The sequence below is a fragment of the Neorhizobium fuzhouense genome (assembly GCF_042611105.1).
Classification (GTDB): domain Bacteria; phylum Pseudomonadota; class Alphaproteobacteria; order Rhizobiales; family Rhizobiaceae; genus Neorhizobium; species Neorhizobium galegae_A.
Genome location: NZ_JBHFFP010000003.1, coordinates 113,559 through 169,329 on the forward strand (window position 1 = coordinate 113,559; position 55,771 = coordinate 169,329).

Genomic DNA, 55,771 nt, shown 5'->3' on the forward strand with positions numbered 1-55,771 from the left:
ACGAGACGCGGAACAGGCGGGCCGGCACGCCCATCACCGTGCATTCGGCCACACTCATGTGCGGGAAGGCCTCATTCGACAGGTCGAGACCCTCGACGAGCGGCGCGATGATGTCGCGTGCCTTCGGTCCCTGTACCGCAATCACCGCCCATTGTTCGGTGGTGGAGGTGAGCCAGACCTTCAGATCTGGGAATTCCGTCTGCAGATAGTCTTCCATATGGGCAAGCACACGCGGCGCACCGCCCGTCGTGGTGGTCACATGGAAGCGGTCCTCCGCCAGGCGCCCGACGACGCCGTCGTCATAGATGAAGCCATCCTCGCGGGTCATGATGCCGTAGCGGCATTTGCCGGGCTTCAGCGTATCCCAGGCATTGGTGTAGAGGAGGTTCAGGAACTTTGCCGCATCCGGCCCGACGACCTCGATCTTGCCGAGCGTCGAGGCATCGAAAATGCCGGCCGTTTCGCGTGCCGTGCGGCATTCGCGGTTGACGGCCTGATGCATGTCCTCGCCGCGACGGGGAAAATACCAGGCACGCTTCCAGTTGCCGACATCCTCGAATTCGGCACCCTGCGTCGCCAGTTCGTCGTGCAACGGCGTCTTGCGGGCGGGGTCGAACAGGTCGCCGCGCGAATGCGCAATCAGCGTGCCATAGGTGACGGGCGTATAGGGCGCGCGGAACGTCGTGAGACCGACCTCAGGAATATCCTTGCCAAGCATTTCGGCGGCGATCGCCAGCCCGTGCATGTTGGAGAGCTTGCCCTGGTCGGACGCCATGCCGTTGGTGGTGAAGCGCTTGATATGCTCGATAGACTGCATGCCTTCGCGCACGGCAAGGCGGATATCCTTGGCCGTCACGTCGTGCTGGAAATCGACAAAGGCTTTGACGGCCGTCTCCGGGCCTGCCCCTTCGGCCGCCCCGATCATGCCGCCCGTCCAGCCATAGAGCGAACTGCCGGAGACAGACAGCGTGCCGCCGCCGGCAGCCACCGCCTCGGCAAGCAGGGCCGGGAGATCATCGGTGCCGTTGCAGGCGCCGATGGACACGCCATCCTGCACATGGAGGCCAGGCAGGAAGCGGTCTTTGGCCTTGTCGAATTTCAGCTTCCCGCGCGACTGCGAGAAAAGATGAACCGAGGGCGTCCAGCCGCCGGACATCAACAGCGCATCAACGGCGATGCGGCGCTTGCCGTTGCCACCGTTCTGCGCAACCGTCATGGAGGAGACCCGCAGGCGCCCGCTGGTATCCAGCACACAATGGCCCGTCAGAACCTCGATGCCGAGCGCGCGGGCGGCAGACACCACGGCATCGCCGGGATTGGCGCGGCAATCCACGATGGCGGCGATCTCGACGCCTGCGTGTTTGAGGTCGATGGCCGCCTCATAGGCGCTGTCATGGGCGGTGTAGACGCCGATCTTTTCACCGACAGCCACACCGTAATGGTTGAGATAGGTGCGCGCGGCAGAGGCGAGCATGATGCCGGGGCGATCGTTGTTGGCAAACACCATGTGGCGTTCGATTGCACCGGTCGCCATGACGACTTTTTTCGCCCGCACCTGCCACAGCCGCTCGCGCGGCAGATGCTTGCCGGGGCGCGGCAGATGGTCCGTCACGCGCTCGGCAAGGCCGACGAAATTATGGGTGTAATAGCCGAAGGCAGTGGTGCGGGTGAGCACCGTGACGTTGGCCATGGCCTTCAGCCGGGACAGCACATCCTGCGCCCAGTCATAACCGGGTCTGCCGTCGATCATCGTGGACGTATCAAACAGCAGCGCGCCGCCGACCTCTGCCCGCTCGTCGACGAGAATCACCTCGGCGCCGGTTTCAGCCGCGGAGAGCGCTGCCGTCAGCCCAGCAACGCCGGCCCCTGCCACCAGCACGTCGCAATGGGCAAAGCGGTTGGCATAGTGGTCGGGATCCTCTTCCTTCGGCGCAACACCAAGGCCTGCCGCCCGGCGGATGATCGGCTCATAGAGCTTGGCCCAGGCCTCTTTCGGCCACATGAAGGTCTTGTAGTAGAAACCGGCGGCAAAGAACGGCGACAGAAGGTTGTTGATCGCGCCCGTATCGAAGGACAGCGACGGCCAGCGGTTCTGCGAACGGATGATGGCGCCGTCGAACACGTCCTGAACGCTGGCGCGCACGTTCGGCTGGCGGCGGGCGGCATCGCGCGCCACGTCGATGAGCGCATTCGGCTCCTCGGCACCGGCCGACAGCACACCACGGGCGCGGTGATACTTGAACGAGCGGCCCATCAGGTGGACGCCGTTGGCAAGCAGCGCAGAGGCCACCGTATCGCCTTCATAGGCCGTATAGGTCTTGCCGTCGAAGGTGAAGCGCGCGGTGCGAGCCGGCGTCAGGCGACCGGCACCCTTGATGCGGAAGGATTTTTTCGTCATGCGGCACCGCCTTCAGGGGCATCAGGAGAAACCGGGGCGCTGCCCGGCACCGGCTGGCGCGGCAGGCCGGCCTTGTAGGTCAGGAGAAAATTATCGCTCACGGTATCGCGGATGGCATTAAAGAAGCGGCCGCAGCCGTGGATATGGCGCCAGCGCTCGTAAGCCACACCCTTGGTGTTGTCGCGCAGGAAAAAATACTCGGCAAATTCTTCATCGGAAATCGCCGCGATGTTTTCCGGCCGCGCAATATGCGCCTCGCCGGCCCAGCGGAATTCCAATTCGGAGCGGTTCTCGCCGCAATAGGGGCATTTGATCAGAAACATGGTGTCCCTCCCCTCAATGCGCGACGGCGGCGGCAGCCGCTTCGTCGATCAGGCGGCCGGTGCGGAAGCGGTCGAGCGTCAGGCCCGACGCCAGACGATGTGGTTCGCCGCGCGCGATGAGATGCGCAAACAGATTGGCCGAGCCGGGCGTTGCCTTGAAGCCGCCGGTTCCCCAGCCGCAATTGACGAACAGGTTCTTGACCGGCGTCACGCTCTGGATGGCCGAACGGTCCGGCGTGTTGTCGGTGATGCCGCCCCACTGGCGCATCATCTTGACGCGCCGGAAGATGGGGAACAGCTCGCAGATGGCATCCAGCGTGTGGGTGATGATCTGCAATCCGCCGGTCTGGCTATAGGAATGATACTGATCGGTGCCGGCGCCGATCACCAGCTCGCCCTTGTCGGACTGCGAGATATAGGCATGCACGGTGTTCGACATGACAACGCAGGGGAAAATCGGTTTGAGCGGTTCCGAGACCAGCGCCTGCAGCGGATTGCTGGTGAGCGGCACGCGCACATCGGCCATCTGCATGATCATGGAGGAATGGCCGGACGCCGAGACGCCGATCTTCTTGGCGCCGATGAAGCCGCGGGCGGTTTCGACGCCGGTGACTTCGCCGCCCGGGCCGCGGCGAATGCCGGTCACTTCGCAGTTCTGGATGATGTGGACGCCCATGTCGGAGGCGGCGCGGGCATAACCCCAGGCCACCGCATCGTGGCGGGCCGTGCCGCCACGCTTCTGCAGGGCGGCGCCATTGATCGGATAACGGGCGGTCTTTGAAATATCGAGCGGCGGACAGAAGGCCTTTGCCTGTTCCGGCGTCAGCCATTCATTGTCGATGCCGTAGAGGCGGTTGGCATTGATATGCCGCTTGAAGCTCTGCTGGTCATGGGTGTTGTGCGACAGCATCATCACGCCGCGCGGCGAATACATGACGTTGTAGTTCAGCTCCTGGCTCAAGCCTTCCCACAGTTTCAGGGAATGCTCGTAGATATCCATGCTCTCTTCATAGAGATAGTTGGAGCGGATGATGGTGGTGTTGCGGCCGGTATTGCCGCCGCCGAGCCAGCCTTTTTCGATGACCGCGACATTGGTAATGCCGTGTTCCCTGGCGAGGTAATAGGCAGCGCCCAGGCCATGGCCACCGCCGCCGATGATGATCACATCATAGCTGGCGCGCGGTTCCGGAGAGACCCATTGCGGCTCCCATCCCTTATGGCTGCGCATGGCCTCGCGGGCCACAGCAAAGACCGAATATTTGCGCATGTTCGCCTATAGCTCCTTCGCCACCCCAAGCCTTGGGTAGAAGCATACTGATCGCAAATCAACCGGCGTCGCAATGGCTGCTTTGCGACGCATTGTGTCCCTTGTTTCGACACGGGCGGAAATAACGTCCCGCCACGCAACGACGATTGGCGTCGTGCTGCGCGACGGGTGCGGGTCAATCCTGCAGGCTGAGCAGAACCTTGCCCTTGCGCCCCGATTCGGCGGCTGCGGTCATCGCGGCGGCAGCGTCCTTCATTGTGTAGATGCCATCGGTCTGTAGTCGCATCTCGCCGCTTGCGGCGCGTGTCACCAGTTCGGAGACCAACCGGCGCATGCGTTCCGGCTCCATGGTGGTCATCAGCTTTGCGAGCCAAAAACCCTTCACCACCGCCTGCTTGAAGATGACGTCGCCCGAGGAAATCTGCATCGGCTGGCCGGACATGACACCGAAGGAGATGAGCTGCCCGCCCTCCCCCAGAAGCGACAGGAGGTCTCCGGAGGCGGTTCCGCCAACGCCATCGACGCCGACGGCAATGGGCTGACCGGCGGTGATCTTCCGCACGCGGTCCTTCCAGCCGTCATTCGACGTTGCCACGACATTGTCGATGCCAAGCGCCGTCAGTTCGGCAACGGCATCTTCGCGGCGAACGAGGTTGATCACGTGGATGCCGCGAGGGCGGGCAAGCTGGGACACCACTTTCGCCACGGCGCCATTGGCGGCATTCTGGATCAGCCACTGCCCTTCAGCGATCCCGGTGAATTCTAGAAGCGTGAGGGCACTCAGCGGCATGGCGATCAGCTGCGCGCCGACCTCATCGGAAATCGCATCCGGCAGCGGCACGACGGAGGCGGCACGCGCAATGGCATAACTGCTCCAGGCGCCCTTCAGCCCGCTTGCCGCCACACGCTGACCGACAGCGAGCCCCTCGACGCCCTCTCCCAGCGCATCGACCACGCCCATTCCCTCGCTGCCCGACAGCGCCGGAAGCTCCGGCTTGTAGCCATACTGGCCGCTGATCGTCAGCAGGTCATGATTGTGAATGGGGGACAGGCGCATGCTGAGCCGCACCTCCCCGGCCCCCGGCTCGGGCTGCGGCTGGTCCGAAACCTGAAGCACTTCGGCGGGCTTGCCGAAACGGGAATAGGATAAACTGTGCATGTAACACTCCTTGAAGGCTTGCGTGAGACTCAACATCCTGTCAGGGCCTCCACATGGTGCCGGAGACGTGGATTGCAAACCGCAACCCCTCTTTTGCACCCCGTTGAAAGGCCGTGCATGCCCTGCGGCATAAGGGATGCGGGGATTTTGGGAGATTTTCGTTTGGCAGGCTGGAAGGCCGCTAGACTTTGAAAAAACCTTCTGTTATGTGCCTTCCCCAATTGCACGGCCTTTGCCGCGCGACCCACTTGTTTCGTTCCGGACTGGGCAGTTTCGGAGCGGTAGATTTAAAAAAACCAAAGGAACGGGATTCACGTGCAGGTACTTGTCCGCGACAATAATGTCGATCAGGCTCTCCGCGCTCTCAAGAAGAAGATGCAGCGCGAAGGCATTTTCCGTGAAATGAAGATGCGCGACTACTACGAGAAGCCCTCGCAGAAGCGCGCCCGCGAAAAGGCTGAAGCCGTTCGCCGCGTTCGCAAGCTGGCCCGCAAGCGCATGCAGCGCGAAGGCCTGATTGCAGCACCGCGTCCCGCCGCTCGTTAATCGGCCGTTTTTTCGACGTTTTTCCGTGATTTAGGGGCGGGGGCGAATTTATTCGCCACCGCCTTTTTCGGTTTATCCGCACCGCCCCATTCCCATGAGTGACACGAGGATCTGCGCCTGATGGCCAAGACCGCCGCAAATTCGCATTCCGCATGCCCGTCCGTTCAGCCGACGCGCAGAAAGCGCATTTCACGCGGTGGTCTTCCGGGAACAGCCCTCCTGCTTGCGGGCCTTGCACTCGCCGGTTGCCAGACCAATACCAGCACCGATCTCATCCGGCTCGATCGCGCGCAAGGCTCCGAGCAGAACATTGCCTCCCTCTCCTCCGTCATCCAGTCCAATCCGCAGGATCCGGAAGGCTATAACGTGCGCGGCACGGCTTATGGTCGCGCCGGCGACTTCCGCAAGGCACTCGACGACTTCAACCGAGCTCTGCAGATCAACCCGCGTTATTACCAGGCCTATGCCAACCGGGCACTGGTCTATCGCAACATGGGCAAGCCTGCCGAAGCGGTGAACGACTACAATGCCTCGCTGCAGATCAACCCGAATTACGACGTGGCGCTCATCGGGCGCGGCAATATCTATCGCCAGGCCGGACGCACGAACGAAGCCTTCAACGACTTCAACCGGGCCATCCAGCTGGAAACGACCGATGGTCGCGCCTTCCACAATCGCGGCCTGATCTACCAGCTGCGCAACCAGCATGCGCAGGCGATCGAGGACTTCTCCAAGGCCATCTCGCTGTCGCCCTCCTCGCCCGAGCCCTATAACGGCCGTGGCGTCTCCTATTTAGCGCTGAACGACGACGAAAATGCCTTCGCCGACTTCAACCACGCCATCGATCTCAACGACAAGCTGGCCGAATCCTGGGTGAACCAGGCTCTGGTCTACGAGCGCAAGGGCGACAAGGCCCGCGCCTTCAAGTCCTACAACCACGCCGCCCGCCTCGACCCGAACTACAAGCCGGCGCAGGACGGCGTTGCGCGCACGCGCTCGGGGTCTGCCGAGTAAGGACAGGCCCGCAAGCCGCCTGTCACCGAGGGTTCATTCGCGCCTGATAGATCGGCCGTATGATGCATGTCGACGAACTCATTGCGGATGAGGAGGCGGTTTTTCGCCTCATAGAGGCGCAAGCGCCCGAATGGGCCGACCTTGCCCTTTCTTCGCTTGCCTCGACGGGCACGGACAACTGGCTCTTTCGCCTTGGGGACGCGCAGGTCCTGCGGTTGCCGCGTCGGCCATCCGCCATCGCCCTGATGGCAAAGGAGCTTGACTGGCTGCCGCATCTCCAGGGCTTATCCCTCGATGTGCCGCATCTTCGCTTTCGCGGCCATGCCGATCTTGGCACCCTTTGCGAATTCGGTATTTTTGACTGGATGGACGGTGACATCGCGTCTGCCGATGCCATTGCAAACTGGGCCGATGCGGCGCAGGCGCTTGCGCGGTTTCTCCTGTCCCTGCAGGCAAAAAGCACGGCCGGCGCACCAAGGGCCGGGCCGAGTAACAGCCGCCGCGGCGTGCCGCTCCACGATCTCAACGACGTGACGCTTTCCTCCATCGACGTCCTTTGCGACGAGATCGACGTATCCGCAGCAAAAGCCATCTGGCACAAGGGGCTGAGCGCGCCTTATGCCGGCCCCGGCGTCTGGCTGCATGGGGACCTGAAGGCCGACAACCTGATTGCGAGATGCGGCGCGCTTGCCGGCGTCATTGACTGGGGTCTCGCAGCGATTGGAGATCCCGCCGCCGATTACGCCAGCGCCTGGTCCTGGGTAGACCCGTCCGCGCGCGACGTCTTTCGCACGCAATGCGCAATCGACGATGGTGACTGGCACCGCGCCAGAGCCTGGGCACTCTACGGCGCCGTCATCGCCCTCAGCTATTACCGCGGCGGCAAGAACGAGGCCTTGTGCCGTCAATCGCGCCAGACGCTTACCCGGCTCGGCCTATTGCTGTGATTAAAGTCCTTGCGCGACAGGCATGAAAAAGCCCGGATCGCTCCGGGCCTCTTTCAGTGTCAGTGCTTCATCGCCTTGACGATGTCTTCCGTCATCTTCTTGGCATCGCCGAGCAGCATCATCGTGCCGTCCTTGTAGAACAGCGTATTGTCGATGCCGGCATAGCCGGAGCCGAGGGAGCGTTTGACGAAGAGGCAGGTCTTGGCCTTGTCGACATCGAGGATCGGCATGCCGTAGATCGGCGACGACTTGTCGTCGCGGGCGGCCGGGTTGGTGACGTCATTGGCGCCGATCACATAGGCGACGTCCGCCTGGGCAAATTCGGCATTGATGTCTTCCAGTTCGAACACTTCGTCATAGGGAACGTTCGCTTCGGCAAGCAGCACGTTCATGTGACCGGGCATGCGACCGGCGACCGGGTGGATCGCATATTTCACCTCCACACCGTGTTCCTTCAGCGTATCGGCCATTTCCCGCAGCGCATGCTGGGCCTGGGCGACCGCCATGCCGTAACCGGGCACGATGATCACCTTGGTGGCGTTCTGCATGAGGAAGGCGGCGTCGTCGGCCGAGCCCTGCTTGACCGTGCGCTGCACGCCGTCATCTGCGCCGGCTGCTGCCGTCTCCCCGCCGAAGCCGCCGAGGATGACCGAGATGAACGAGCGGTTCATGCCCTTGCACATGATATAGGAGAGGATGGCGCCCGAGGAGCCGACGAGCGCGCCGGTGATGATCAGCGCCAGGTTACCGAGCGTAAAGCCGATACCGGCGGCTGCCCAGCCGGAATAGGAATTCAGCATCGAAACGACGACCGGCATGTCGGCGCCGCCGATCGGCACGATGATGAGTACGCCAAGCACCAGCGCCAGCGCGACGATTAGCCAGAAGGCAAGATGGCTTTCGCTGGAGGCAAGGCTTGCGATCGCAAGCACCGTCAGCACCAAAAGCGCGATGTTGATGACATGGCGATAGGGCAACAGGATCGGCTTGCCGGACATGCGCCCGTCGAGCTTCAGATAGGCAATGACCGAGCCGGTGAAGGTGAGCGCCCCGATGGCGGCACCCAGCGCCATTTCGACCAGGGCCTGCGCGTGAATGGCGCCGACCGCGCCGATGCCGAAGGCGGAGGGCGAATAGAGGGCAGCCGCTGCCACCATCACGGCGGCAAGGCCGACCAGCGAATGGAAACCGGCAATCAGCTGCGGCATGGCAGTCATCGGAATGGTGCGGGCAATATAGGCGCCGCCGCCGCCGCCGATGGCGATCGCCAGCACGATCAGCACAAAGCCACCAAAGTTCGGGGTTGCCAGCAGAAGCGTCGTGACGATGGCAATCGCCATGCCGACCATGCCGTAGATATTGCCCTTGCGGCTCGTCGTCGGATGCGACAGGCCGCGCAGCGCCATGATGAACAGGACGCCGGAGACGAGGTAGAGGAAGGCTGCAAAATTCTGTGACATCGGCCCGCCTCAGCGCTCTTTTTTCTTGTACATGGCCAGCATCCGGCTGGTGACCAGGAAGCCGCCAAAGATGTTGACCGAGACCAGGATCAGCGCCACGAAGCCGAAGCCGGTGGCAAGGCCGCTCAGCGACACACCGACCGCCAGAAGCGCGCCAACGACGATGACCGAGGAAATGGCGTTGGTGACGGCCATCAGCGGCGTGTGCAGTGCTGGCGTGACCGACCAGACGACATAATAACCGACGAAGATCGACAGCACGAAGATCGCGAGCTGGAAGACGAACGGATCGATCGCACCGCCGGAGACGCCATGGGCGGCAAGGCTCACCGCATCCGGGGTCTGCTCGGCAGCACTCCTGACGGCAGCGACGGCCTGATCAAGCGCGTTCAACGCCGTGTTCATGGTTTCGCTTGCCATCACAGCTCCTCCTTGTTGTCCGGTGCGTCCGTCAGTGCTTCAGGTGCTTGCGCCTTTTCCGCCGGTTTTCTGCGGGCGCGCGGTTTTGGCGCCTCGGGCGCTTCGGCCGCTGCTGTCACGACGACAGGGGCGGCAAGCCGGGCCGCATCGGCAGCCTCGCGAAAGGTCGGGTGAACCACGGCGCCGCCATGGGTCAGCATGGTCGCCTTCACCAGTTCCTCGTCCGGGTTGAACGAGAATTCCTTCGTTGCCTTGTCCACCATGGTCTCAAGAAAGGCGTAGAGGTTGCGTGCATAGAGCGCAGACGCCGAGGCAGCGACCCGGCCCGGCACGTTGGCATAGCCGATGACCTTCACGCCCTCGACATCGGCGATGGTGCCGGCAACCGAGCCCTCGATATTGCCGCCGCGCTCGACGGCGAGATCGACGGCGACGGAACCGGGCTTCATCGCCGAAAGCATGGCGCGTGTGACGAGCCGTGGCGCGGCGCGCCCGGGGATCAGCGCCGTGGTGATGACGATATCCTGCTTGGCGATATGATCGGCCACCAGCGCCGCCTGCTTGGCCTGATAGGCTTGCGACATCGGCTTGGCATAGCCGGCGGCGGTTTCGGCAGCCTTGAATTCCTCGTCCTCGACCGCGATGAATTTTGCGCCGAGCGAGGCGACCTGTTCCTTGGCGGCGGGTCGCACGTCGGTTGCGGTGACGACAGCGCCGAGACGCCGGGCCGTTGCAATCGCCTGAAGCCCGGCAACGCCGGCGCCCATGACGAAGACTTTTGCCGCCGGAACCGTGCCGGCTGCCGTCATCATCATCGGAATGGCCCGGCCATATTCATGCGATGCATCGATCACCGCCCGGTAGCCGGCAAGGTTTGCCTGGCTCGACAGCACGTCCATGGATTGGGCGCGGGTGATACGCGGCATCAGTTCCATGGCAAGGGCGGTAATGCCGGCATCGGCAAGCCGGTTCAGCGCTTCAGCGCTGTCATAGGGATTGAGCGTCGCCAGCAGAACTGCGCCGGGCTTGGCCGCGGCGATCACCGCATCGGGCGGCGAGACGACCTGCAGCAGGATATCGGCGCGGCCCACATCGGCAATCGACCCGATCGTCGCCCCGGCTGCGGCAAAATCTTGATCCGGCACACCGGAGCGAAGACCCGCGCCGCTTTCGACGATCACCTCAAATCCAAGTCCCACCAGCCGTTTCACCGTTTCCGGCGATGCAGCAACGCGGCTCTCCTCCCCGGCCTCCCGGCCGACAAATATCAGCTTTGCCAAATCCGTCCCTTCCCGTCATGGAAATTTTGGGCATGCGCCATCGTTCGGCCAAGAGATGCCGCTCAGACGCCACCGCTGAAGGCATGCGTCAACGCAGCAGGTAGAAACCGGCCGCGTTCAGGATGATGAAAAGAAAAAGGCCGCCGATGAGGCCGCCGCCGGCGAAAAAGCCGCCAAGCATGGCAAGAAGCAGCACGACCACCATCATGGTGCCCCATTTGGCACCGGCAAGGAACATGGAATAGGTCTTTTCGTGCTCCCGGTAATCCATGGGTGCGCCGGTTTCGACCGTTCCGCCGTGATGATCGTTCATGTAACTGCTCTCCCGAAACGCCTTGCAGCACCGATGCGCGCAGACAAGGCTCATGTCCTACCTACCAAGTATAGGGTTACACAAAACACCCGGAAAGAGCAATGCGGCGCAACGGCTGATGGTCCGCCTAGAGAACCGCATCCGACACTGTATCCGACAGGGAACGCGGAACCGCCCGCGCTTGCCGCGATTTGGACGGAAGTCCAATAGGAGCAGGACTTTTCTTTTGACCGTGCTTCCTATACGCCTCGTTCGAGCGATAAGAAGATCGACTGCGGAGGGGAATCATGCAGGCTTTCATCGGCTTGAGCCGAGCCATCGATCGTGTCAGCGAGGTCATCGGCAAATTTTCCGGCTATCTTGTGCTTGCCTGCTGTCTGGTGAGCGCCGGTAACGCCATGATCCGTTACCTGTTCAACTACAGTTCCAACGCCTGGCTGGAAATACAGTGGTACATGTTTGCCTTCATCGTGCTCTTGGGCGCAGCCCACACGCTGCGCGCCAATGAACATGTGCGGGTCGACCTCATCTACGGCGGCCTGTCGGACCGCAAGCGGCTATGGGTGGATGCCATCGGCATCGTGCTCTTCCTGCTGCCGGCCTGCATCTATCTCGCCTGGCTGTCCTTCCCGGTCTTCTGGCTGTCGCTGAAGGAGATGGAGATTTCGTCCAACGCCGGCGGTCTGATCCGCTGGCCGGCGAAATTCATCATTTTTGCCGGCTTCACGCTCATCGCACTTCAAGGCATTTCCGAACTGATCAAGCGGGTTGCCGGCCTGATGGGCGTGATCGACATCGACACGAAATACGAAAAGCCGCTGCAATAAGCAGCGCGTCCGGGGGGACTTACAATGTTCGATTTTGGCATCATCCCGCCATCGATGTTCGTCGGCATGGTCATTTTCATGCTCTACGGCTTCCCGGTGGCGTTTTCTCTGGCCGCAGTCGGCCTCATGTTCGGCGTCATCGGCGTGCTGACCGGCCACTTCGAGCAGGCCTTCCTGCAGGCCCTGCCGTTGCGTATCTTCGGCATCATTTCGAACGACCTGCTGCTCGCCATTCCCTTCTTCACCTTCATGGGAGCGATTCTGGAGCGCTGCGGGCTCGCGGAAGATCTTCTGGAGGGCACCGGAAAGCTGTTTGGCGCCATTCCGGGCGGCCTTGCCTATGCCGTCATCCTCGTCGGCGCGATCCTGGGCGCAATCACCGGAACGGTTGCCGCATCCGTCATCACCATGGGCGTCATCTCGCTGCCGATCATGCTGAAATACGGATACAACCCGCGTCTCGCCACCGGCGTCATTGCCGCATCGGGCACGATTACGCAGGTGATCCCGCCGTCGCTGGTGCTGATCGTGCTGGCCGACCAGCTCGGCCGCTCCGTCGGCGACATGTATCTCGGCGCCATCGGCCCGTCCATCCTTCAGGTCGCCATCTTCATGCTGTTCATCCTCGGCATGTCGATCTTTCGCCCGAAGGATCTGCCGGCCCTGCCCCCGGAAGCCCGCGGCGAGCTCAATCGGGCGCTGGTGCTGCGGGTGCTGGCCGGCATGGTGCCGTCGATCGTGCTGATCTTTCTTGTCCTCGGCACGATCTTCATGGGCCTTGCCACGCCGACGGAAGCCGGCGCGCTGGGTGTCGTTGGCGCCATGGCGCTTGCTGCCATGCACCGTCGCCTCACTTGGGATCTGGTCAAGCAGGGCATGCATTCCACCATGCACATCACGTCCATGGTGGTGTTCATCCTCGTCGGCGCCACCTGCTTCAGCCTGGTCTTTCAGGGCATGAACGGCGGGCTGTGGATCGAGCACATGCTGTCGCATGTACCGGGCGGTGCGGTCGGCTTCCTGATCTTCGTCAACATCTTCATCTTCGTCCTCGCCTTCTTCCTTGATTTCTTCGAAATCGCCTTCATCGTCATTCCGATGCTGGCTCCCGTTGCAACCGCGCTGGGCATCGATCTCATCTGGTTCGGCGTGCTGATCTGCATCAACATGCAGACGAGCTTCATGCATCCGCCCTTCGGCTTTGCGCTGTTCTACCTGCGCTCCATCGCACCGCGCTCGGTGAAGACCAAGGATATCTATCTCGGCGCCATACCGTGGCTGTGCATGCAGCTGATCCTGGTCGCGATCGTGATTTTCTGGCCCGAAACCGTCACCTACTGGCTGGAAAAGACCCCGGAAATCGACCTCAACAGCGTCAAGATCGAGGTGCCGGGCTTCGGCAATATGGGCGGCGGCAACCAGATGCCGAATTTCGGCCTGCCTCCTGCCGGCGGTGGCGGCCTGCCCGGGGGCCCGCCGCCCGTGAACCTCAGCGAGCCACCGAAATTCTGATCGGGCGGCACAAACAAAACCCCGGCAAGCAGGCCAGCTTGCCGGGGTTTTCGTTTGCGTGAAGTCGCCGCAACGGTGTGCGTCAGAGCTTGCCGTTGCGCTGCTGGATCATCATGAACGTGTCATAGGTGTATTCGGCCAGCTGCATCCACAGATAGCCTTCCTTCTTGAAAGCCACCTGGTCCTCGTAGATCTTCTTGAACCACTCGTTCTTGGCGCTGATATCGGCATAGACTTCCTTGGCCGCATTGAAGCAGGCCTCCAGGATCTCCTGGCTGAAGGGCCGAAGGATCGTGCCCTGGGCGACGAGCTGCTTGATGGCGACCGGGTTCTTGATGTCGTATTTCGCCATCATGTTGGTGTTGGCAAAGGCGCAGGCATCCTGCAGCACCGCCTGATAGGATTTCGGCAGCCCCTCGAACTTTTCCTTGTTGACGAAGGCGTGGATGACCGGGCCGCCTTCCCAGAAAGCCGGATAGTAATAATACTTGGCGACCTTGTAGAAGCCGAGCTTCTGGTCGTCATAGGGGCCGACCCATTCGGCGGCATCGATCGTGCCTTTTTCCAGCGCCGGATAGATGTCGCCGCCGGCAATCTGCTGCGGCACGACGCCAAGCTTTTCGACGACGCGGCCGGCGAGACCGGCAATGCGCATCTTCACGCCCTTGAAGTCATCGACCGTGTTGATTTCCTTGCGGAACCAGCCGCCCATCTGCACGCCGGTATTGCCGGCGATGAAGCCCTGCAGGCCATGGGTGGCATAGAATTGGTTGAGCAGCGTATTGCCATTGCCTTCATAGAACCAGGAATTGGTCAGGCGGGCATTGAGCCCGAAGGGAATGGCCGTGCCGATGGCAAAGGTCGGATCCTTGCCGACATAATAGTAGGAGCAGGTGTGGCACATTTCGACGGTGCCGGCAGACACGGCGTCAGCCGCCTGCAGCCCCGGCACGATTTCACCGCCGGCAAAGGTCTGGATGGTGAAATTGCCGTCGGTTGCCGCGGAGACATGCTTTGCAATGTCTTCGGCGCCGCCATAGATCGTGTCCAGAGATTTCGGGAACGATGACGTAAGACGCCAGGTGATCTTCGGCATCGATTGCGCAAGGGCCGGAGCCGCAAGCCCCACCGCGCCGGCAGCGCCAGCCCCGGTCACAGCCGCTTTCTTGAAGAATGAACGACGATCCATGAATATCCTCCCAGTGTTGACAGCCCGGGAAGGTCCATTCTCCCCCGTTTCCCGGCCCTGAGCGAAGTAAACATGGCAGACTAGGCCTTGCAAGGCGCAAGCTAATATTCATGCGTAGCAGACCTGTCGAAACGCCCGAGACTTTCGTCTAATAAGACGTCTGCGACAGAACCTGTCCGGCTTTCGCGAAAGGCAGCAAGCCGAAGCTGGCGCGCAGATGCGCCTGAGTTGTGCGCCTGACTTGTGCGCTTGACTTGCACCATGCGCCGGATCAAGAACGCGAGCGACAGTCCTGCCGGAGACAGACCCCATGCCGTTCATCGCCATTCCCGCCGACATCCGCAGCTTTGACAACACCATCTGGCATGGCGTTCAGCGGCAATATGTCGATGCGGCCGTCAAGGTCTCCGGCGCCGTTCCGATGCTCATCCCGGCGCTGGAAGATGGCCATGACATCGACGGCGTGCTCGACCGGGTGGATGGCGTACTGATTTCAGGCTCTGCCAGCAATGTGCATCCCTCGCTCTACGGCCGTGAGGCGACCGATGCCGATGGGCCTTTCGATCCGGCACGCGATGCAACCTCGCTGCCGCTCATCCGGCGCGCCATCGAACGCGGCATTCCGCTGCTGGCAATCTGCCGCGGCATTCAGGAGCTGAACGTCGCCCTTGGCGGTACGCTCGCCAGCGAAATCCAGGAACAGCCGGGTATCTGGGACCACCGCAAACCGCCGGTCGAAAGCCGCGACGAGATGTATTCGATCCGCCAGCCGGTGTTCGTGCGCGACGGCTCGTGCATTGCCAATCATCTCGGCCTGTCGGGCGAGGTGCAGGTGAACTCGCTGCATCGCCAGGCAATCGCGCAGACGGCGCCATCGCTGCAGGTGGAGGCCGTGGCAGAGGATGGCACGATCGAGGCAGTGTCGGTCATCGATGCCAAAGGCTTTGCGATCGGCGTGCAATGGCATCCGGAATACTGGGCCGAGACGGACAGCCCGTCGCGCGCCCTGTTTGAAGCCTTCGGCGAGGCGGTGCGGACTTACGCCCGCAACCGTTGAGGTCATCCCTTAACGGGCGTTTCCGGCACCGGCGTGAGCACCTTGCGCTCCCTGAACCATCCGACCAGATTGTCGACGACGAGATCGGCCATGTCATTGCGCGTCGGCACGGAGGCCGAGGCGACATGCGGCAGCAGGCAGGCATTGTCGAGGTCGAACAGGCCTGAAGGAACGCGCGGCTCGTCATAGAAGACATCGAGACCGGCAGCGGCGATCACCTTGTTCTTCAGCGCGTCGATCAGCGCCTCCTCATCGACACTGGTGCCGCGGCCGACATTGATGAACACGCCATTTGCGCCCAATGCTGCAAGCACGTCGGCATTGATGATCTTGTGCGTTTCGGGCGTGGCCGGAATGATCGAGATCAGCGTATCCACCGATGTCGCCAGCTCCATCAGCGAGGCCGCATAGGTATAGGGCACGTCCTTGCGTTCGGTGCGGGTGTGATAGCTGATCTTCACCTTGAACGGCTCCAGCCGCTTGGCGATCTCGAGACCAATGCGACCGAGGCCGAGAAGGCCGACATGACGGTTTTTCAGGGAGAGCGGCGTCAGCGCGAACGGGCCTTCCTTTTCCCAGCGGCCCGCGCGCAGATAGGTTTCCGCCACCGGCAGGCGGCGCACGGTGTTGATGAGGAGGCCGATCGTCGTATCAGCCACTTCATCGTTGAGGACGTCTGGCGTATTGGTCACGATGACACCCTTGGTCGCGGCATGCTTGGCATCGACGCCATCATAGCCGACGCCGAAATTCGAGATGATGTCGAGGTTCGGGAGCTTGTCGATCCACTCCGCGCGCATGCCGTTCAAGGTTGCGACGCCACGGATCTTCTCCAGCGTTTCGGCAGGCAGGTCCAGCTCTGCGCCGGCAGTCGTCTGCACCACGTCGAAGGCGGCGTTCAGCCGCTCGAGCGCGCGGGGATGCATACGGCCCGGAATGAGCACGGTGGTCTTCTGTTCGGTCATCGGCTTAAATCCTGTCTCTGTCAGGCACGAGGGTGATGCGGGCTGGTGGACTGGCGGATGCGCATTTCCGGCTTGATCAGATGGATCCCATCCGGGTCATGGCTGCCGGCCAGGCGATCGAGCAGAGCGCGGGCGGCAAGCCGGCCGACCTCCGTCTGGCCGTTCCACACGGTGGTGAGCGCAGGCGTGGCGATGGAGGCTTCCTCCAGGTCGTCATATCCGGTCACCGAAATATCCTGCCCCGGCACGAGCCCGGCACGGGCAATGCCGTTCATCAACCCGATGGCCACGAGATCGTTCCAGCAGACGGCGGCCGTCGGCTTCTGCGGCAGCGAGAGAAAATGCACCGCCGCCTCAAACCCGCCCTGCTTGGAGCGCGGGCCCGGAATGCGCAGGTTCGGATCCACCTCGATACCGGCCTTGCGCAGCGCATTGACATAGCCCTGATAGCGGTCGCGACCGGTCGAGGTCTGGTCGGTGCCGCCGATCATCGCAATGGTGCGGTGGCCAAGCCCGATCAGGTGATTGGTCGCCAGGGAAATGCCGTAGCTGTCGTCGCCGCGATAGGTCGGCAGATCGACGCCGTCCATCGAGCGGGCAACCAGAATGGCCGGCATGCCGTTGGCTTCGGCGAGCTTCACATCCTCGATCGGCGTGCCGATGGCCGGCGACATGATGACGCCATCGCCGCCGAGCTGCAGCAGCGTCTCGATGAAGGTGCGCTGCTTCTCCACCGAATCATAATGATTGGACAGGATGAAGGTGTGGCGGCTGCGATCCAGCTCGCTTTCGATGGCTTTCAGGATTTCGCCGTAAAAAGGGTTCATGATGTCATGCACGACGACACCGATAATGCCCGAGCGCGAGGTGCGAAGGCTTGCGGCGCGCCGGTTGTAGATATAGCCAAGCGCGCGGGCCTGATCCTTGATCTTTTCGCGCGTGTCGATGGCAACCAGCGGGCTGTCGCGCAAGGCGAGCGATATGGTGGCCGTCGAAAGACCGAGACTTTCTGCGATGGTGGACAGCTTGACCTTTTGAACCACGACCCCTCCCCTGGCGGATTCGCCTGCCGATTTAAACTATTTAAACATTTTAATTGCGGCAGGCAATCTTTTGTCACAATCGACTTTCGTTTCAGTCCTCATCATCTCCCGTGACCTGCCCATGCAGGTTCCGATCCAGCGCCTTCAACAGCTTGATGAGGGTGCGGATCTCCTTGTCGGAGAAATCGCGCAAGGCCGCGGCACTGCTGTCGGCCAGCGCCTGCTGGATGGCTTGAACGCTGTCTTGCCCAGTCGGCGTCAGATAGACCTTGATCAGCCGTCCGTCGGCGCTGTCGGCTTTGCGCTCCACGAAGCCCTGCGCCTCCATGCGCCCGATCGTGCGCGTCATCGTCGGGGCCTTGACGGCAAGCTGCTGGGCGAGCTGCCCGGGCGTCAGCCCCGGCGCCTGCGATAACTGCAGGATCACGCCGTCCTGGCCGGCATATAGGCCTGCCTGCGCCAGTTCCTGGGAAAGCGTTGTGCGCAGCGAACGGGCCGCCTGGGTCAAAACCGGCGCAAGCTCGGCCAGCGAGGCGAGATCCTTCTTGCGGGCCGCTTTATCCTTCTTCTCGTCCTTTTTATCGCCCTTCTTTTTGGCCATTGGCTCCGTCCGGGTTTCCCACCTCGATCACAACCGTTATAGACGGTGCGCGACCATCCATAGCGAAAGCAGGAGGTTACCGCCAGATGCCGCTGCCGACACCACGCTTCAACCACAATGACCGCAGCCTTGCGCCGGAGGCGCGCGCCGACTGGATCGCCGTTCTGCCGCTGGGCGCCCACGAGCAGCACGGTCCGCACCTGCCGTTTGATACCGACAGCCTGATTGCGGGCGGACTTGTCGAACGCCTCATCAAACAAAAGCCGGCGGACCTGCCCGTCACCTTCCTGCCCGTCGAGCGCATCGGCTATTCGCTCGAACATATGGATGTGGAGGGCAGCCGCACGCTGACCTTTGCCCAAGCGATCAACCGCTGGCTGACGATTGCCGAAAGCCTGAGCGACATCGGCATCCGCAAATTCGTCATGCTGAACGCCCATGGCGGCAATTCCCCGCTGATGACGGTGGTGGCGACCGAAGCGCGGGTGAAACTCAACATGCTGGCCGTTGCCACCAGCTGGACACGTTTTGGCCAGCCGGACGGGTGGATTTCGTCTGCCGACAAGGCGATCGACATCCACGGCGGCGATATCGAAACCTCGGTCATGCTGGCGCTGTACCCTGAGCGCGTGGATATGCAAAAGGCGGCCGCCTTCTCCTCGCGCCAGAGCGAATTTGCCGCCAACTTCCGCCATCTGCGCGCCTATGGACCCCATGCCTTCGGCTGGAAGATGTCCGATCTCAACCGTTCCGGCGTAGCCGGCAATGCGGCAGCGGCCACGGCCGAACGCGGCGAGGCCCTGCTTTCCCATGCGGTGAACGGCATTCTGGAACTGCTCGACGACGTGCATCGGTTTGACATGTCGGATTTTGCCTGATCTTGCAGGGGGATGCGCCAGGGATTACATTTCTGGCACACCGGAGATCATGGCCATGCAGATATCCGTCAGAGATGCGCAGGAAAACCTCGAGCAGGTCCTTGATCGCATGGAGCGCGGCGAGGACATCGTGCTGACACGCGAAGGCAGAACGGTTGCCCGGATCGTTCCGGCACAGCATGAGACGAGCCGGGAAGGGCGCCGCGCGGCACTCGGCAGGGTCAGAGCCATGGCGCCGCCGAAGAAACCTGGTGGGCCTGGCGCCGATAGAAGCCATGACGATCTCTACGACGAGGACGGGCTTCCCGCTTGATCGTCGTCGATACATCGGCATTGATGGCAATCATCCTCGATGAACCGTCAGCCGATTCTTGCACTGCCGTGCTCGAAGATCCGACCCAGCGCCTTCTTCTTTCCGCCGGCACCTTGCTGGAGGTCTATGTCGTGGCAGCCCGCAAGAACTGCCGGCCAGGATTGGATGCCTTGCTCGCCGCCATTCCGTTCGACATCATCACCGTCACTGCCAGCCGCGCTGAGATGGCAGCGGCCGCGTACCGGCGCTTCGGCAAGGGATTTCACAAGGCCGGGCTCAATTTCGGCGATTGCTTTGCCTATGGGCTGGCACGTGAACTGGACTGCCCGCTGCTTTTCGTCGGCGGTGATTTTGCGCGCACCGATATCGTTCCGGCGCGGGCTGAAGCATGATGTGATCTTATAACATACAAAAGCCTTTGAACTGCCGGACCCAAGGCCTTATATGCTCCCCAACCGTTGTCGCTCCGCCCCATGAGCGCCCATCTCCGGAGGTTTTTATGGCCGATACCGCAATCACCAAGCCCATTCCCGTCACCGTTCTCACCGGCTATCTCGGCGCCGGCAAAACGACGCTGCTCAACCGCATCCTCACCGAAAGCCATGGCAAGAAATATGCCGTCATCGTCAACGAGTTCGGCGAGATCGGCATCGACAACGACCTCATCGTCGAATCCGACGAGGAAATCTACGAGATGAACAATGGCTGCATCTGCTGCACCGTGCGCGGAGACCTCATCCGCGTGGTGGAAGGCCTGATGCGCCGCCCCGGCCGGTTTGATGGCATCATCGTGGAAACGACGGGCCTTGCCGATCCGGTGCCGGTGGCACAGACCTTCTTCATGGACGATGACGTGCGCGCCAAGACCGAGCTTGATGCGGTCGTCGCACTGGTCGATGCAAAGCACCTGCCGCTTCGCCTGAAGGACAGCCGCGAAGCCGAAGACCAGATCGCCTTTGCCGATGTCGTCGTCGTCAACAAGACCGATCTGGTGACACCGGACGAACTGGCGGTGATCGAGGATATCGTTCGCGCCATCAACCCGACGGCGCGCATCTACAAGACGACCCGTTCCGGCGTCGATCTGGCTCGCGTGCTGGACCAGGGCGCCTTCAACCTGGAACGGGCACTGGAAAACGATCCGCATTTCCTCGAGCATGGCCACGAGGATCATGTCTGCGGTCCCGATTGCGATCATCACCACCATGATCATGGCCACGACCATCATCACCACGGACATGATCACGATCACCATCATCATGACCACCATGACCATGATCACCACGATCATGACCATCACGGGCATGCCGTGGCATCGGCCATTCATGACGTCACGGTGAAATCCATTTCGCTGCGCGGCGGCGAGATGAACCCGGAGCGCTTCTTCCCGTGGATCCAGAAGATTACCCAGACGCAAGGCCCGAATATCCTGCGTTTGAAGGGCATCATCGCCTTCAAGGGTGATGCCGAGCGCTACGTGGTGCAGGGCGTCCACATGATCGTCGAGGGCGATCACCAGCGCGCCTGGAAGGACGGCGAAAAGCGCGAAAGCCGCCTCGTCTTCATCGGCCGCGAGCTTGATCGCGAAAAGATCGAGCAGAGCTTCCTCGCCTGCCAGGCAACGGCCTGATCCCTCAACCGGCGTGAACCGGCCTTTGGCCGCGTCACGCCGGACACGCAAGATCTCCACCAGAAAGACTGCCTGATGCCCACCGTCGCCCCTCTCGATCTCGATGGACATGTCGTCGCCGCGCATTTTCTCGGCGATGTTCCCTTCTTTGCCACCGCTGCCGGCGAAATCCGCCGGCTGGATGGCGGCGAGAAGGTAACGCAAGCCCATGACGGGCTTCTGACCTGCATCCGCGATCCGTTCAGCGTCAGCCTGATCACCGGCGGCGAAGACGGAAAGGTGATGCGCATCGCAGCCGATGGCAGCGCAAGCCTTGTGGCGGAAGCGCCGCGCAAGTGGATTTCGGTCGTTGCCGGCGGCCCGCAGGGCGCAGTTGCCTACGGCCTTGGAAAATCGACCGCCGTCGTTCTTGCGGACGGCACGACCAAGGAATTTGGCGAGGAACGCACGGTCGAGGCACTGGCATTTGCGCCAAAGGGCCTGCGCATCGCGGCTGCCCGCTATAATGGCGTATCGCTGCATTGGGTGGCGACAGCCTCGGCCCCGGTCGATCTCGACTGGAAGGGTGCCCATAACGGCGTGACCTTTTCACCCGACGGCAAGTTCCTCGTCACCCAGATGCAGGAGAATGCCCTGCACGGCTGGAAGCTGGACGGCAAGCCCGGCGAGGCGCGCCACATGCGCATGACGGGCTACCCCTCCAAGGTCAAATCGCTGTCCTGGTCGGCCAAGGGCAAATGGCTTGCCTCGTCCGGCGCACCGGCCGCCATCGTCTGGCCGTTTTCCGGCAAGGACGGCCCGATGGGCAAGGCACCGCTGGAGCTTGGCACGCGCGCCAACATCATGGCCACCTGCGTGGCCTTTCATCCGGTCGAAGAGGTGCTGGCCATCGGCTTCATCGATGGCATGATTCTCGGCGTGAGGGTTGGCGACGGCAAGGAAGCCCTGCTGCGCCGTCCCGGCAAGGGGGCGATCACCGCAATGAGCTGGAGCGGCAATGGCAAGCTTGTCGCCTTCGGCTCGGATGCCGGCGATTGCGGCATCATCGACATTTCTGCGTAATCAGCGCTGAGACCGTGCGCCCTCTTCAGGGCGCGTAGATCATCTTGCGGGTCATGCCGCCGTCCAGCGTCAGCACCTGCCCTGTCATGAAGCCGGCTCCCGTCAGGTAAAGCACGGCTTGGGCAATATCCTGCGCCTGTCCGACACGGCCGACCGGATGCTGGCTATGGTCCTGCGGGCGAAGATCGTCGTCGCCGGCAATCCAGCCGGGCGCAATGGCATTGACGCGGATCCTGGGGCCAAGACTGACGGCAAGCGCATGCGTCAGCGCCACCAGCCCACCCTTTGAGGCGGCATAGGCTTCCGTCTGCGGCTCCGACATGAAGGCGCGGGTGGAGGCCATGTTGATGATGTTCGCCCCTTCCCGCATCAGGGGAACGGCGGCACGCACCATCAGGAAGGCCGCGGTCAGATGACTATCCGTCACCCGGCGCCAGTCCTCCAGCGACAAGGTCTCGATCGGTCCATTGACGGGGCCGGCAATGCCGGCATTGTTGACGAGGAGATCGAGACGATCCCAGCCAAGCTCGGCAAAGGCGCCGGCAACGGAGGCTTCGTCGCCGACATCGCAGAAGACATGCGTCACGCCCTGATCCTGCAGGTCCTGCGGGGTATCCTTCATGTCGAAGGACGCAACCGTCCAGCCGGCATCGATCAGAAGCCGGCAGATTCCTGTGCCGATGAGGCCGGCACCGCCTGTGATAATGGCTTTGTTCATGCCCAAGGAGATAGGAATGTCGCGGCATTCGTCCAGCCCGGACAGATGCCGCGGGCCAGATCCTGATGAAGCCTCAAAGCCATTCGCGACCGTCTGCGCCGGCCTGGCAGCCATAGGGTGGCAGCATGTTGCCGAAGGTCACGTGCAGCCGGTCGCATCCCCATTTGCGCAAGGGGCCGGGCATGCGGCTGTTGATCTCGATGCCGCTCTCATTATACGGGCTGTCCGTATTGGTGACATAGCTATACCAGCGGCTGCCGATAACGCCGGCAAAGCCGATAGCCAGAATGAGGACGAGGCGGATGATTCTCATAACAACGGTCTTTCTTTCTCGCACAGGTGCATAACCTGCAGTGTGCAGGCTTTACGACTGCATCGGGCGCCGCCGTTAGACCGAAGAGCGGTTAACAAAACGTATCGCGACTGCGTGATCGCCTTCAGGCTGCCGCCTTGATGATCCCGGCCAGCAGGTCGTGCAGGCGGTCGCGGTAGCCATTGGCGGCCGAGGGCGAATCGGCCTGCGAGGTCATCGTCACGGTGAGCCCGCGCGACGGCACGATGTAGAGCATCTGCCCGCCATAGCCCCAGGCAAATCGCACATCCTCACCCCCGATGCGCTTCAGGAACCAGCCATAGCCATAACCGTCGCCGGAATAGCGGGAACTAGTGCGCGGCTGGAACGAGGTCTGGACCCAGTTTTCCGGCACCACCTGCACTCCCTCCGCGGTTCGCCCGCCGCGCCGGTAAACCTCGCCAAAGGCATGCAGCGAGCGCGCCGTCATCGCCATCTGGTTGCCGCCGAGATAAATTCCCTGCCGGTCGCGATCCCAGGCGCCGATGCGAAAGCCGTTGATTGGCGCAAACCATGCGCGCGCCAGGGCAAGCGTCGACGTCTTGCCGACGCGGGTGAGGATGGCGGAGAGAAGATGCGTTGAGGCGGTGGAATAAAGCATGGATCCGCCGGGGTCCTGAACAAAATCCTGCGCCAGCGCAAAGCGCACCCAGTTGCGGCTCGCGACAAAGCGCCCGTAATTGGGACCGGACAAGGGGTCGAGCCCCGACTGCATGGACAGCAGGTGGCCGATGGTTACCCTTGCCAGGCGCGGATCGGGATCGGCGGGAAGATCCGCCTTCAGGATGGGGGCAATCGGCTGGTCCGGCCCCTCCAGCAGGCCCTTGCCGATGGCAATGCCGATCATTGCAGAGATGATCGATTTCGAGGCGGACTTGATGTTGGTCGAGGTGTCCGGCGAGGCGCCGTGATAGCCGCGGGCGGCCAGCTGCTGCCCCGCCTTCGACACGATCACGGCCTTGAGCGGTGCCAGTTGCGCAGCGCGCGACAAGACATCGGACAGGGAGGCATCCGGCTCGGTCTGGGCCGAAGGCTCGGATGCCGCGGGAGGCTCATCCTCGCTCTGAGCACGCGCAGTAAGTCCTGACAAGAGAAGGGGAACTGCTGCGATAAACTGGCGGCGATCAATCATGATGATGGAGATAGGGCCCCGCCGGCCCACGGACCATGGTGGGCGGGGCCGACTCACGGCGTTGTGAGGCCCCTCCTCGATACGCCGCCGCATCCTGGAGTGAAACGGAAACGGGAACCGATGCGCCCCGCGTACCGGCTCCCGTCCTTCCCCTCAGGCCGAAGCTACCTGCCACGGTGCCGGATGCCCCCATCCGGACGATGCTTCAACCCAGGTGGCTCGTGACCGCCTTAGAAGCGGTAAGTCACACCGGCGCCGACCAGCCACGGATCGAGCTTGGCCTTGCCGGCAATCGGGGTGCCGCCCATGTCGGCGCTCCATTTCGTGTCGAGAAACAGCTTCTTGGCATCGACGTTCAGACCCCAATGCTCGTCGAACATATAGTCGAAGCCAACCTGCAGGGCGGCGCCGACATGCGAATCGACCTTCAGGTTGCTGAAGCCGGGTTGCGTGCTCTCGTTATAGAAGAAGGTGTAGTTCACGCCCGCACCGACATAGGGCTTGAAGGCGCCAAAATCGGTAAAGTGATATTGCAGTGTGAGTGTCGGCGGCAGGATCCAGGTCTTGCCGACATTGACGCCAGCAAGCGAACCGGCCCCGGTAATCCGCGAACTGGTCGTGCCCAGGATGAGCTCGGCGGCAATATTGTCGGTGAAGAAATAGCTGATATCGAGTTCCGGCGTGACCGAGTTCGAATAATTGAGATCAGAACCTGCGACGCCGTTCACAGAACCCTTGTCATTCGGGATGACGCCCAGTGCGCGCACGCGAACCTGCCACGGGCTTTTTGCCGATACCGCATCGGCGGCAACCGGTGCCGGGGTATTCTGGGCCATATCGGCAGCCTGTACGGCGCCGGACAGAACGACCGTTGCAGTTCCCAGAAGGGCTGCTATGGCGGCTGCGTTCCTCATCATGTCATTCTCCTTGCGACATCGTCTTTTGATGCTGCAAGCCTATCGACACCGGCAGATCACGCCGTTGATCCTGATCAAGCGGACCTGACGATGATCAAGTCCGCAGCGGTTTTACGGCAAAAAAGTGTTCATGGAGTTGATAGATGCTCATGAAAAAGCCCCTTCCCGGGTGGATCCGGGAAGGGGCTGACTGGAGCTTTCAAAGAGGAGGCGGTCAGGCGGCGCGGCGCTCGATCGGGCGCGTCAGCTTGACGCCGCTCGCCGTCAGCATGCCGGCGGCGCCATCGAGCCAGCCGGTCTTCAGCTCAAGGCCGAGGAAGCGCTCGCGCTGGAAGGGGCCGGGCATGATCAGGTGCTTGGCCTTGTCGGCGAAGAAGCCGAACCGCTCGTAATAGGGCGCATCGCCGACCAGCAGGATGGCGCCGTGGCCGCGGGCATGGGCTTCAGCAATCGCGGCGCGCATCAGGGCGCCACCGATTCCCTTGCCCTCATGGGCTGAATCGACGGCGAGCGGGCCAAGCAGCAGCACATCCACCGGCGCGCCATCGCGACCGACGCCGGCCTCGACGTTCCACAGCCGCACGGTGCCGATCACATGACCGTCACGATCGCGCGCAACCAGGGCCAGCCCCTGCGCCGGCACACGGCCACGGCGCAGCTTTTCCGACGACTTCTTGCGCCGGTCAGCGCCCATGGCGCGATCGAGCAGGTTTTCGCGGGCCACGACGTCTGCCGGGGTTTCCTCGGAAATAACGAAAGCATTTGGCGCAAGGAATGCGCGCACAGCATCAAGAACAGCGGCCATCTTGGCCTCCGAAGCTCAAAACCGGTCTAAACGGCTCAAAAAATCAGGGTGAATGCGGCTCCGACACAACAGCCGGAGCCTGCAAGATCAGATCACATAGGCCTTCAGCGGATCAAAGCCGTTAAAGGCAACCGCCGAATAGGTCGTCGTGTAGGCACCGGTGCCCTCGATCAGAACCTCGTCGCCGATCGAAAGCGTGAGCGGCAACGGATACATGTTCTTCTCGTACAGCACGTCGGCCGAATCGCAGGTCGGGCCGGCCAGCACGCAGGGCTCCATCTCGTCGCCGTCCCGCTCGGTGCGGATCGGATAGCGGATGGCCTCGTCCATGGTTTCGGCGAGACCGCCGAACTTGCCGATGTCGAGGAAGACCCATCGGTGTGCGTCATTGTCCGACTTGCGCGAGACGAGAATGACTTCCGCCTTGATCACGCCGGCATTGCCGACCATGCCGCGGCCCGGCTCGATGATGGTCTTGGGCAGGCTGTTGCCGAAATGCTTGCGCAGGGCGGCAAAGATGGCCTGGCCATAGGCCTCGGCAGAGGGCACGTCACGCAGGTACTTGGTCGGAAAACCACCGCCCATGTTGACCATCTGCAGGTAGATGCCCTGCTTGGCGAGCTGCGCGAAGACGCGCTTGGCATCGGCAAGGGCTGCATCCCAGGCATCGACCTTGGTCATCTGCGAACCGACATGGAAGGAGACGCCGTAGGATTCCAGACCCAGCTGGTGGGCATAGACCAGAACGTCGACCGCCATCTGCGGAACGCAGCCGAACTTGCGCGACAGCGGCCATTCGGCGCCTTCGCCATCGGTCAGAACGCGGCAGAACACGCGGGCGCCGGGGGCTGCACGGGCAACCTTTTCGACTTCCTCGTGGCTGTCGACGGCAAAGAGACCGACGCCCAGCTCGAAGGCGCGCGCAATATCGCGCTCCTTCTTGATGGTGTTGCCGAACGAGATGCGGTCAGCCGTTGCACCGGCGCCGAGCGCCATCTGGATTTCGGCAACCGAAGCGCAGTCGAAGCTCGAGCCCATGGAGGCGAGCAGCTTCAGGATTTCCGGTTCCGGATTGGCCTTGACGGCATAGTAGATGGCGCTGTCCGGCAGAGCGTGGCGGAACGCCTTGAAATTGTCGCGCACGACATCGAGGTCGACGACAAGGCAAGGGCCTTCCGGGCGTTCGGTGCGCAGGAAGTCGCGGATGCGAGCAGTGGTCATGGTCAGTCCCTTCCATATCTCAAGGCTCCGGCTTGCGAACCGGAGGACAAAGGACGAATGAACATGCGCCGGGAACCAGTCGGTGGAGACACCGATTCCCTGACACGCTCAAACGCGCGGTAAGTGGAACAACGCTCTGCCAAGAACGATGATCCGGCTTTGTCTGCCATGGATTGGAGGGAAAACCCTACCGCACTTCCGGCAATGATGGTGTGCCTCTTCAGTAACCCCGGCTGTTGGAAAGCCGGGAGAGAACAAAAAGGCCCGCACCGTCGTTGCTTCAGATGTCCTCGCATTTCCCGGATGGCCGGAATAGCGACTGGAGGGGTTAATTCCAGGTACCTTACCGATGACCTCACCAAATAGAGGGTCGGCGGACACCCATGGGCACGTGCGACTTTGGGCTGACCGGGAAATAAGAACATTCGCATTCATAATCAAGAGATTTTTTCGGCTGCCTCGCAAATTTCACATTGCAGGAGGAAGGCTCGAACGCCACGGTAAACGTGGGGGCAAAAAAGGATGATCGTGTGGATACTCTGACGCGCATGCGTGCATTCATCGACGTGGTGGAAGCCGAGGGATTCTCAGCCGCCGCAAGGCGCACCGGACGCTCCAAGGCGCTGCTGTCCAAATATGTGCGCGAACTGGAAGACGACCTGGGCGCCCTGCTTTTGAACCGCACGACGCGCCAGTTCTCCATGACGGAAGCCGGGCATACCTATTTTCGCACCGCAGCGGACATCCTGAAGGAAATCGACAACCTCGCCGACCTGGTGCGCGAGAACAATGCGGACCTCAAGGGGCGCCTGCGCATTTCCGTGCCGCGCACCTTCATGGATGCCGATGTCGGGCAATCGCTGATCGACTTTGCAAAAAGCCATCCGGACGTGTCGCTGGATATCGTTGCCGAAGACCGATTCGTCGACCTGATCGAGGAGAGCTTTGATCTTGCCATCCGAATCACCAAGCTCGAAGATTCCGGCATGATTGCCCGCAAGCTTTCCGATTTCCGCGTCTACGCCTGTGCCACCGCCGAATATGTGGCGCGATTCGGCCCCCTTGCCCATCCGCAGGACCTTGTCGGCAAGCCGGTCATCATCGACACCAACCTGCGCTCCCACAACAGCATCCGCTTCCAGGCGCCCGATGGCACGGTGTTTTCGGTGCCGGTCTCCGGGTCCATTGAGGTCAACAGCCCGCAGGGCACGGTCAGAGCCGCCCGCGCCGGCCTCGGCGTTGCCATGGTGCCGGATTTCATTGCCCTTCCCTATATCCGCTCCGGCGAACTGGTCTCGCTGTTTGACGATTACATCCCCACCGATCGCGGCATCTATGCCGTCTATCCGCATCGGCGCTACCTGCCGGCCAAGGTGCGCAGCTTCGTGGATTTCCTCTCCGCCTGGTTCCGCCAGCAGCCGTAAGCGCCTTGTGATCTCGGCGCTGATTGACTGAAGCCGAAATTCCGTCCCATTTGCGCGACACACCGCAGAAACGACGGGCGACGGGATTTTGGTCATGACCTTCAAAAAGTGGCTTGCGGCCACTCTCTTTCTTCTGGCGCCTTTTCCGGCCCTTGCGCATCCGCACATCTTTGTCGAAGCGCGGCTGGAAGTGCTGGCGGCCGATGACGGCACCGTTTCGGAACTGCGCAATGTCTGGCGGTTCGACGAGTTGTTCTCCTCGAGCGTGCTCCTGGACTTCGACAAGAACACCGATCTGAAGCTCGACGAACACGAACTTGCGGATCTCGGCGAAGTCATGCGCACCTCGCTCAAGGATTTCCACTATTTCACGACCATCACGCAGAACGGCAAGACGATCCCGATTGCGCCGCCGGACGTGATCCACGTCACCTACAAGGACCAGCAGGTGATGGTGTTCTTTGCGGTAAAACCACAGGAACCCCTGCGGCTGAAGGGTCGCATGACGTTCGGCATCTACGACCCCTCCCTCTATACGGCGATCGATTTCCCGACCGATGGCGATCTCGTGCCGGAAGGCAAGGCGTTTGCGGCCTGCCAGCACAAGGTGGTGCGGCCGGACCCGGACGAGGTCATCGCGCAGAACAAGACGAGCCTGACGGATGCCTTCTTCAACGATCCGAGCGGGACAGACATGACTAAGCTGTTTGCAACGCGCCTGGAGGTGACATGCTGAAACGCAGCCTTCCCCTTGCCCTCCTGATGACACTCGGCGTCGTTGCGCTGGCCCATGCGCAGTCTCCTCTCGGTGTCGGCTCGGCGGAACCCTCATTCAACACGGCAGGCTACCTCGGCCCCTTCTTCGGCTTCATCAACAGCTACCAGCAGAGTTTCTACCGGGCGCTCACCGGCGCCCTGAAAGCCATGCGGCAGGATCCCTGGGCGGTAAAGGGGCTGGTGGCGCTGTCCTTTGCCTACGGCGTCTTCCACGCAGCCGGCCCCGGCCACGGCAAGGCGGTGATCTCCTCCTACATGATCGCCAACGAGACGGCGCTGAAGCGCGGCATTGCCATTTCACTGGTCTCGGCCCTGTTGCAGGGCGTCGTGGCCATCGGTCTGGTGGCCGCGGCCTATGTGTTGCTGCGCGGCAGCGGCATCACCATGACGCGCGCCACGCAGGCCATGGAAGTGGCAAGCTTTGCCATGCTCGTTCTCTTCGGCGGCTGGCTGCTTGGCCGCAAGCTCTATGCGCTTCGCCCGCGCCGCTCGTCGCTGCCGATCTTTGCCGGCGCAAGTCCAGCCTCCGGGCCGACGGGCCTTTCGTTTCGCGCAACGGAAGTGGGCCACGACCATGATCAGCTTGCAGCGGGCGATTACTGCATGGATTGCGGACAGATGCACCTGCCCGATCCGCAAGCCATCGGCGGGCGCGATTTCAGCCTGCACGAAGCCTGGTCGGCCATTATCGCCGTCGGGCTTCGCCCCTGTTCCGGCGCCATCCTGGTGATGAGTTTTTCGCTGTTGAACGGGCTTTATCTCGGCGGCGCGCTGTCGGTGCTGTTCATGTCGCTCGGCACGGCGATTACCGTATCGCTGCTGGCGCTGATGGCGGTTTCAGCCAAGGATCTGGCCGTGCGCTATGTCGGGAAGGGATCACGCACCGCCGGCCGCATCACCAACGGCATCGAGATCGTCGGGGCGCTGTTCATTCTGCTGATGGGCCTGTCGCTGCTCGGGGCGGCCCTCCAGGCCTGACCCCCAGCACGTCAGTTCTGGTCGCGACCGCGCTGATGGCGGGCGCGCAGCCAGAAAATCAGGAAGAAGGACAGGACGGCCAGAGCGCCAAATCCTGCCGCAAGCCAGGGCGAAAACTGTGAAAGCCACAGCACGATGCTCGGCATGACCAGAAACAACAGCGTGAAGCCGAGGAAGATGATGGCCGCGGCAATGGCCGGTGAACGGGCCTTGCCCCCGCTCACGCCCTCACCGCCTGAAGCGCTGCCCGGATATCTTCCAGCCGCTCCTTCTGGTGGCCGTGATCGTCAAAATTCTCCGGGCGCAGCCAAGCCTGAAAGGCTTCGGCCAGCAGCGGCCATTCGCTATCGATCATCGAGAACCAGGCCGTATCGCGATTGGCGCCCTTGGACACCATGTGCTGGCGGAACACGCCCTCGAAGGTGAACCCGTAGCGAACCGCGGTCCTCTTGCTCGGCTCGTTTTCGTTGTGGCACTTCCACTCGTAGCGGCGATAGCCCAGGTCCTCGAATACATGGCGCGCCATCAGGTAATGCGCCTCGGTGGAAAGCGGCGAACGCTTCATGGCCGCGCCATGGGCCACCGAGCCGACCTCGATGACACCGTTTGCCGGATCGGGCCGCATATAGCTTGCCATGCCGACCACCTCGCCATCCTCCTTGTCGCGGAAGACGAGCGTGATGAGGTTGCCGGCACGGTTCATGCCCTCCAGCCAGTCGGCAAATTCATCCGGCCCGCTGTAAAGCTTGTTCGGAAAATAGCGGATGAGGTCGTTGAGGCCCTCGTCGCCGCCCAAAGCCTCCCACAGCGTCTGAAGATGCACGGCCCGCTCATAGGGCTCGGCAATGACATAAAGGCCCTCGAGCCGCACCGGCTGGGGCGCCGGGCAGCCGTTGAAATTTTTAAGATCACGCATCAAATATCCCCTCACCTGCCAAGAGAATTAAGCGAGGGCGCGGCCAAAGGCAATCGCCGCCTTGGGCCACCGCACCGCAATTCGCAGGCAGGCTGTCAAAGCGAAACCTTTGCCGAGGAAACCGTCGCCTCGATATGATCGACGAGCGGATCGGGCAGTTTCAGGCGACCGGCCAGAAGATCGAGATAGCCGCGCTCGACGCGCGTATCGGGATCGATGGCAAGCCGCGAGGCGGTGTAGATCTCCACCCGCTGCTCCTCGGTGCGGCCCGCGGCCACCAGCGCATCGAGATCGATCGGATCGGCCAGTTCCTGCGCGATAAAGGCTTCCGCCTCGGCCTCGAGATCCACGGCATGCACCTTGTCCATGATGCGCTGCCGCTCGGTTGCATCGATATGCCCGTCCGCCTTCGCGGCAGCGATCATGGCGCGCAGGAGGGTGAGCGCAAAATCATTGCTGAGGCTGGGCGAGTGGACGCTGAAGGGCGAATCGGCCGGCGGCTCGATGACGGGGGCATCGGGAGCCACGCCTTCCGGCGTCTTGCCGGACTGGTAATTGCGATAGGCAAGATAGCCAAGGCCCGCAATGGCGGCCACGCCGCCGACGGCTGCGACATTGCCGGCAAGCTTGCGGCCGGTCTTGGTGCCGAGAAGGGCGGCGGCGAGCGCGCCCGCCTTCATCGGGTTGTTGCGCGCAAGGTCTGTGACCTGACCGGCCTTCCCCTGCAAGGTGCCCGAAAGGCCGGGAACCTTGGATCCGAGGAACTGGTCAAGAAGCTTCTTGGCGTCGAACATGAACAAACTCTCCCTGTTGTTTCACAGGGAGAGATAGGACGGGTGCGGCGTTTTACAAACGCGCGCGGCTGCAATCAGGCCTTCAGCGCCGATGCTTCCGATGCCAATGTCGTGATGCCAGCCCAATCGCCGGCGGCCACGAGCTCCTTCGGGGCAACCCAGGAGCCGCCGACGCACACGACATTCGGCAGCGACAGGTAATCGCGGGCGTTCTTGAGCGAAATGCCGCCAGTCGGGCAGAACACGGTGCCGGCGAGCGGCGAAGAGAGCGCCTTCAGATAGGCGGCGCCACCAGCCTGTTCGGCGGGGAAGAATTTCAGGACGTCATAACCGGCTTCGCGCAGCGTCATCACTTCGCTGGCGGTCGCAGCACCCGGCAGGAGCGGCACGGAGGAGCCCTTGGCAGCAGACAGCACGCCCGGGGCGACGCCGGGGCTGACGATGAAGGTGGAGCCCGCTGCAACGGCGGCATCGAAATCGCGCCCGTTGAGAATGGTGCCTGCCCCCACATGGGCGCCCTCGACCTCGGCCGCAACCGCCTTGACCGCATCAAGCGCTGCCGGCGTGCGCATGGTGATCTCGATCGCCTTCAGGCCCCCGGCGACCAGCGCGCGGGCCAGATGAACGGCAGAGGCCGCATCATCGACGATCAGGACCGGCACGACCGGTTGCAGCTTCAGGATGGCAAGCAGGGCTTGGCTCTTGGCGTTCATGAGGACCTCCCGGACAGGACGGATTGAAACGATTGAAACTCGAAGCTGAGATAGCGCGCGCCACGGGCAGTGTCGAGAAAAAACGGACCTTTGCCCGCCTTTCGCCTCTGGTCGCATGCAAGGCTTTGCAATAGTTTAGAAAAGCCGACACGAACACGGGAATGGGCATGGCCACGGAAATCGAGCGGAAGTTTCTTGTCACAAGCGAGGACTGGCGGGCAGCGGCAAGCACAAGCGCTGCCTATCTGCAGGCCTATGTCGCCATCGGCGAGGACCGCAGCGTCCGGGTGCGGCTGATCGATGAACAGAGTGCCCGCCTCACCATCAAGATCGGTCGCGGCACGCTGGCGCGCGACGAATACGAATACGATATTCCGGTGGCGGATGCGCAGGAACTGGTGGGGGCGGCGATCGGAACTGTGATCGAAAAGACCCGCTATCTCGTGCCGCATGCCGGCTTCACCTGGGAAGTGGATGTGTTTACTGGCTTCTACCATGGCCTTGTCGTGGCCGAGGTGGAGCTGAGGAGCGAGGCGGATGACCCGCCGCTGCCACCGTGGATCGGCGCGGAAGTGACCGGCGACCGTCGCTATTCCAATATGGTGATGGCGACAGAAGATCTGTCGGGAGAGCTGCCGCATGGCCTTTCGCATTCGCCCCTCTGAACCGTTCGACGCGGAATTCCGCCGGGTCGCCGAAAGCCAGTTGCGTCAGGCGATTGCCGTGCTGCGCGACCAGCCGGACGGAGAGCACCCCGCCATTCACGCCGCCCGCAAGCGCTTCAAGCGGCTTCGGGCGCTCTACCGCCTGGTCGCATCGGACGCCAAGGCGTTCAGCCGCCGCGAAAACGACCGCATGCGCGACATCGGCCGCAGCCTGTCCAGCGTGCGGGATGCCACGGCGCTGATCGAGACCGTCGACTATCTGGCAGGGCTTGCGGTGTCGCCGGAAGAAATTGCCGCGCTCGGCTTTGCCTCGCAAGCGCTGATCGACCGGCGCGACCGCATTGCCGCTGCCGAAACGGACCGGGCGCAGACGATCGACCAAGCGATAGCGGCTTGCGAGGAGGCAATCGCCGCGCTTGATATGCTGGACCTTCCGCGCGGCGAGGGCCGCACGGCACGGCGGCTGAAGCGTGCCTTCACCAAGCATGGACGAAAGACCAAGGCTGCCCTTGCCGCCTGCCGGCTGGCGCCTGATGCCGAGGCTTTTCACGACCTGCGCAAATGCGGGCAGACCGGCTGGATGTATCTGACGCTGTTTGCCGATCTCTATCCCTCAGCACTCGGTGCTCTGAAGCGCGAGACAAAGCAGCTTGTCGACCTGCTTGGCCATGAACACGATCTGAGCGTCCTGACGCAGACCATCAACGAAAGCCCTGAACTCTTCGGGGATGGCGATACATTGGCGCTGCTGCTCGGCGCCATCATCACACGCCAGCAGGCGATCCGCGAAGAAGCTCTGGCGCGCGCAGGCACTGTCGTCGCCGATCACCCGAAACGCGAAGGCCGCATTATCGGGCGGCTCTGGCTGGAGGCGGCAGAAGCATTGTCCTGATACGGCCTTCTGCCGTGCTTCTGTGGATGATAAGCGCTCCTCTTTCACTGAGCGCTGAAAGAGCCTTGCCCTTCCCCGGCGGGGCCACTTGCTTTTTCGCACGCCCGCTTGACAAAAGGCAAACGATGTCGGTTTTGCGGAAATCCGTTGCGTTGCAGCGCCGGAGGCAGTATTTCGCCAGACATCATGACAGATCTTCACGCCACCGCCGCCGGGCCGCATTCCGGCTCTTTCCTTGTTGCCGCGCTCTATCATTTTGCGCGCTTCGACCAGTGCGAGACGATGCGCGCACCGCTGCAGGCGCTGTGCGACGACAATGGCGTGAAGGGCACGCTGCTTCTGGCGCATGAAGGCATCAACGGCACGATTGCCGGACCCGATGAGGGCATTGCCCGCGTGCTGGCCTATCTGCGCGCGCTTCCAGGCTTTGCAAATCTCGAGCACAAGGAAAGCCGGGCCTCGAAAATGCCCTTCCTGCGCATGAAGGTGCGGCTGAAGAAAGAAATCGTCACCATGGGCGTCGAGAATATCGATCCCAACAAGATCGTCGGCACCTATGTGGAGCCGAAGGACTGGAATGACCTGATTTCCGATCCCGAGACGATCGTCATCGATACCCGCAACGACTACGAGACGGCCATCGGCATCTTCAAGGGTGCCGTCGACCCGAAGACGAAGACGTTTCGCGAGTTTCCCGACTGGGTGAAGAACAATACCGGCCTGCACAACAAGCCGAAGATCGCCATGTACTGCACCGGCGGCATCCGCTGCGAGAAGGCCACCGCCTTCATGAAGGAACAGGGCTTTGACGAGGTCTATCACCTCAAAGGCGGCATCCTCAAATATCTGGAAACCGTGCCGGAAGAGGAAAGCCTGTGGGAGGGCGCCTGTTTCGTGTTCGACGAGCGCGTCTCGGTCACGCACGGCCTGAAGGAAGGCGACCACAAGCTCTGCCATGCCTGCCGCGAGCCCATTACCCCGGATGTCCGGCTATCGCCGAAATTCGAGGAAGGCGTGTCCTGCCCGCATTGCTATGATACGCGCACCGAAGCCGACCGCGACCGCTATCGCCAGCGCCAGCTGCAGATCGAACTTGCCCGCAAACGCGGCGCAAAACATCTCGGCAGCTGATCCTTCCTTAGCCTACAAGTGTGCCGGGCTCAGGCCGAACCCGACAGGCGAAACAGCGGTTCCTCCAGCCCGCGCAGCCGTGCAATCTCAGCAATCGGCACCGGCTTTCCAAACAGGAAGCCCTGCAGCTGATCGCAGCCGGCAATGCGCAGCGCCACGGCCTGCGCATCGGTTTCCACGCCTTCGGCCGTCACCGGAATATCGAGCGAGCGGGCGAGCGCCACGGTCGCCTGCAGCATGTCCACCGCCCGCCCGCCGAGATCCGCCGCCGCTACCAGCGAGCGGTCAATCTTCATGCGGTCGAAGCCGAACTGGCGCAGATAGCCGACGCTTGAAAAACCCGCACCAAAATCGTCGAGCGCGATATTCACGCCGGTTTTCTTCAGCCGGCCGAGTGTGTCGCGGGCGCGAGCCGGGTTCTGGATAAAATAGGTTTCCGTCATTTCCAGCGTGACGCGGGCCGGATCCATTTCCGTTTGTTCAAACACCTCGGCCACCCGCTCGGCAAACGCTGGATCGCGGAACTGGCCGGGCGAGATATTGACGGCAAGCGTCAGTTCCGGCCAGTCGCGCAAGGCCTCGCAGGCGGTGCGCAATACGCAAAGGCCCAACTGGTCGATGAGGCCGGTGCTTTCGGCAATCGGAATGAACACGTCGGGCCTGACCGGGCCATGGCCCGGTCGCGTCCAGCGGGCCAGCGCCTCCACCCCGGAGAGACGCATATGCTGCGCCTCCACGACCGGCTGGAAGGCAACCGAAATTTCCTGGCGTTCGATGGCCTGCCGCAGATCGACTTCCAGCCGGTTGCGCTCCTCGCGCTCGGCATCCATGGCCGGGCTGTAGGCCGACCAGCGGCCGCGGCCTTCTTCCTTGGCGCGGTACATCGCCATATCGGCCCGTCGCAGCACTTCTTCGCCGGGCACGGTGCCGAGCGGCGAACAGGCGATGCCGATGCTGCAGCCGACAACTGCAATCCGATCGCCCATGCTGAGCGGCGCGCCGAGAAACTCCATCACGCGCTCGGCAAGCTGCGCGGCGTCCGCTTCGGCCGTCCTGCTGAGGAAGCCGATGGCAAATTCATCGCCGCCAAGACGCGCGAGCACCGCCTTTTCGCCGACAAGCGCGCTGAGGCCCGCCGAGACGGCGCGGATCAGCTCATCCCCCGTGGCATGGCCATAGGCATCGTTGACTTCCTTGAACCCATCGAGATCGAGGTAAAGCAGGGCGACATCGCGGCGGGATTTCTGCGCATCCGCCACCAGTTCCGACAGATCGGAAAACAGGCCGGTGCGGTTTGGAAGTCCACTCAGACGGTCGGTCAGAGACAGCTTGATGGCGGCTTCCTCATCGGCAGCAAGCCGCGCCAGCGCCTGGCTGCCACTGACAAAGAGCAGGACGAAGTAGATGGCAACCATGGCGACCGCGCACCATACCAGCGGGCGCACCTGCGCAAGGCTGACATTGCCCGGTGACCGCGGCTCCCAGCTGAGCGCGCCGATCGCCCGGCCCGACGGCGACAGGATATCAACCCGGTGCGATCTGTGTTCCTGCGGTTCCTCGATGCGAAGACCGGGCAGCACATAGGCGCTGGCCAGCCGTTCGATCGTCGGCCCCGTCAGGTGCCGCATGAAGATGACGTAACGCCCCTCATCCGGGGGCGCCACACGAGCACCGCTTTTCATGCGGATGAGCCCGACCCCGAATGCCGCCGTACCGCGGGCCGTGCGCGTAAAGCTGGTGGCTTCCGGAAGCAGGCCCTCGCCCGCCGCCCGCGTCTGTTCGAGCAGGGACCTGACATCCGGCGTGATGTAATCCTCGAAATGTTCCGTGACCGGCTGGCCCTCGGCATAGCCGAACACGACACGACCGGCATGATCCACGATGATCGCCACGTCGAACAGTTCGTTCTTCTCCGTCATGGCGCCGAAATTGCGCCGGGCCCAGCCAAGGCCCGACAGGCGATAGACGTTGTCGGCCGCATCGTCCCAGGCGGCATAATCGTGAAGCGTGGCAGCGAGCTGGCGCTGGAAGGTGAGAAGCGCACCGCTGACGGATTCGCGCGAGCGTTCCTCATCGAGCTGGTTGGCGTAATGGCCCACCCGGTCGAGTGCGGTAAAAACCATTCCTGTTACCGCAATCACAACGGCTGCAAAAATCAGCAGCATCGAGCGCACCGCAGAGCGGCGGTCGACCTTGGCAGCGGAGTGTTTCAACGTAATCGGCACAAACCGCATTCGTCAGCCCTGGCACCTATGCGAACAATGCCGATCATGTATTCGCTTTTGCTTAATACCAGATGCCGGCCACATACCAAACGCAAAATAGCTCCCTTCCCCGAAAGGAAAAGAGCTATCTTGAAAAGTTAATGGGCGGAGTTTTACCAGGCGGCGATGACGGCGCCCTTGAACTGCTTGGCGACGAATTCCTTCACCGGAGCACTGTGATAGGATTCGACCAGCGTCTTCACCCAGGCCGCGTCCTTGTTCTTCGCCTGCACGGCGATAACGTTGATGTAGGGCGCCTTTTCACCTTCGCGGGCAATCGGATCCTTGGCCGGATCAAGCCCTGCTTCAAGCGCGTAGTTGGTGTTGATCACGGAGGCATCGACGTCATCGAGCGCACGCGGCAGCTGTGCAGCATCGAGTTCCGCAAAGGTGAGGTTCTTCGGGTTTTCCACCACATCGGCCGGCGACACCTTGAGGCCGGCGCCCTCGCGGATCTTGATCAGGCCCTTGTCGGCCAGGATCAGCAGCGCGCGGCCGCCATTGGTCGGATCGTTCGGGATGGCGACCGAGGCGCCGTTCTTCAACTCGTCCAGGCTCTTCACCTTCTTGGAGTAGATGCCCATCGGAAAGTTGACCGTCTGGCCGACGCTGACGAGATCAAAGCCGCGGTCCTTCACCTGGTTGTCGAGATAAGGCTGGTGCTGGAAGGAATTGGCCTGCAGGTCGCCATCGGCCAGTGCCTGGTTCGGCACGACGTAATCGGAAAATTCCAGGATCTCGAGGTCAATGCCCTTTTCGGCAGCGACCTTCTTGACCTGTTCCATGATCTGCGCGTGCGGACCGGGGGTCACGCCGATCTTGATGGTTTCGGCAAGCGCCGAGCCTGCGGACAGAAGTGCGGCAAGCGAGGCCGCTAGGATGAGCGTCTTCATGGGTATTCTCCTTGGGAAGGGTTGAATTCGGGTGCCTTGTGAAAGGGGTCAGGACTGGCGGTTGCGCTTGTCGAAGCGGCGCGCCAGCGCATCGCCTGCGCTCTGCACGGCCTGCACGAGAAGGATCAGCACCACCACGACGGCGGCCATCACTTCGGGCATGAAGCGCTGGTAACCGTACCGGATGCCAAGATCGCCCAGCCCGCCGCCGCCGACCGCGCCGACCATGGCCGAGTAACCGATGAGGCTGACCAGCGTCAGCGTCAGCGCAAGCGTGATGCCGGGACGGGCTTCGGCGATCAGCACCTTGGTGACGATCTGCCAGCGGCTGGCGCCCATGGCACGGGCCGCCTCGATCAGCCCGCGATCCACCTCGCGGATGGCCGCTTCGATGAGGCGGGCAACGAAGGGAATGGTGGCAAGCGTCAGCGGCACGATGGCGGCACTGGTGCCGATCGACGTGCCGGCAATCGCCCGCGTGAAGGGAATGATCGCCACCACCAGAATGATGAAGGGCGTCGAGCGCGTCGCATTGACGACAAGGCCGACGATACGGTTGACCATCGGGGCGGCAAACAGCTCGCCTTTGCCGCTATTGGCCAGAAAGACGCCGATCGGCAGACCGATCAGCGTGCCGATGAGGCCGGCGACCGTGACCATGTGAACCGTCTGGACAAGCGCCTTCCAGAGAAGGGCCAGAAGCATGTCAGGCGCCATAGCCGAGGACCTCCGTGGACAGGCCCGTCTGGGCATAAAAGGCTTCAGCGCGCGCAAGGACGGCGGGATCGGCGCTGTAGGAGACGACGAGCGACCCATAGGGTTCGCCGGCGATCTCGTCGATCGTGCCGGTGATGATGTTGACCTCGGCACCCAGCTCGCTCATCAGGCGGGCAATCAGCGGCTGTTCGGCCGTTGCGCCAAAAAAGGTGAGGCGCGTATAGATCCTGTCGCCGGGGCTGCCTTCAGCCTTCAGCCGGCGGGTGATGGCATCGGGCAGCTTGGTGCCGGGAAGGCCCGACAGCAGCGCCCGCGTCGTTTCGTGGCGCGGCCGTGTGAAGACGTCGAAGGTGCGGCCACTCTCGACGATCAAGCCCTTGTCGATGACGGCCACCTCGGACGCGATCGATTTGACCACTTCCATTTCGTGGGTGATCAACAGAACGGTGAGGCCGAGATCGCGGTTGATGGTCTTCAGGAGATCGAGGATCGACTGGGTGGTTTCCGGATCGAGCGCCGAGGTTGCCTCATCCGAGAGCAGCAGCTTCGGCTCGGTAGCAAGCGCCCGGGCGATGCCGACCCGCTGCTTTTGGCCGCCCGAGAGTTCGGCCGGATAGCGGCCCGCCTTGTCGGAGAGGCCCACGAGATCGATTAGCGGCGCCACGCGCGCCTTAATGGCCGCCCGCGACAGCCCGGCGATTTCCAGCGGCAGCGCGATATTGCCATAGACCGTGCGCGACGACAGCAGGTTGAAGTGCTGGAAGATCATGCCGACCTTCCGGCGAAGGCCGCGCAGGTTCGTTTCGTCCAGCGCGCCGACATCCACGCCATCGACCAGCACACTGCCGGATGTCGGCTGTTCGAGACCGTTGACCAGCCGGATCAGTGTCGACTTGCCGGCCCCCGAGCGGCCGATAATCCCAGTAATGGCGCCCTTCGGCACGGCATAATCGACGCCAGCAAGGGCGACAAATTCGCCTTGGCCCGCGCGGTCGGCAAAGCGTTTCGTAACGCCCCGAAAAGCAACCATGGGCGTGGCTGCGGTGCCAAGGGCCGGAGCGCCTGGCAAGACGCCAGGCTCAACAGGCGGCGGATCGGAAAGGGTGTCCATTCAAAACTCTTGGGAGGAGGATTCCATCACGAGGCGGAACAGGGTGTTGCGGCAGCGCCGGCAAAGAAGGCCGGGCGTCTAGAGCCTGCAGCACATTCGACGCATGATACGTCGCTCCATCGATCCTGTCTCTCTCTGCATGACGCGGCCTTGCTCAAGCGGCTTGCGGCGGCACAAGCCCGTGCCGTTCTTATGGCATCCGCGGCCTTGGAATCCGAGGGAAGAAATTCCGCATATGGGCGAGAGAGCGAAAAATAAGTGCGCGCAGAAGGCGAAGCGGCGCCGCACCCCCGGGGTGCCACGCCGCCGTTTCCTCACTTCACGTAGGAAACGAATTCCTCCGTCGGGCGGCGAACCTTCTTCAGGTTGACCAGCCAGTCGCCTTCCGGCTGGCGATAGCCGAGCGGCAGAAGGGTGACGGAGCGCAGGCCGCGGGCGCGCAGACCAAGGATCTCATCGACCTTGGCGGGCTCAAAACCTTCCATCGGCGTGGCATCGACGCCTTCAAAGGCAGCCTGGGCCGTGGCAAGACCGAAAGCGATATAGGCCTGGCGGGCGGCATGCTCGAAGTTCACCTGGGCATCCCGCGGTGGGTAGGTATCGAGCAGCATCTTGCGGTAGTTTTCCCAGCCTTCGCTGGTAAAATTCCGCTCCTTGTTGACGAGATCGAACATCGTGTTGATGCGCTCGGCGGTATAATTGTCCCAGGCGGCAAAGACGAGGAGATGCGAGCCATCGGTAATCTGCGCCTGGTTCCATGCAACGGCCTGGATTTGCGCGCGCACGTCCTTGTTGGTGACGACGATCACTTCGAAGGGCTGCAGGCCGCTGGACGTCGGCGCAAGCCGGGCGGCTTCGATGATCCGCGCCACCTTGTCTTCGGAGACCACCTTGGAAGGGTCCATTTTCTTGGCGGCATAGCGCCAGTTGAGCTTTTCGAGAAGCATGATGTCAGCTTTCTTAAAATTTGTGGCGGCCCGGTCGGGAGGAGACGAGCCAGCGCCTAGATAAAGATGCAAGGACGCCACACAAGGGGGCACATTTGGGTAACCACCCAGGTGCCCTGCAAAAGCCGGGAAAGATCGCTGCTGACGCTCAGGGTAAGGGCAGAACGGGCGTGCCGAATGCTTCGAAGGCCGGCTTTGCCAGCAGATAGCCCTGCACGAGTTCAACGCCCAGATCGCGCAAGGCCGCCAGTTCACCGACTGTTTCGACGCCCTCGCACACGGGCGTAATGCCGAAGTCGGCGAGCATGGCCAGCGTGTGGCGCACGACCGTGCGCTTGGCCGGCTCCCGGTCGATATCGCGGATGAGATCCATGTCGAGCTTGACGATATCCGGCTGGAAGCGGGCGAGAAGGTTGAGACCCGAATGACCGGCACCGAAATCGTCGATCGCCGTCATGAAGCCGATCGACCGGTAGGTGCTGAGGATGGAGAGAAGGTGATCCGTATCGATGCGCTCGCTCTCGGTAAACTCGAAGATGATCCGCTCCGGCGGGAAGCCGACCCGCTCGGCGGTGGAGAGCGTCAGGCGAATGCAGGCGCGGGGCTCATAGACTGCATTCGGCATGAAATTGATCGACAGCTTTTCCCTCGATGCCGGCGGTGACAGCCGGGCTGCGAGCTCCAGCGCCTTCACCCGGCATTGCTGGTCGAAGGCGTAGCGGTTGGTATCGGTGATGGCTGAGAGGACGTGGCCAGCCCCTTCGCCGGCGGGCCCTCGCACCAGCGCCTCGCGCGCAAAGACCTCTCCGCTCGTGATATCGACAATCGGCTGGAACGCCATCGAAAAAGGTCGGTCAAACGCCTGACCATCCCGGCATCCCGCACAACCAACCGCCATCGGAAATCTCCACTCTCTCGCCCGCCGGCGTGCCCGCAGGACTGATCACGCCGGCCCTCACCGCCCGATGGTAATCTCAACCCGAGGGCCCGGCCAGAGGTTCCGGGTACGGCACCGCTTAAGGCAACTTATGGTTACCTTTTGGAAACGCGCCAGCCAGTTCGCTGTACCACTTGCCGCTTTTCTTTACCGTGCGCACCTGGGTGTCGTAATCGACATGCACGAGACCGAAGCGCATGCGGTAGCCTTCCGCCCATTCGAAATTGTCCATGAGGCTCCAGGCGAAATAGCCCTTCAGCGGAAAGCCGTCACGCACGAGGTCGGCAGCGGCCGACAGGTGAGCGGCATAGTAATCGAGCCGCGGCTGGTCATCCACTTCGCCATCCACCACGCCCATGTTGTAGGCGGCGCCGTTTTCGGTGATGTAAAGGTCGGGAAGGTCGTAGCGGCGGTAGAGATCCGCCACCATGTCCGTCATTGCCGAGGGGAAGATCTCCCAGCCGATATCGGTCTTTTCCGGGTTGACGAAGGGGGCCGGCACGGTTGCGGGAAACTCGGCGCCCTCTGTGGCGTCGTCGGCCACCCGCATCGGCGTATAGTAATTGAGGCCCCACCAGTCGAGCTTCTGGTTGATGATGGCCAGATCGCCGTCCTCGATCACCGGCATCCGGTCGCCCAGGGCTTCCATCAGGCTTTCGGGATAGTGGCCCTTGAAGACCGGATCGAAAAAGGCGCCGTTGTGGAAATCGAAGGCGCGTCCCGCTGCGGCCTGGTCTGCCGCGCTGTCGGAGCCAGCCACGATCGAATGGGCGTTCAGCACCAGACCGACAGGCACGGTCGGGCTCACATGGCGGATCGCCTCCACGGCAAGGCCATGGGCAAGATTGGTATAATGCAGCGCGTGCAGCGCCGCCTCCATGTTCTTTTCGCCCGGCGCATGCACGCCGTAGAGGTGGCTCAGCCACACCGAGCACCAGGGCTCGTTAAAGGTTGCCACCGCATCCAGCCGGTCGCCAAGACGGGCCATCGCCACCTTGGCATAGCGCTGGAAGGCATAGGCTGTGGAGCGTGCCGTCCAGCCGCCGTCTCCCATCAGCGACAGCGGCAGATCCCAGTGATAGAGCGTCGCATAGGTCTTGATGCCGCGCGCCTTGCAGCCGTCGATCAGGCGGTCGTAAAAATCAAGACCCGGCTCGTTGATGCGGCCGATCCCATCCGGGATGACACGCGGCCAGGCGATGGAAAACCGGTAGGCCTCGACGCCCATCTCCTTGATGAGATCAAGATCCGCCTCCAGGCGGTTGTAGTGATCGCAGGCAACATCGCCGTTATCGCGGTTGAACACCCGGCCGGGCATGTTGGAAAAGGCATCCCAGATGCAGGGCTTGCGGCCATCGGCCTTGGTGGCACCTTCGATCTGGTAGGCAGCCGTTGCCACGCCGAACAGGAAATCCCCGGGAAAGCGGTCGGCAAGAAGTGTCGGGTCAATCATGGCACAGCTCCATTCCACACGTATAGGCACATCTGCTTCTCGGACTACATCAAATCTTCGCGTCAGGGAATGTGTCGCCTGTCATCCTCTTTCGGGATCCGGACAAACTGCATGAAGACACAACCAAAAATATTGCAATAATAAAAATATTAACTTATAATTGCACTCAATGCCTTGACACGAACGCTGCGAGGATCGCTCCATGAACGACGACGCGCTGAACTTGAAGTTCATCAACAAAACCGAATTGGACGAGACGAAGGTCTTCATCAGCTTCCTCAATCCCAATTTCGGATCGACGGATTTTACAGCAAGCTACCAGAATGGCACCCCCGTATCATTCGCGGCGACCACGGATCTGATGTCAACCCCGCTCAGCCTGAAGGAGATCGGCGAGGACGGCTTTTTCATCGCACAGGCGATAGGCATCGTGGTCTATGTGTCCTATGGAGCGCCTCTCGCCTCCCGGACAAGCGCTCCTGCGTATATTGGCGGTGGAACCGACTTCGATGTTCAGTTCCAGACGTTTGAACTCACCTGCAACGGAAATCCGGGCGATCAAGGCGACCTGACGGCGATCAATTATTTCACAGCTCCTCTCCGGATCGAAAGTTTCGGCACGGAAGCCACGCCGCTACAGTCGGTCGGCTATACAAGGGCGGCCAGCGAGATCGGCAACACACTTTTCCAATGCACACGGCCTGAAGGAAGTGCGCTTGCCAAAACGGCCGATGGATCTCTGCTGCGCTATATCGGACCCTCATCCTATGGCCAGGATCCAAACCCGTATCCGTCCTTCATCGGCTATCTGCAGGCCGTCAATGCCGCCGGTCAGACAACCGCGATCAGCAATTCCAATGCCTTCAACGTTCCCGCGCAAGGCGGCCCAGGTTCGATCAACTACAACTTCACGCTCAATCTCGTGGCCACGGCAGCTGCCGACGGCTCCATCGACCTCAACGGATCCGTCACCACCGATGTTACTCCCTATGGCCAACCGAGCGCACCCGGCGAGAGCTTCAACAATTGCACAGTGCATATCTCGGCAACGGATCCTCAGCGCTTCAACGAGGTGATTTACGGCCAGGCGATACACTCCGCCGTGACATTTACGGGCAGCGGATGGCAGGATTTTGCCACGTATATTGAACAAAATGGATTGACGGGACAAGGCGTCGAGATGACGACCAAGAACCTGTTGATCGGCGAGATCACGTCAGGCCTGCTGCTTGGCCTTGTCAACAGCGATATCACCCCTGCGGGCCAGACCCAGAAGCTCAAGGATATGACCAGCCGGGAGTGGTGGCACCTTGATCCACTGCCCGCCTTTGCCGAAGCACAGCCGGACAACACCTATTACGACCCCTATGCCGGCGTGATCTTTGCCGCGTCCAACAACGAGGTCTATTCGATCCCCTACAGCGACCGGCTCGGCAACGGCCCGCTGGTCAACAGCGTGTCGTATAACGGCACCACGGTGGAACGGTGGGAGGTGACGCTTCTGCCGCCACTTCCCACACCGATCTGAAGTTGACCGAACGCGACTCGCGCAGCCTTTGCGGCGGACGCCTTGCCCTGCCGCTCACACCTTCACCCAGCCACCATTTTTCTTGCCGCTTTCGATGCAGGCGGTGACGAAGGCGACGCCTTTCACGCCGTCATCGACCGTCGGATAGATGACGTCCGGATCGATGCTCGCACCGGATCGAGCCGCATGGATGGCGGCCGCCGCTTCCGAATAGATGGTGGCAAAGGCTTCGAGATAGCCTTCCGGGTGACCGCTCGGGATGCGGGTGACGCGGGAAGCTGCAGCCCCTGCCCCGGCACCGCCGCGGGTGATCAACTGCTTGGGCTCGCCCAATCGCGTGAACCAGAGATAGTTCGGATCGGCCTGCGTCCACTCGATGCCGGCCTTGGTGCCATAGATGCGCACCTTCAGGCCGTTTTCATTGCCGGTCGCCACCTGGCTGCACCAGAGCAGACCCTTCGCACCGCCTTTAAACCGCAGCATCACATGGGCATTGTCGTCCAGCCGGCGACCTTCGACAAAGGTGTGCACGTCGGCCGCCAGTTCATCGAGCTCGAGGCCCGAGATGAACGAGCCGAGATTATAGGCATGCGTGCCGATATCGCCCGTCGAGCCGCCGACGCCCGATTGTGCCGGATCCGTGCGCCAGACCGCCTGCTTGGCGCCCGTCTGCTCCACGGGTTCGGCCAGCCAATCCTGCGGATATTCCATCTGCACGAGGCGGATATCGCCCAGTTCCCCGGCTGCCACCAGTTCGCGCGCATGGCGCACCATGGGATAGCCGGTGTAATTGTGGGTGAGGATGAACAGCGCGCCGGCTTTGTCCGCCACATCCTTCAGCGCCTTGGCATCTTCCAGGTTGGACGTCAGCGGCTTGTCGCAGATGACATGGATGCCGCGTTCCAGAAACGCCTTGGCGGCGGCAAAATGCACATGGTTCGGCGTCACGATCGAAACCGCCTCGATCCCGTCTTCGCGGGCCGCCTCCTTTTCGGCCATCTCGGCAAAGGAGCCATAGCACCGCTGCGGATCAAGCCCGAGATCCCGACCCGATGCGAGCGACTTTTCCGGCGTGGACGACAAGGCCCCGGCCACCAGATCGTAGTGATCGTCCAGCCGGGCCGCCATGCGATGCACGGCACCGATAAACGCCCCCTGCCCGCCGCCCACCATGCCAAGACGGATTTTTGCAGCACGCTGTTCGGTTTTGCTCGCTTCTATGGCCATGAAATGTCTCCTCCTCGATATGTGTGCGCAAATTCCCCCTCTGGCTGCCGCCATCTCCCCCACAAGGGGGGAGAGATCAGGCGGCACCGTCTCCGCCAATCGCACTGGCAGCGGCCGGGTTAAGCCCCTCCCCCTTGTGGGGAGGGGTTGGGGGCGGGGTCTTTGTAGTCGTTACAATCCCAGCATCCGGCGATTTGCGGCGTCATCCGTGCCACCGGCGGCGAAATCGTCGAAGGCTTTTTCCGTGACCTTGATGATGTGCGCCTTGACGAATTCGGCCCCTTCGCGGGCGCCGTCCTCGGAATTTTTCAACGCGCATTCCCATTCGACCACGGCCCAGCCGTCGAAATCATTGGCCGTCAGCTTGGAAAATACCGCGCCAAAATCCACCTGTCCGTCGCCGAGCGAGCGGAAGCGGCCGGCACGGTTGACCCAGCCCTGATAGCCGCCATAGACGCCCTGACGACCCGTCGGGTTGAACTCGGCATCCTTGACGTGGAACATCTTGATGCGGTCTTTGTAGATGTCGATGTTGTCGAGGTAATCCAGGCATTGCAGCACGTAATGCGAGGGATCGTAGAGCATGTTGGCGCGCGGATGGTTCTTCACCCGCTCCAGAAACATCTCGAAGGTCACGCCGTCATGCAGGTCCTCGCCCGGATGGATCTCGTAGCAGACGTCAACGCCCTGCTCGTCTGCAAAGTCGAGGATCGGCTGCCAGCGCTTTGCCAGTTCGTCGAAGGCAGTTTCGACAAGGCCCGCCGGGCGCTGTGGCCACGGATAGATGTAGGGCCAGGCGAGCGCGCCGGAAAAGGTGGCATGCGCCTTGATGCCGAGATGGTGCGAGGCCTTCAGCGCCATCTTCACCTGCTCGACGGCCCAAGCCTGCCGCGCCTTGGGGTTGCCGCGCACGTCCGGTGCCGCAAAGCCGTCAAAGGCTTCATCATAGGCCGGATGCACGGCCACCAGCTGGCCCTGCAGGTGGGTGGACAGTTCGGTGATCTCGATGCCGTTTTCGCGCGCGACGCCGGCGAACTCGTCGCAGTAATCCTTGGAGTCGGACGCCTTCTTCAGGTCGATCAGCTGGCCGGCCCAGGTCGGCACCTGCACGCCGACATAGCCCTTGTCGGCAGCCCATCTGGTAATCCCGTCCCAGCTGTCGAACGGCGCGGCATCGCCGGCAAACTGTCCGAGAAAAATGGCGGGGCCCTTGATCGTCTTCATATCGTCTCCTCCCGATATCAAACTGCAACGTTACAGCACGGCTAAACCAATACGGCCTTTTGCACAACCGCACTTTTGAGGCACCGCCCGGCGCAACCGGGCGGTGCCTGCTCTCCATCAGATATGATGCACGCTCAGAAGGGCGAGTCCGGGAAATAGTAGTTTTTCGCGTTGTCCTTGGTGATCAGCGTCGCATCCAGCGTGTAGGTGCCGTGGACCGGAACCTGATCGTAGATGGCAGCGGCGGTCAGTTCCATCGCCGTGCCCACCATCGACGGCGGATAGAGCACGTCGACGGGGATCGTCTTGTCGCCGTCCATGACCTTCTTGATCATGTCCTTGGAGCCGGCACCGCCGATGACATATTTGATGTCGGTGCGCTTGGCCTGTTCGATGGCCTGCAGCACGCCGACCGCCATGTCGTCATCCTGGCACCAGACCACGTCGATCTTCGGGTATTTGGTCAGGTAATCCTGCATGACCTTGAAGGCGTCGTCGCGGTTCCAGTTGCCGAACTGGCGGTCGAGAACTTTCACCTTGGAGCCGGCGATGCCCTTGTCGAAGCCATCCTGGCGCTGTTGGTCGATCGGGATCGGCAGGCCGCGAATGACGACGACCTGTGCTTCCGGCGTATTGGCCTTGATATATTCGCCAGCGACCTCGCCGAGCGCCGGATTGTTGCCGGCGACATAGAGATCACGCACCGAGTTGTCATTGACGGACGGCGCACGGTCGACGATCGAGACGAACGTCCCCTTGCCCTTCACTTCCTTGATGGCGTTGACCAGCGGATCCGGATCCGTCGGCAGGATGACCAGTGCATCGATGCCCTGGATTTCGAGATCCTGCAGGGCATTTGCCTGGGTTGCAGGATCAGGCGAGGTCTTGACGACGACCTTGAGGCCCGGATGCTCCTTCATCAGCAGCGCTGCCACGCGGTTGGCATGGTAGACGACGCCGGCCGTCCAGCCGTGGTCGGCGGCCGGAATCGATACGCCGATGGTTTTGGTGTCGGCCGCGTGGGCTGCACCGAAGACTGTCGACATGGCCAAAGCCAGTCCCAAAATGCTCTTCTTCATTGCCTGTTCTCCTCCCATTGTGTCCAGGATCTTGGCCTTCGACAAAGACCGGGCGACCCCGAAGGCCCGGCCGCGTCACGTTTTGCGCGCCAGCGAACGCTGGACGAGCATTGCGATGATGATGATCGTGCCCTGGATGGCGCCGATCAGATATTCCGAGATGAAATTCGACAGAAGCATGATGTTGCCGACGAGCTCGAGGATGAAGGCGCCGCAGATCGTGCCCCAGACACGCCCCGCCCCGCCCTTCAGCGCCGTGCCGCCGACGACGACGGCGGTGATCGCCTGCAGTTCCCACAGCATGCCGGTGGTGGCCGAGGTGGAGCCGAGACGCGGCACGTAAAGAAGAACCGCGATCGCCACGCAAAGCCCCTGGATGATGAAGGCCGCCGTGCGCACCTTGTCGACCGCGATGCCGGAATAGCGCGCCACGTCCCGGCTCGAGCCGACCGCCGTCACATGGCGGCCATAGCGCGTGCGATAAAGGATGAAGGCGGCAATGGCGGTGACGATGAGGATGACGAGGATCGGCACCGGAACGCCAAGCACGGAGCCGAAATAGGCGGGGCGATAGAGCGCCTGCTGCTCGGCGGAGCGCAGCGTGATGGCACCGCCTTGGCTGAGCCAGGTGGTGAGGCCGCGGTAGATGCCCATGGTGCCAAGCGTGGCAATGAACGGTTCGATGCGGCCCACCGTCGTGATGAGGCCGTTGACGAGGCCACAGAGCGAGCCGATGACGAGCGTGAGCACGATCGCCGCCAGAAGCATCAGGGCAGGATCGGCAATGACGCCGGAATTCATGAAGAGGATCATGAGGCTTGCGACAAAGGCCACCATGGAGCCGACCGAAAGGTCAAGATCGCCGGACGAAATGACGAAGGTGGCACCGACCGCGATGATGGCAATGAAGGCCGAGCGGGTGGCGACATTGGAGAGATTGTTCAGCCCGATGAAGTTCGGGTTGACCAGCGCCCCCACGATCAACAGCAGAAAAAGCGCTGCAAAGGGCGCGACTGCCCGAAGATCGATATCGCGCCAGGTTCTTGCCCGGCGGTGGCCCGTATCTGCCTGCGTTTCGCTCGTCATCTCGTCCCTTGGCTCCCCGGCAGCGGCTGCATGCGGCAGCCGGCCCTTCGTCATTCTGTCCTGATCCCGCCCCTGCGGGCCGGTTCCTGTCTCAACTGGCCAGCTGCTGGCGCAGGCCCGCCGCATAGCGCATGATCTGCTGCTCGCTGATCTCTTCGCCCTCCAGCATGCCTACGATGCGACCCTCGCGCATGACGGCAACGCGGGTGCAAAGGCCTATAACCTCCGGCATTTCCGAGGACACCACGATGATCGAGCGGCCCTCGCGCGCAAGCGCTGCGATGAAATGATAGATCTGCTGCTTGGTGCCGACATCGATGCCGCGCGTCGGCTCATCGATGATGATGATGTTCGGCTCGATTTCCATGATCTTGGCAAGCAGCAGCTTCTGCTGGTTGCCACCCGACATGCGCCCTGCCCGCACATGCTCGTCGCGCACGCGAATGTCGAAGCGACGCTTCGCCCGCATCATTGCCTTGGCTTCGCTTTTCGGATCGAGATAGCCATGGCGCAGATGCTGGTCGATCGCCTGCAGCGTGAGGTTTACCGTCATGCCCTCGCCAAGCAGCAGGCCGCGCCCCTTGCGGTCCTTGGTCATATAGGCAAGACCTTCGGCATTGGCGGCGCGAAAATCGCCCGCCACAAGCTGCTTGCCGCGGATCGTCACCACGCCGGAGGCGCGTGGGCGAAGACCGGCAACAGCCTCCATCAGTTCGGTGCGGCCGGAGCCGATCAGGCCGGAAAAGCCCAGCACCTCGCCCTTGCGCAGATCGAAACTGGCATCGCGCACATAACCGGTGGACAGTCCGCTGACCGACAGCACAACCTCCTCATCCACATCCGGCTCGTGCTTTGCGGGATAAAGGCTGGACAGCTCACGCCCCACCATCAGCTGGGCAATCGCTTCGCCGTCGAGCGCCGATGTCGGCGCAGTCTTGACCCACTGGCCATCGCGCAGCACCGTCACGCGGTCGGTCAGTTCCATCACCTCGTCCAGCTTGTGGGAGACGAACACGAAGCTCGTGCCCTTTTCGCGCAGCTTGCGCACCTCGCGAAACAGGATCGCGGTCTCCTCCCGCGACAGAACCGCCGTCGGCTCGTCCATGAAGATGATGCGGGCATCGCGGCTGATCGCTTTTGCGATCTCCACCATCTGCTTGTCGGCTACGGCGAGCGATCCGATCAGCGCGTTTTCATGGATATGGGAGCCCAGTTCGTCCAGCACGCGGCGCGTTTCCCGGCGCATGAAACGCCGGTCCAGAATACCGAAACGGGTGACTTCGCGGCCCAGATAGAGGCTTTCCGCCACGGTCAGGTGTTCGGCAAGATTGAATTCCTGGTGGATGATGACGATGCCGAGACTTTCGGCCGCCCCATTGCGCGGAAGCGTCACCGGCTGGCCGTCCAGCAGGATGCGACCGGAGGTCGGCTGCTCGAAGCCGGACAGGATCTTGACCAGCGTCGATTTGCCGGCGCCGTTTTCGCCCATCAGCGCATGGATTTCGCCGGGCAGAACGTCGAAATCGACGCTGAACAGCACCTGCACGTCGCCGAAAGACTTGGAGATGCGCTCCCCCACGAGCACGGGTTGCCGCGCCTCGTCCCTGCCCGATATCATGCAAACCCTCCCCGGTGGCTCCTCAACCACCTCTCACCGTGTAAACCTTTACACGCCTGATGTAAAGGTTTACATTTATGAAAATCAGGGGATTATCCGTTCCACCCGGCTTCCTCTGCGCTCATTGCATCGCTAACGTCTCCGGCTATCCGGGCGTCCCGAGCCGGACACCTCTCCAGCAGATGGTCGCCAAGCCTTGTCGAATTCAGCGCCCGCCACGATCGAAGATGTCGCCCGCCTGGCCGAGGTGTCGATTGCAACGGTCAGCCGCGCCATCCACATGCCGGACAAGGTGGCGAAATCCACACGCCAGCGGGTGAACCAGGCGATTGCCATCACCGGCTACACCACCAATGCCATGGCCCGCTCGCTGCGCATGGGCCGTTCCAACATGATCCTGGTGCTGGCGCCCGATATCGGCGACCCGAATTTCTCCTCCATCCTGATCGGGCTGGAAAACGAGGCGCGCGCCCATGGCTACGGCGTGCTGATCGGCCATACCCAGAACGACCCCGAACGCGGGCTGGAATATCTGAAATTCCTGAGTTCCAGCCAGGCGGCCGGCATGGTGCTGTTTACCGGCCACCAGCCGTTTGGCCATCAGGTGGTGAGCGAGCGCCTGCCGCCCTCCGTTGCTGTCTTTGAACCGGTTTTCGACAGCGCCACACCTTACGTCGGCGTGGACGACCAGGCGGGCGGGCGAAAGGCGGCGGAACATCTTCTCTCCTCCGGTCATCGCCGCATTGCCTTCATCGGCGACAGCAAGACTCGGCTTGGCCACCAGCGGCGCCGCAAGGGCTATGATCTGGCCATGGATGCGGCCCGCATTCCCGCCAACCAGCGCATGGTGCTCGATGGCGACGGCACGATTGAAAGCGGCCGCCTTGCCGTTGAACAACTGTTCATGCGCGATACGCTGCCCACCGCCTTCTGCTGCGTCAACGATGCGACGGCCCTTGGCGTCATCAACGGGCTTTCGGCCCGCGGCTACGACCTGCCGCGGGATTTTTCCGTCATCGGTTTCGACGATGTGCCGCAGGCGACCTATGTGAAGCCGGCGCTCACCACCATCCGCCAGCCACGCTCGGCGATTGGCCGGCAGGCCATGGCGCTGCTTCTCGAAAATCTCGGCCAGACAGGTTCGGAGCATCGCGAGATCCTCATCCTGCCGGACCTGATCGTGCGCGGGTCGGTGTCGGAACCGGCAAGGCGTTAAAGCGCTCTGCGCATGAAAAAGCCGGGGCGATGGTCTGCCCCGGCTTGCTGTCGCGTCAGGAATGTCCCGCTCAGACGTAGCGGTTGACGATATTTTCCAGAAGTTCCTGCTGGCCGGATTTGGGCTGCGGGTTGATGTTCTTGGCTTCGACAAGCGCTGCGATGTCATCGAGCGACAGCTCGCCGCGCAGCATCTTCTGGCTGTCGTCCGAGGCCCAGCCGGCATAGCGGGCTTCGAGCGGAGCCGAAAGCGCCTTGTCCTCGATCATCTTTGCGGCTGCCTTCAGGCCGCGGGCGCAGCAATCCATGCCGCCGATATGGCCGATCAGCAGATCGGCCGGATCGATCGACTGGCGACGAAGCTTGGCGTCGAAATTGGTGCCGCCCGTGGTGAAGCCGCCACCCGCCAGAACCTGGTAATAGGCCAGGGCCATTTCCGGCACGTTGTTCGGGAACTGGTCCGTATCCCAGCCGGACTGGTAGTCGTTGCGGTTCATGTCGATGGAGCCGAAGATGCCGAGCGCATTGGCAAGCGCCAGCTCATGCTCGAAGGTGTGGCCGGCAAGGATGGCGTGGCCCTGCTCGATGTTCACCTTCACCTCGTTTTCGAGGCCATGCTTCTTGAGGAAGCCGTAGACCGTGGCGACGTCATAGTCATACTGGTGCTTCGACGGCTCCTGCGGCTTCGGCTCGATGAGGATGGCACCCTTGAAGCCGATCTTGTGCTTGTATTCCACGACAAGGTTGAGGAAGCGGCCCATCTGGTCCAGCTCACGGCCGAGATCCGTGTTGAGGAGCGTTTCATAGCCTTCGCGGCCGCCCCACAGCACGTAGTTCTCGCCGCCGAGACGCTGGGTGGCATCCATGCAGGTCTTTACGGTGGCTGCCGCAAAGGCAAAGACGTCCGGATCCGGATTGGTCGCGGCACCCGACATATAACGGCGATGCGAGAACATGTTCGCCGTGCCCCAGAGGAGCTTCACGCCGGTTTCGGCCTGCTTCTTTTCGAAGTGATCGACGATTGCGTTGAGGTTCTTGGTGTTTTCGGCAAACGAGCCGCCTTCCGGGCGTACATCGGCGTCATGGAAGCAGTAATAGGGCGCGCCGAGCAGCTGGAAGAATTCGAAGGCCACGTCGGCTTTCAGCTTGGCCGCATCCATCGTATCCTTGAACCAGGGACGCTCGAAGGTGTTGCCGCCGAACGGGTCCGTGCCCGGCCAGACGAACGTGTGCCAATAGGCAACGGCAAAACGCAGATGGTCTTCCATGCGCTTGCCGAGCACGATCTCGTCGGGCTGGTAGTAGCGGAAGGCGAGCGGATTGGTGCTGTCCGGACCTTCATATTTGATCTTGGCGATATCGCCGAAAAAGCCTGTCGACATGGGTGGTTCCTCCTTGGTGGGTGTCTATTCCTGTCCGTGCGCCTTACAGCGCTGCCCCTCATCCGCCTGCCGGCACCTTCTCCCCGTTCACGGGGAGAAGGGGTTGCGCCGCAGCCGTTCCGTTCCCTCCCCCCGCGTGCGGGGAGCGGGTCAGGGTGAGGGGCAATTTCCTCAAAGTCCTCGGATCGCCGGATAAAGCGCCCGATAACGGTGATAGGCGGTGTCGTAAGCCGATGTCAGACCTGCGACCGGCTCCACCGTCTCGGCCGTCTCAGGCGCGGTGCAGACGGCAAGCGGATCGGCGCCGGTTGCCGCGATCAGTCCGAGGCGGGCCGCGCCAAAGGCTGCGCCGAAATCACCGTCGGCCGGAATATCGACCGGTACGCCAAGCGCCGTGGCAATCGACGACAGCCAGTAGCGCGAGCGCGAACCGCCGCCGATGGCAGTGACGCGGTCGATGCGGGTGCCGGCGGATTTCAGCGCCTCAAGGCTGTCGCGGATGGCAAACGTCACGCCTTCCATCACGGCCTGGGTCAGGGCTGTACGGTCGGTCTCATGGCCAAGGCCGATGAAGGCGCCGCGGATTTTTGCGTCATTGTGCGGCGTGCGCTCGCCCGAAAGATAGGGCAGGAAGGTGACGCCGGTCGGGGCATGCAGGATATCGCCCACCTCGGCGGAGAGCTCGCCGGCCGTCTTTCCGGTCACCTTCGCATGCCAGTTCAGCGCATCGGTGGCCGACAGGATGACGCCCATCTGGTGCCAGGTGTTGGGCAAGGCATGGCAGAAGGCATGGACCGCACTTTCCGGCTTCGGCAGGTAGGAGCCGTTTGCCGCAAAAAGAACGCCGGAGGTGCCGAGCGACACGAAGGCGTGGCCTTCCGCCACCGTTCCCATGCCGCAGGCCGACGCCGCATTATCGCCGGCGCCACCGGCAATCACCACGCTCTGCGTCATACCCCAGGCGGCGGCAAGCTCGGGGCGAAGACGCCCGGCCTCGGCCGTGCCCTCCACCAGGGCCGGCATCTGCGCCTGCGTGAGGTCTGTTGCCGAAAGAAGCGCATCGGACCAGGCGCGCTTGCCCGTATCCAGCCAGGAAGTGCCCGCCGAATCCGACATTTCGGAGATATGCTCGCCCGACAGCCAGAGCCTGAGATAATCCTTCGGCAGCAGCACCTTGGCCACCTTGGCAAAGATCTTCGGCTCGTTGTTCTTCACCCAGACAAGCTTTGGCGCGGTGAAGCCCGGAAAGACGATATTGCCGGTCAAGGCGCGAAAGCGCGGATCGGCATCCAGGCTCGCCGCCTCGGCAAAGGAGCGGGTGTCGTTCCACAGGATGCAGGGGCGCAGCACCTTGTCGTCAGCATCGATCAGGGTTGCGCCATGCATGTGGCCGGAGAGGCCGATGCCGCGAACGGCCGCCAGAGCCGCACCATGGGTGGCCTTCAGACCCG

55 protein-coding genes (2 of these 55 only partly in view) are annotated in these 55,771 nt (G+C 62.3%); 19 read left to right on the plus strand and 36 right to left on the minus strand.

All coding sequences use genetic code 11. The features are described 5' to 3' along the window. From ACEXP3_RS07430 to ACEXP3_RS07445, 4 genes are all read right to left on the minus strand, one after another. On the minus strand, positions 1 to 2,398 hold the 5' portion of the coding sequence (locus tag ACEXP3_RS07430; RefSeq protein WP_377296678.1) for a sarcosine oxidase subunit alpha. Its footprint begins 566 nt before the window's first position; the window shows 2,398 of its 2,964 coding nt (coding positions 1-2,398); its start codon is at positions 2,396 to 2,398; its stop codon lies beyond the left edge, outside the window. After that, positions 2,395 to 2,721 carry a sarcosine oxidase subunit delta gene (locus ACEXP3_RS07435; protein WP_377296679.1) on the minus strand — a complete coding sequence of 109 codons (327 nt, stop codon included), beginning with the start codon at positions 2,719 to 2,721 and terminating at the stop codon, positions 2,395 to 2,397. Before ACEXP3_RS07435 ends, ACEXP3_RS07430 begins: the two co-directional genes overlap by 4 nt. Positions 2,722 to 2,734: 13 nt before the next feature. Further along, a complete protein-coding gene (locus tag ACEXP3_RS07440; RefSeq protein ID WP_377296680.1) occupies positions 2,735 to 3,988 on the minus strand; it encodes a sarcosine oxidase subunit beta family protein in 1,254 nt (417 codons plus the stop codon). Positions 3,989 to 4,163: 175 nt separating this feature from the next. Further along, the gene (locus ACEXP3_RS07445) at positions 4,164 to 5,147 is read right to left on the minus strand and encodes a zinc-binding dehydrogenase (protein WP_377296681.1); all 984 of its coding nucleotides are present in this window, start codon (positions 5,145 to 5,147) and stop codon (positions 4,164 to 4,166) included. A gap of 315 nt (positions 5,148 to 5,462) precedes the next feature. Between ACEXP3_RS07445 and rpsU the strand changes: the two genes are divergently transcribed. The 3 genes from rpsU (at position 5,463) to ACEXP3_RS07460 (ending at position 7,654) form a co-directional block, all read left to right on the plus strand. Beyond that, a complete protein-coding gene (rpsU, locus tag ACEXP3_RS07450) occupies positions 5,463 to 5,693 on the plus strand; it encodes a 30S ribosomal protein S21 (RefSeq protein WP_137131503.1) in 231 nt (76 codons plus the stop codon). A gap of 120 nt (positions 5,694 to 5,813) precedes the next feature. Beyond that, positions 5,814 to 6,707 (plus strand): tetratricopeptide repeat protein, encoded by an 894-nt coding sequence (locus tag ACEXP3_RS07455; RefSeq protein WP_377296682.1) that lies wholly within the window; start codon positions 5,814 to 5,816, stop codon positions 6,705 to 6,707. A 59-nt stretch (positions 6,708 to 6,766) separates the two neighbouring features. Continuing rightward, positions 6,767 to 7,654 (plus strand): aminoglycoside phosphotransferase family protein, encoded by an 888-nt coding sequence (locus ACEXP3_RS07460; protein ID WP_377296683.1) that lies wholly within the window; start codon positions 6,767 to 6,769, stop codon positions 7,652 to 7,654. A gap of 59 nt (positions 7,655 to 7,713) precedes the next feature. On the opposite strand, the gene ACEXP3_RS07465 is transcribed toward ACEXP3_RS07460, so the two are convergent. The 4 genes from ACEXP3_RS07465 to ACEXP3_RS07480 form a co-directional block, all read right to left on the minus strand. Next, positions 7,714 to 9,114, minus strand: coding sequence for an NAD(P)(+) transhydrogenase (Re/Si-specific) subunit beta (locus ACEXP3_RS07465; protein WP_210105542.1), 1,401 nt, complete (start codon positions 9,112 to 9,114; stop codon positions 7,714 to 7,716). A 9-nt stretch (positions 9,115 to 9,123) separates the two neighbouring features. Beyond that, the gene (locus ACEXP3_RS07470) at positions 9,124 to 9,534 is read right to left on the minus strand and encodes an NAD(P) transhydrogenase subunit alpha part 2 (RefSeq protein ID WP_210105541.1); all 411 of its coding nucleotides are present in this window, start codon (positions 9,532 to 9,534) and stop codon (positions 9,124 to 9,126) included. Then, positions 9,534 to 10,814 carry a Re/Si-specific NAD(P)(+) transhydrogenase subunit alpha gene (locus tag ACEXP3_RS07475; RefSeq protein ID WP_210105540.1) on the minus strand — a complete coding sequence of 427 codons (1,281 nt, stop codon included), beginning with the start codon at positions 10,812 to 10,814 and terminating at the stop codon, positions 9,534 to 9,536. Before ACEXP3_RS07475 ends, ACEXP3_RS07470 begins: the two co-directional genes overlap by 1 nt. A gap of 88 nt (positions 10,815 to 10,902) precedes the next feature. Next, positions 10,903 to 11,127: an aa3-type cytochrome c oxidase subunit IV gene (locus ACEXP3_RS07480; RefSeq protein ID WP_377296685.1), complete on the minus strand. Its 225-nt coding sequence runs from the start codon at positions 11,125 to 11,127 to the stop codon at positions 10,903 to 10,905. Positions 11,128 to 11,414: 287 nt separating this feature from the next. Here ACEXP3_RS07480 and ACEXP3_RS07485 point away from each other — a divergent pair, with 287 nt between their 5' ends. Both ACEXP3_RS07485 and ACEXP3_RS07490 read left to right on the plus strand, forming a co-directional pair. Further along, the gene (locus tag ACEXP3_RS07485) at positions 11,415 to 11,954 is read left to right on the plus strand and encodes a TRAP transporter small permease subunit (RefSeq protein ID WP_210105538.1); all 540 of its coding nucleotides are present in this window, start codon (positions 11,415 to 11,417) and stop codon (positions 11,952 to 11,954) included. Between the two features lie 24 nt (positions 11,955 to 11,978). Further along, positions 11,979 to 13,466, plus strand: coding sequence for a TRAP transporter large permease (locus ACEXP3_RS07490; protein WP_210105537.1), 1,488 nt, complete (start codon positions 11,979 to 11,981; stop codon positions 13,464 to 13,466). 82 nt (positions 13,467 to 13,548) lie between these two features. On the opposite strand, the gene ACEXP3_RS07495 is transcribed toward ACEXP3_RS07490, so the two are convergent. Beyond that, entirely contained in the window at positions 13,549 to 14,655 is a 1,107-nt protein-coding gene (locus ACEXP3_RS07495; RefSeq protein ID WP_210105536.1) for a TRAP transporter substrate-binding protein, read from the minus strand. Between the two features lie 310 nt (positions 14,656 to 14,965). Between ACEXP3_RS07495 and ACEXP3_RS07500 the strand changes: the two genes are divergently transcribed. Then, entirely contained in the window at positions 14,966 to 15,712 is a 747-nt protein-coding gene (locus ACEXP3_RS07500) for a gamma-glutamyl-gamma-aminobutyrate hydrolase family protein (protein ID WP_377296686.1), read from the plus strand. A 2-nt stretch (positions 15,713 to 15,714) separates the two neighbouring features. Here the strand turns inward: ACEXP3_RS07500 and ACEXP3_RS07505 are convergent, their stop codons facing one another. The 3 genes from ACEXP3_RS07505 to ACEXP3_RS07515 all read right to left on the minus strand — a co-directional run bounded on the left by ACEXP3_RS07505 (position 15,715) and on the right by ACEXP3_RS07515 (position 18,321). Beyond that, positions 15,715 to 16,677: a 2-hydroxyacid dehydrogenase gene (locus ACEXP3_RS07505; protein ID WP_377296687.1), complete on the minus strand. Its 963-nt coding sequence runs from the start codon at positions 16,675 to 16,677 to the stop codon at positions 15,715 to 15,717. A 20-nt stretch (positions 16,678 to 16,697) separates the two neighbouring features. Then, positions 16,698 to 17,720 carry a LacI family DNA-binding transcriptional regulator gene (locus ACEXP3_RS07510; RefSeq protein WP_210105533.1) on the minus strand — a complete coding sequence of 341 codons (1,023 nt, stop codon included), beginning with the start codon at positions 17,718 to 17,720 and terminating at the stop codon, positions 16,698 to 16,700. Positions 17,721 to 17,811: 91 nt separating this feature from the next. Beyond that, complete coding sequence (locus tag ACEXP3_RS07515) at positions 17,812 to 18,321, minus strand: MarR family winged helix-turn-helix transcriptional regulator (protein WP_377296688.1); 510 nt, start codon at positions 18,319 to 18,321, stop codon at positions 17,812 to 17,814. Positions 18,322 to 18,407: 86 nt separating this feature from the next. Here ACEXP3_RS07515 and ACEXP3_RS07520 point away from each other — a divergent pair, with 86 nt between their 5' ends. From ACEXP3_RS07520 to ACEXP3_RS07540, 5 genes are all read left to right on the plus strand, one after another. After that, complete coding sequence (locus ACEXP3_RS07520; protein ID WP_377296689.1) at positions 18,408 to 19,199, plus strand: creatininase family protein; 792 nt, start codon at positions 18,408 to 18,410, stop codon at positions 19,197 to 19,199. Positions 19,200 to 19,254: 55 nt separating this feature from the next. After that, positions 19,255 to 19,512: a type II toxin-antitoxin system Phd/YefM family antitoxin gene (locus ACEXP3_RS07525; protein ID WP_377296690.1), complete on the plus strand. Its 258-nt coding sequence runs from the start codon at positions 19,255 to 19,257 to the stop codon at positions 19,510 to 19,512. Then, positions 19,509 to 19,904, plus strand: coding sequence for a type II toxin-antitoxin system VapC family toxin (locus ACEXP3_RS07530; protein ID WP_377296691.1), 396 nt, complete (start codon positions 19,509 to 19,511; stop codon positions 19,902 to 19,904). Before ACEXP3_RS07525 ends, ACEXP3_RS07530 begins: the two co-directional genes overlap by 4 nt. Before the next feature lie 107 nt (positions 19,905 to 20,011). Continuing rightward, positions 20,012 to 21,142: a CobW family GTP-binding protein gene (locus ACEXP3_RS07535; RefSeq protein ID WP_377296692.1), complete on the plus strand. Its 1,131-nt coding sequence runs from the start codon at positions 20,012 to 20,014 to the stop codon at positions 21,140 to 21,142. Between the two features lie 75 nt (positions 21,143 to 21,217). Further along, positions 21,218 to 22,204, plus strand: coding sequence for a WD40 repeat domain-containing protein (locus ACEXP3_RS07540; RefSeq protein WP_377296693.1), 987 nt, complete (start codon positions 21,218 to 21,220; stop codon positions 22,202 to 22,204). 25 nt (positions 22,205 to 22,229) lie between these two features. Here the strand turns inward: ACEXP3_RS07540 and ACEXP3_RS07545 are convergent, their stop codons facing one another. The 6 genes from ACEXP3_RS07545 to odc2 form a co-directional block, all read right to left on the minus strand. Beyond that, positions 22,230 to 22,922, minus strand: a complete 693-nt coding sequence (locus tag ACEXP3_RS07545) for an SDR family oxidoreductase (RefSeq protein ID WP_377296694.1) — start codon at positions 22,920 to 22,922, stop codon at positions 22,230 to 22,232. 73 nt (positions 22,923 to 22,995) lie between these two features. Continuing rightward, the gene (locus tag ACEXP3_RS07550; protein ID WP_377296695.1) at positions 22,996 to 23,235 is read right to left on the minus strand and encodes a hypothetical protein; all 240 of its coding nucleotides are present in this window, start codon (positions 23,233 to 23,235) and stop codon (positions 22,996 to 22,998) included. 124 nt (positions 23,236 to 23,359) lie between these two features. Further along, complete coding sequence (locus tag ACEXP3_RS07555; RefSeq protein WP_377296696.1) at positions 23,360 to 24,406, minus strand: serine hydrolase domain-containing protein; 1,047 nt, start codon at positions 24,404 to 24,406, stop codon at positions 23,360 to 23,362. 230 nt (positions 24,407 to 24,636) lie between these two features. After that, a complete protein-coding gene (locus ACEXP3_RS07560; protein ID WP_377296900.1) occupies positions 24,637 to 25,320 on the minus strand; it encodes an OmpW/AlkL family protein in 684 nt (227 codons plus the stop codon). A 217-nt stretch (positions 25,321 to 25,537) separates the two neighbouring features. Next, on the minus strand, positions 25,538 to 26,128 hold the full coding sequence (locus ACEXP3_RS07565; protein WP_377296697.1) for a GNAT family N-acetyltransferase: 591 nt from the start codon (positions 26,126 to 26,128) through the stop codon (positions 25,538 to 25,540). A gap of 87 nt (positions 26,129 to 26,215) precedes the next feature. Further along, positions 26,216 to 27,349 (minus strand): ornithine/lysine decarboxylase, encoded by a 1,134-nt coding sequence (gene odc2 / locus ACEXP3_RS07570; RefSeq protein ID WP_210105521.1) that lies wholly within the window; start codon positions 27,347 to 27,349, stop codon positions 26,216 to 26,218. Positions 27,350 to 27,879: 530 nt separating this feature from the next. Between odc2 and ACEXP3_RS07575 the strand changes: the two genes are divergently transcribed. From ACEXP3_RS07575 to ACEXP3_RS07585, 3 genes are all read left to right on the plus strand, one after another. Further along, complete coding sequence (locus ACEXP3_RS07575) at positions 27,880 to 28,773, plus strand: LysR family transcriptional regulator (protein ID WP_210105520.1); 894 nt, start codon at positions 27,880 to 27,882, stop codon at positions 28,771 to 28,773. Positions 28,774 to 28,867: 94 nt separating this feature from the next. After that, positions 28,868 to 29,509, plus strand: coding sequence for a DUF1007 family protein (locus ACEXP3_RS07580; RefSeq protein ID WP_377296698.1), 642 nt, complete (start codon positions 28,868 to 28,870; stop codon positions 29,507 to 29,509). Continuing rightward, entirely contained in the window at positions 29,503 to 30,528 is a 1,026-nt protein-coding gene (locus ACEXP3_RS07585) for a nickel/cobalt transporter (RefSeq protein WP_377296699.1), read from the plus strand. Before ACEXP3_RS07580 ends, ACEXP3_RS07585 begins: the two co-directional genes overlap by 7 nt. Before the next feature lie 11 nt (positions 30,529 to 30,539). Here the strand turns inward: ACEXP3_RS07585 and ACEXP3_RS07590 are convergent, their stop codons facing one another. The 4 genes from ACEXP3_RS07590 to ACEXP3_RS07605 form a co-directional block, all read right to left on the minus strand. Beyond that, on the minus strand, positions 30,540 to 30,752 hold the full coding sequence (locus tag ACEXP3_RS07590) for a hypothetical protein (protein ID WP_210105517.1): 213 nt from the start codon (positions 30,750 to 30,752) through the stop codon (positions 30,540 to 30,542). Continuing rightward, positions 30,749 to 31,444: a GNAT family N-acetyltransferase gene (locus tag ACEXP3_RS07595; protein ID WP_377296701.1), complete on the minus strand. Its 696-nt coding sequence runs from the start codon at positions 31,442 to 31,444 to the stop codon at positions 30,749 to 30,751. Before ACEXP3_RS07595 ends, ACEXP3_RS07590 begins: the two co-directional genes overlap by 4 nt. 95 nt (positions 31,445 to 31,539) lie before the next feature. Beyond that, entirely contained in the window at positions 31,540 to 32,238 is a 699-nt protein-coding gene (locus ACEXP3_RS07600) for a tellurite resistance TerB family protein (protein WP_377296702.1), read from the minus strand. Between the two features lie 74 nt (positions 32,239 to 32,312). Next, on the minus strand, positions 32,313 to 32,951 hold the full coding sequence (locus ACEXP3_RS07605) for a 2-dehydro-3-deoxy-phosphogluconate aldolase (RefSeq protein ID WP_210105514.1): 639 nt from the start codon (positions 32,949 to 32,951) through the stop codon (positions 32,313 to 32,315). Positions 32,952 to 33,118: 167 nt separating this feature from the next. Here ACEXP3_RS07605 and ACEXP3_RS07610 point away from each other — a divergent pair, with 167 nt between their 5' ends. From ACEXP3_RS07610 to trhO, 3 genes are all read left to right on the plus strand, one after another. Beyond that, positions 33,119 to 33,616, plus strand: coding sequence for a CYTH domain-containing protein (locus ACEXP3_RS07610; RefSeq protein ID WP_210105513.1), 498 nt, complete (start codon positions 33,119 to 33,121; stop codon positions 33,614 to 33,616). After that, a complete protein-coding gene (locus ACEXP3_RS07615; protein WP_377296704.1) occupies positions 33,591 to 34,508 on the plus strand; it encodes a CHAD domain-containing protein in 918 nt (305 codons plus the stop codon). The genes ACEXP3_RS07610 and ACEXP3_RS07615 overlap by 26 nt, the downstream gene beginning before the upstream one ends. Positions 34,509 to 34,694: 186 nt before the next feature. After that, complete coding sequence (trhO, locus tag ACEXP3_RS07620; protein WP_377296706.1) at positions 34,695 to 35,639, plus strand: oxygen-dependent tRNA uridine(34) hydroxylase TrhO; 945 nt, start codon at positions 34,695 to 34,697, stop codon at positions 35,637 to 35,639. 29 nt (positions 35,640 to 35,668) lie between these two features. On the opposite strand, the gene ACEXP3_RS07625 is transcribed toward trhO, so the two are convergent. The 7 genes from ACEXP3_RS07625 to ACEXP3_RS07655 form a co-directional block, all read right to left on the minus strand. Continuing rightward, complete coding sequence (locus ACEXP3_RS07625) at positions 35,669 to 37,873, minus strand: putative bifunctional diguanylate cyclase/phosphodiesterase (protein WP_377296707.1); 2,205 nt, start codon at positions 37,871 to 37,873, stop codon at positions 35,669 to 35,671. A gap of 143 nt (positions 37,874 to 38,016) precedes the next feature. Then, positions 38,017 to 38,796, minus strand: a complete 780-nt coding sequence (locus ACEXP3_RS07630) for a MetQ/NlpA family ABC transporter substrate-binding protein (RefSeq protein WP_210105509.1) — start codon at positions 38,794 to 38,796, stop codon at positions 38,017 to 38,019. 48 nt (positions 38,797 to 38,844) lie between these two features. Beyond that, positions 38,845 to 39,513 (minus strand): methionine ABC transporter permease, encoded by a 669-nt coding sequence (locus ACEXP3_RS07635; protein WP_210105508.1) that lies wholly within the window; start codon positions 39,511 to 39,513, stop codon positions 38,845 to 38,847. Then, on the minus strand, positions 39,503 to 40,543 hold the full coding sequence (locus ACEXP3_RS07640) for a methionine ABC transporter ATP-binding protein (protein ID WP_377296901.1): 1,041 nt from the start codon (positions 40,541 to 40,543) through the stop codon (positions 39,503 to 39,505). Before ACEXP3_RS07640 ends, ACEXP3_RS07635 begins: the two co-directional genes overlap by 11 nt. 395 nt (positions 40,544 to 40,938) lie before the next feature. Next, positions 40,939 to 41,571: an NAD(P)H-dependent oxidoreductase gene (locus ACEXP3_RS07645; protein WP_377296708.1), complete on the minus strand. Its 633-nt coding sequence runs from the start codon at positions 41,569 to 41,571 to the stop codon at positions 40,939 to 40,941. A 148-nt stretch (positions 41,572 to 41,719) separates the two neighbouring features. Beyond that, a complete protein-coding gene (locus ACEXP3_RS07650) occupies positions 41,720 to 42,412 on the minus strand; it encodes an EAL domain-containing protein (protein WP_377296709.1) in 693 nt (230 codons plus the stop codon). Positions 42,413 to 42,587: 175 nt separating this feature from the next. Further along, positions 42,588 to 43,961 (minus strand): GH1 family beta-glucosidase, encoded by a 1,374-nt coding sequence (locus tag ACEXP3_RS07655; protein WP_377296710.1) that lies wholly within the window; start codon positions 43,959 to 43,961, stop codon positions 42,588 to 42,590. Between the two features lie 202 nt (positions 43,962 to 44,163). Between ACEXP3_RS07655 and ACEXP3_RS07660 the strand changes: the two genes are divergently transcribed. Further along, positions 44,164 to 45,489, plus strand: a complete 1,326-nt coding sequence (locus tag ACEXP3_RS07660; RefSeq protein WP_377296711.1) for a hypothetical protein — start codon at positions 44,164 to 44,166, stop codon at positions 45,487 to 45,489. A gap of 54 nt (positions 45,490 to 45,543) precedes the next feature. Here the strand turns inward: ACEXP3_RS07660 and ACEXP3_RS07665 are convergent, their stop codons facing one another. The 5 genes from ACEXP3_RS07665 to ACEXP3_RS07685 form a co-directional block, all read right to left on the minus strand. Further along, positions 45,544 to 46,716: a Gfo/Idh/MocA family protein gene (locus ACEXP3_RS07665; RefSeq protein ID WP_377296712.1), complete on the minus strand. Its 1,173-nt coding sequence runs from the start codon at positions 46,714 to 46,716 to the stop codon at positions 45,544 to 45,546. Positions 46,717 to 46,887: 171 nt separating this feature from the next. Next, a complete protein-coding gene (locus ACEXP3_RS07670; protein WP_377296713.1) occupies positions 46,888 to 47,940 on the minus strand; it encodes a sugar phosphate isomerase/epimerase family protein in 1,053 nt (350 codons plus the stop codon). 134 nt (positions 47,941 to 48,074) lie between these two features. Continuing rightward, a complete protein-coding gene (locus ACEXP3_RS07675; protein WP_210105501.1) occupies positions 48,075 to 49,019 on the minus strand; it encodes a substrate-binding domain-containing protein in 945 nt (314 codons plus the stop codon). Between the two features lie 75 nt (positions 49,020 to 49,094). Further along, positions 49,095 to 50,105, minus strand: a complete 1,011-nt coding sequence (locus ACEXP3_RS07680; RefSeq protein ID WP_377296902.1) for an ABC transporter permease — start codon at positions 50,103 to 50,105, stop codon at positions 49,095 to 49,097. Positions 50,106 to 50,196: 91 nt separating this feature from the next. After that, positions 50,197 to 51,723: a sugar ABC transporter ATP-binding protein gene (locus ACEXP3_RS07685; RefSeq protein ID WP_377296715.1), complete on the minus strand. Its 1,527-nt coding sequence runs from the start codon at positions 51,721 to 51,723 to the stop codon at positions 50,197 to 50,199. 196 nt (positions 51,724 to 51,919) lie between these two features. Here ACEXP3_RS07685 and ACEXP3_RS07690 point away from each other — a divergent pair, with 196 nt between their 5' ends. Beyond that, the gene (locus ACEXP3_RS07690; RefSeq protein WP_377296716.1) at positions 51,920 to 52,939 is read left to right on the plus strand and encodes a LacI family DNA-binding transcriptional regulator; all 1,020 of its coding nucleotides are present in this window, start codon (positions 51,920 to 51,922) and stop codon (positions 52,937 to 52,939) included. Positions 52,940 to 53,009: 70 nt separating this feature from the next. Here ACEXP3_RS07690 and xylA read toward each other — a convergent pair whose 3' ends face one another. After that, entirely contained in the window at positions 53,010 to 54,320 is a 1,311-nt protein-coding gene (gene xylA / locus ACEXP3_RS07695) for a xylose isomerase (protein WP_210105497.1), read from the minus strand. Positions 54,321 to 54,491: 171 nt separating this feature from the next. Next, positions 54,492 to 55,771, minus strand: the 3' portion of a protein-coding gene (gene xylB / locus ACEXP3_RS07700; protein ID WP_377296717.1) for a xylulokinase. 169 nt of this gene lie beyond the right edge of the window; the window shows 1,280 of its 1,449 coding nt (coding positions 170-1,449); its start codon lies off the right edge, out of view; the stop codon is at positions 54,492 to 54,494.

Bases quoted from the DNA above. Each gene is read 5' to 3' on its own strand.
- ACEXP3_RS07580 (WP_377296698.1), top strand. From the start codon at position 28,868: ATGACCTTCAAAAAGTGGCTTGCGGCCACTCTCTTTCTTCTGGCGCCT.
- ACEXP3_RS07485 (WP_210105538.1), top strand. From the start codon at position 11,415: ATGCAGGCTTTCATCGGCTTGAGCCGAGCCATCGATCGTGTCAGCGAG.
- ACEXP3_RS07595 (WP_377296701.1), bottom strand. From the start codon at position 31,444: ATGCGTGATCTTAAAAATTTCAACGGCTGCCCGGCGCCCCAGCCGGTG.
- ACEXP3_RS07545 (WP_377296694.1), bottom strand. From the start codon at position 22,922: ATGAACAAAGCCATTATCACAGGCGGTGCCGGCCTCATCGGCACAGGA.
- ACEXP3_RS07515 (WP_377296688.1), bottom strand. From the start codon at position 18,321: ATGGCCAAAAAGAAGGGCGATAAAAAGGACGAGAAGAAGGATAAAGCG.
- xylA (WP_210105497.1), bottom strand. From the start codon at position 54,320: ATGTCGACAGGCTTTTTCGGCGATATCGCCAAGATCAAATATGAAGGT.
- ACEXP3_RS07685 (WP_377296715.1), bottom strand. From the start codon at position 51,723: ATGATATCGGGCAGGGACGAGGCGCGGCAACCCGTGCTCGTGGGGGAG.
- ACEXP3_RS07525 (WP_377296690.1), top strand. From the start codon at position 19,255: ATGCAGATATCCGTCAGAGATGCGCAGGAAAACCTCGAGCAGGTCCTT.
- ACEXP3_RS07665 (WP_377296712.1), bottom strand. From the start codon at position 46,716: ATGGCCATAGAAGCGAGCAAAACCGAACAGCGTGCTGCAAAAATCCGT.
- ACEXP3_RS07490 (WP_210105537.1), top strand. From the start codon at position 11,979: ATGTTCGATTTTGGCATCATCCCGCCATCGATGTTCGTCGGCATGGTC.
- ACEXP3_RS07540 (WP_377296693.1), top strand. From the start codon at position 21,218: ATGCCCACCGTCGCCCCTCTCGATCTCGATGGACATGTCGTCGCCGCG.
- ACEXP3_RS07635 (WP_210105508.1), bottom strand. From the start codon at position 39,513: ATGGCGCCTGACATGCTTCTGGCCCTTCTCTGGAAGGCGCTTGTCCAG.
- ACEXP3_RS07445 (WP_377296681.1), bottom strand. From the start codon at position 5,147: ATGCACAGTTTATCCTATTCCCGTTTCGGCAAGCCCGCCGAAGTGCTT.
- ACEXP3_RS07505 (WP_377296687.1), bottom strand. From the start codon at position 16,677: ATGACCGAACAGAAGACCACCGTGCTCATTCCGGGCCGTATGCATCCC.
- ACEXP3_RS07465 (WP_210105542.1), bottom strand. From the start codon at position 9,114: ATGTCACAGAATTTTGCAGCCTTCCTCTACCTCGTCTCCGGCGTCCTG.
- ACEXP3_RS07455 (WP_377296682.1), top strand. From the start codon at position 5,814: ATGGCCAAGACCGCCGCAAATTCGCATTCCGCATGCCCGTCCGTTCAG.
- ACEXP3_RS07645 (WP_377296708.1), bottom strand. From the start codon at position 41,571: ATGCTTCTCGAAAAGCTCAACTGGCGCTATGCCGCCAAGAAAATGGAC.
- ACEXP3_RS07470 (WP_210105541.1), bottom strand. From the start codon at position 9,534: ATGGCAAGCGAAACCATGAACACGGCGTTGAACGCGCTTGATCAGGCC.
- ACEXP3_RS07495 (WP_210105536.1), bottom strand. From the start codon at position 14,655: ATGGATCGTCGTTCATTCTTCAAGAAAGCGGCTGTGACCGGGGCTGGC.
- ACEXP3_RS07460 (WP_377296683.1), top strand. From the start codon at position 6,767: ATGATGCATGTCGACGAACTCATTGCGGATGAGGAGGCGGTTTTTCGC.
- ACEXP3_RS07440 (WP_377296680.1), bottom strand. From the start codon at position 3,988: ATGCGCAAATATTCGGTCTTTGCTGTGGCCCGCGAGGCCATGCGCAGC.
- ACEXP3_RS07670 (WP_377296713.1), bottom strand. From the start codon at position 47,940: ATGAAGACGATCAAGGGCCCCGCCATTTTTCTCGGACAGTTTGCCGGC.
- ACEXP3_RS07600 (WP_377296702.1), bottom strand. From the start codon at position 32,238: ATGTTCGACGCCAAGAAGCTTCTTGACCAGTTCCTCGGATCCAAGGTT.
- ACEXP3_RS07435 (WP_377296679.1), bottom strand. From the start codon at position 2,721: ATGTTTCTGATCAAATGCCCCTATTGCGGCGAGAACCGCTCCGAATTG.
- ACEXP3_RS07650 (WP_377296709.1), bottom strand. From the start codon at position 42,412: ATGGCGTTCCAGCCGATTGTCGATATCACGAGCGGAGAGGTCTTTGCG.
- ACEXP3_RS07560 (WP_377296900.1), bottom strand. From the start codon at position 25,320: ATGAGGAACGCAGCCGCCATAGCAGCCCTTCTGGGAACTGCAACGGTC.
- ACEXP3_RS07625 (WP_377296707.1), bottom strand. From the start codon at position 37,873: ATGCGGTTTGTGCCGATTACGTTGAAACACTCCGCTGCCAAGGTCGAC.
- ACEXP3_RS07520 (WP_377296689.1), top strand. From the start codon at position 18,408: ATGCCGCTGCCGACACCACGCTTCAACCACAATGACCGCAGCCTTGCG.
- ACEXP3_RS07605 (WP_210105514.1), bottom strand. From the start codon at position 32,951: ATGAACGCCAAGAGCCAAGCCCTGCTTGCCATCCTGAAGCTGCAACCG.
- ACEXP3_RS07500 (WP_377296686.1), top strand. From the start codon at position 14,966: ATGCCGTTCATCGCCATTCCCGCCGACATCCGCAGCTTTGACAACACC.
- ACEXP3_RS07610 (WP_210105513.1), top strand. From the start codon at position 33,119: ATGGCCACGGAAATCGAGCGGAAGTTTCTTGTCACAAGCGAGGACTGG.
- ACEXP3_RS07675 (WP_210105501.1), bottom strand. From the start codon at position 49,019: ATGAAGAAGAGCATTTTGGGACTGGCTTTGGCCATGTCGACAGTCTTC.
- odc2 (WP_210105521.1), bottom strand. From the start codon at position 27,349: ATGACCACTGCTCGCATCCGCGACTTCCTGCGCACCGAACGCCCGGAA.
- ACEXP3_RS07655 (WP_377296710.1), bottom strand. From the start codon at position 43,961: ATGATTGACCCGACACTTCTTGCCGACCGCTTTCCCGGGGATTTCCTG.
- ACEXP3_RS07550 (WP_377296695.1), bottom strand. From the start codon at position 23,235: ATGAGAATCATCCGCCTCGTCCTCATTCTGGCTATCGGCTTTGCCGGC.
- ACEXP3_RS07680 (WP_377296902.1), bottom strand. From the start codon at position 50,105: ATGACGAGCGAAACGCAGGCAGATACGGGCCACCGCCGGGCAAGAACC.
- ACEXP3_RS07615 (WP_377296704.1), top strand. From the start codon at position 33,591: ATGGCCTTTCGCATTCGCCCCTCTGAACCGTTCGACGCGGAATTCCGC.
- ACEXP3_RS07630 (WP_210105509.1), bottom strand. From the start codon at position 38,796: ATGAAGACGCTCATCCTAGCGGCCTCGCTTGCCGCACTTCTGTCCGCA.
- ACEXP3_RS07555 (WP_377296696.1), bottom strand. From the start codon at position 24,406: ATGATTGATCGCCGCCAGTTTATCGCAGCAGTTCCCCTTCTCTTGTCA.
- ACEXP3_RS07660 (WP_377296711.1), top strand. From the start codon at position 44,164: ATGAACGACGACGCGCTGAACTTGAAGTTCATCAACAAAACCGAATTG.
- ACEXP3_RS07585 (WP_377296699.1), top strand. From the start codon at position 29,503: ATGCTGAAACGCAGCCTTCCCCTTGCCCTCCTGATGACACTCGGCGTC.
- ACEXP3_RS07535 (WP_377296692.1), top strand. From the start codon at position 20,012: ATGGCCGATACCGCAATCACCAAGCCCATTCCCGTCACCGTTCTCACC.
- trhO (WP_377296706.1), top strand. From the start codon at position 34,695: ATGACAGATCTTCACGCCACCGCCGCCGGGCCGCATTCCGGCTCTTTC.
- ACEXP3_RS07640 (WP_377296901.1), bottom strand. From the start codon at position 40,543: ATGGTTGCTTTTCGGGGCGTTACGAAACGCTTTGCCGACCGCGCGGGC.
- ACEXP3_RS07565 (WP_377296697.1), bottom strand. From the start codon at position 26,128: ATGGCCGCTGTTCTTGATGCTGTGCGCGCATTCCTTGCGCCAAATGCT.
- ACEXP3_RS07480 (WP_377296685.1), bottom strand. From the start codon at position 11,127: ATGAACGATCATCACGGCGGAACGGTCGAAACCGGCGCACCCATGGAT.